Below are 57,671 nucleotides of genomic sequence, written 5' to 3' on the forward strand. Positions count from 1 at the left end.
AGCTGCTTGGTCGCTGGGGCTAAGGGTCAAAACTGGAGGGCGGAGTCCAGGCATAATCTTAGGGAGCAGTGCAACCCTCTAATCATAGGCAAACTTAAGCCGCTGAGTACTAGTACATTTAATAGAGTTGAGTTATTTAGGATGTGCCTTCAATCACCTATCATTCTTTTTGCGAGAATGATGGCGATGCTGCGACTCCCACAAAAAGAATGACAGGTTATTTTGTTTGTGCTTCTCAGCGGCTTGTTAAGAGGTTAAATCTTGGGAAATTTGCAAAGAAAGGTAAAGTCTTTCTTCCTAAGTTTTAAGTATCTATACGGTTTTCTTTGCTCTTCTAGAAAAACGTCAGAATTGAGATGAGGAATGCTTCCACGATCGCCACAGATGAGAGGCAATACTATGAACAGCCCCCTTAATTCAATAGAAACGGAGCCGCAGTCTACACAAAGCCCATCCCCCGATGAGCTTCAGGAGAACATGAGTGAGGAACTTGAAGAATCCTCTACTACCGTAAAGGATGAGTTAGAGCGTCTAGAATCTCGCCTTGAAGTTGTTGAAGATCAGTTGTCTCATCTAAATTCCAATTCCTGTTTAAAGGTTTCGAATCCACGGATGGCCGCTTTTCACCATGTTTATGATCCTGCCCATCGCACTTGGTAAAGAAAATGGGCAAAATTAAACATAAAATCTAAAAGACTGTACCACCCGTTTCACGAGCAACACAGGTTCTGGCTTTTTGTTCAATTGAATTACAGCGCTTTGCGCTTGAATCAGCCACGCTTGTTTTTGTGAGAGCTGCGCGGCTCTAGCTCTCACAAAAACAACCAGGTTTAAGCGCTTGAAAAGCGTTGTAAGCCTACGTATGCAATGCAGCTCAGTCAGGACTTACGCATTTGTGTTGTGGGTGGGGTGCTTCGCACCCCACCCACAACACAAATGCGCTACAGATAGCGGACTTGCGTAAGTCCTGTCAGTATGAGACAAAAAATAAACTATCTCTAAAACCCAAATTTTTCGCTATGAGGGCAAAGCTGCCATAACGGAAAAGCTGGGGTTTAAGGGTTTTGTCCTGCACTGAGCGATACAGATACAAAACTAGAGATGCTAGAAAACTGTGTGAATGGTTGTTCTGGCACTTTTGGAGTTAGGAATCGTCTGGTGATGTAGTGTATCCAAATCTTTAGACATACACGGTTCATTACAACGAGAAATTTTATGGTGAGCGTGCAAATACAGCCCCGCTGGTTGAGTGGGGTGATGGCCCTTTGTCTGATGGGACCGCTTGCTTCGGCTTGGGTGCCTGTACAGGCACAGGGTCCTATCCAGGCGCAACCTGTAGTCTGTGCAACAGAGCGGCAGCAAGTGATACAGGGAGCCTTGCTCGATATTCAAAACGAATTTGAGCGTGAACTACGGAAACAGAATTATCCTCAGGCTGGGCAAACCCTGGGCGATTTTTTTGAGGCAACTCGTCAGTTAGATGAGCAAACGCGGGCAGGTTATCTAACTTTGTTTTTGTTAGAGGAATCAAATCAGCAATATGCTCAATGGCGGCAATTAGTTGATTACTCGGTTAAAACAAAAGACACAACGGCGATCGCTCCTGCTCTCACTGCGGCAGTCGAGGCGACCCAAACCCTGAGTAGTGGGCATAGTTTTTCTAAAACTCGCCTCTTTACAGTTCTGGCGGGTATTTATACAGAACTGGGCTATCCAGAATCCGCGTTAACACTTTTGAACCAGGCTCTACAGGCCAGCCAGACAATTCGTGGAGCGGAATTTCAGACCAATGCTCTGGCCCCTCTGGCAGAAGCCTACTTAAAGATTCAGGAACCCGTGCGAGCAATGACCGTTCTTGATCAGACACGAGCCATTGCAGATCAGGTCAATGATCCAGCTTACCCAAGTCGGCGGGGACGGGCTTTAGGGCAGGTGGCAGTTGTCTACGCCAAGGCCGATCAAGTTGGAACAGCGCTGGACTTGGCTGAGCAGATTAAAAATGATCCCGAAAATCAGGGTTACGTGCTGCAAGCAGTCGCGGAAGCTTACCTCCGGGCGGGAGATCGAACGACCGCCATGAACCTGACCGGTACGATTGCATCCCCTGCGGTACGAGCCGCAACATTGCTCAAAATTGCCGAGTATGAAGCCAGTCAGGGTAATTCTGAGCAGGCTGCGGCGTTATATGCCCAGGTTGGGGAAATGTCTCCAGAAGAGATTGGGATTTTAAATCCATTTATCGAGGGCTATGCTCAGCTCCAACCTGAGACAGCCTTGAGGGTGGCTCGTGCTTTGTCAAGGCCAGAACAACGATTCTCTGCTCTATCGACTGTTTCACTAGCCTACCGACAGGCTGGAAACGCAGAGCGGGCAGATGCCGTCGTTGAAGAAATGGTAGCGGCTGCCCAGCAACTTCCAGAGGATTGGCAAGGTTTCAACATTAGCCGTGAGGTGGAACGGGCAATCGCAATCCAGGCGTATGACCAGGCGATTCGTCTGGCCCTAGTTCCCGATCCGGCGCTCCCCTACTACTCGCGAGGGCAGGTGCTGGCTGACATTGCCTATCGTGCTGCGGAGGCGGGGAATGATGCCAGCGTAAGCCAGGCACTCGCGGCGATCAATCCAGCAGAGGTGGAGATCCGTACTCTTGCCTTGGAATCTGTAGCACAGGTTTATGTGCGAGCCAATCAAGTGGATCGGGCATTAAGCTTGGCCGAGCAGATCGAAGCAGCCTATACGGCTTACCGGATTCGGGTTGTGGCAGCGATCGCCGGGGAAGTGTACCGCATCGGTGGTATCGATCCAGCTACACCGTTGTTTGATCAGGCACTTCAACAAACGCGGGCCTTGTCTCGGCCCGAGGATAAGGTGATAGCATTGGGGGCGATCGCCCTGGCCTACAGCCGCACCGGTCAGATCAGCCAGGCACAGGAATTGATCGATCAGATGAAACCCATCGTGCCAAGCTTTACGGAACCGTATTTAGCAACAGCGGCTTTAAAGCCTCTGGTGGAAAAGTTTAGCGCGACTGACCAGCATGTCATTGCTCTGCAACTGGCTCAGTTGATACCGGAAACTAGCCCGCGTAGTTATACGCTTGAGGCGGCGATTGAGCAAGCAATTGATGCTGAGCAGTATGGGTTGATTCCACCTATGTTGGATGGGCTGGAGTTGCCGGAGACACGGGCACGATGGTTGTTGGTACTGAGCGATCGCTATCGCCAAACGGATCAAGCCGTGGAAGCTTTAGGAGCACTGACACAAGCTCTAGAGGTAACACGTACCGTGGCAGATCCAGAAACCCGTGTTTTGGTGTTTGGAACAGAAGGAGCAACGGTAGTAGAGGATGATTTTGATCGGGCCAGTTTACTGGAAAAAATTGCCCTGCGTTATGTGTTGATGGGGCGACGACCTCAAGCGCTCCAGGTGACGGCACTGATTCAGGATCAGGCAAATCGCGATCGGGTAAATCAGCGGCTTCGCTGTTGGTAGGAGCACAAGTTATACCTCACCAGTATTGTGGGCATGGCCCAGAGCGTCACGCCCACAATAGCTGGCCAAACAAACCTTAAGGATCTCGTACAAAATAAGACCCTGATTTTTGAGGAAAGCTCGACATAGTCGAGCCTTCCTCAAAAATCAGGGTCCTATTAAATTCACGCTCTTAAGGGATTGATGGTGTGTGCGAAGCACGCCACATCAATCCCTTAACGAATTATCAGCTGGAACGGGCGATCGGCGCTTTTTTCCCCAGAGCAACCATGACTACCACAATGAGAGCTGTACCAATCGTCATCGGTGTGACTGTCTCATGGAGCAAGAACGCAGAGGCAAAGAGGGTCAAAAAAGGTTGCAACAGCTGCACCTGACTAACACGGGCAACACCGCCGATCGCCAACCCATGGTACCAGGCAAAAAAGCCCAAAAACATACTAAACACACTGACATAGCCAAAGCCCAACCAGGCTTGAAGCGAACCCTGTATCCCATGATTGATTACGCTGAAGGCAACCGGCACTGCCAGAAACGGGGCAGATAACACCAATGCCCAACAAATTACTTGCCATCCTCCTAATTCGCGGGATAGGCGGCCACCTTCGCCATAGCCAATAGCCGCTGCGATCACCGCACCCAACAATGCCAGATCTGCCAGTTGCAGGTGCCCCCCACCCGATAGGATGGCAAACCCAACGACGATCGCACTACCTAGACTGCTGCATACCCAGAAAGCTGGAGAGGGGCGATCGCCTGTCCGTAATGCTCCGGCTAACGCTGTCGCCAGGGGTAAAATGCCCAATACAATTGCACCGTGGGAAGCTGGTAAGAATTGCATGGCCCAGGCAGAGAGCAGAGGAAAACCGACAATGACTCCCAGTCCGATAATTCCCAGGCTGGCTATATAACGACGAGCGGGAAGCGGTTGCCGAGTTACTTTTAGCAACACAGCCGCGAGCATTGCTGCCACGACAGCCCGCCCCAAGCCAACGACGGTGGCCTCCAACTCTGCTACGGCCACACGAGTCGCTGGCAACGTCAGGCTAAACGTTAACACCCCTAAAAAACCATAGAACAGCCCCAGAGTTTCGGGATGAATGTCCTTCAGGGTATGTCGGTAAGCAACGAATCGATTTCCCATGGTTGTTGGCAGTGTGATGCGCTGTTACCAGCTCAAAATTGAGAAACCTACAATGTGTTTCTTTATTTTTTAGAACATGACAGTGTATAACTGCTTGAGCTTAGCGAGATGGATTGAGTCTTTGCAAGGGCCAATTTCTACCTGTTGTAGCAAACCACTTTGGTACGATTGGCGTACTCAGCCCCATTAAATATAGGACTTAAAAGGCTGTGCCCTTGAATCAACCACGTTGTTTTTGTGAAAGCCGCGCTCTGCGTGGCTCTCACAAAAACAACCAGATTTAAGCGCTTGAAAAGCGCTGTACGTTTAAGTGCAACCACTTACTCTGTTATTTGGGTCATGTTTCAAATACATGGATGGGGTGTGGTGAAAGAGGCACAAAGTGTCCTTTTCACCACACCCGCAGAACACTACCGTTACGTGGAAAAGCTGGTTGAGTATTAATCCTGGACCAACTTTTTCAGATCCTCAACCATCACGGCTAGTAAATCAACACTTCTGGTTTGAAGCGCAACCCAGGCATTGGCCGATTGCTTTGCACTATGACGGCGATCGAATAATGTTTTCCCTCGTGTCCAGGTTCCCTGCATTTCAATTTCTACCTTTGCTCGCTGAAAGTGCAGCATTTCAGGGTAGAACAAATAAGCCAATGTTGCGGCATCATGCACCAGAAACCCAGAAACTCCCTTTGTTTCACGGTAGGCCAAGGCCGTGCTCGTCATAAATTCACAGAGCGGCACGATGAATTGAGAAATTTTATTTTGTGGGTTTACCTGGCTGACTTGTCTGGCCATCTCTGGCGTAAAGATCAGGTGATGCGTCACATCAAGCGGAATGACAACTAAGTCATCCCGGCTGTTCAACACGACGTTCGCCGCTTCTGGATCAAACGCAATATTAAACTCGGCTTCAGGTGTCACATTTCCCCACGTTTGAAAGGCTCCCCCCATGATCACAATTTCTTTGGCATTTTTGAGAATGCCGGGTGACTTTTGTTCTGCGGCTGCCAGATTGGTGAGGGGGGCGATCGCAACGATCGTAATTTCCCCCGGCATCTGATTGAGTTTCTCAATCAAAACCTCATCAGATGGACGGGCTGTCTCAAAGGATTGGCTCACCTCAGGTAGCGTATGGGACAAATTCCCCATCCCATCTGCTCCATGGATGTGAGCCGCATCTTCAATCTCGGCTCCCGGTTGCCCCACGCCTCGACCGACTTCTACAGCATCAAAGCCGCCTGCAACAAGCAGCTTGCTGGCCCCCAAAAAGGTGTTGCGTGCATTCACATTGCCGGCTGAAGCGGTGACTGCAACAATATCCGCTAATCCCTGTTTCGCTAAACTCTGCAACCACAGCAGCGCAAACGAATCATCACCACCCGGATCAGTATCTAAGATAATTTTGGGTTTATCGAGTTGCATGATTGTGAATTGGAGTTCCTTGAGGGATAACTTTTTTGTGCTCGTATCGCATACGGAATAGCTCTTTGAAGAAGAATTAGAGCAATAACCCAGCGATCGCAGCGGTGATAAAGTTGCATAACGTTCCAGTCAGCATGGCTCGGAAGCCCAGCTTGGCAAGGTCTGGAATTCGTTTGGGTGCAATTCCGCCAATACCACCGATTTGCTGACCAATTGACGAAATATTTGCAAAACCACAGAGCGCAAAGGTCGCGATCAGGATTGATCGTTCAGAAATTGCCCTGGCTTCTACCATGCCTCTCAAATCAACATAGGCAACGAACTCATTAATAATCGTTCTTTTACCGAGCAGAACCCCAACTTGCCCGGCATCTTGCCAGGGAACTCCCATGAGGAAAGCGAGCGGAGCGAGCAGCAAAGATAGTAGCCATTCCAGGGAGAGTTGGGGAAATCCAACCAATCCACCTAACCAGCCCAGAATAGCATTCAAAAATGCGATAAGTGCCAGGAATGCAATCAAAATGGCAATGATATTGAGAACCAGCTTCATCCCTTGAATAGCGCCATCTGCGATGGCAGCGATCGGGTTATCAATAGATTGTTCTGATTTGATTTCTTCGTCTTCCTGTAAACGTTCTTCAATTACATCTTCTGTATTAGCGTCTGGATCAATATCTCTGCCGACATCGTCATTCGGATACCGGGCCATCGTTGCTGCAGGAGCACCAGGATTCGGGCCAGCAATCTCATCTCCTAATGATTTGGTATGCTCTCTACGATTCACAGGCAATACCGCACTTCTTTCCTTTCTGTTTGATCGATAGCGAGACCTTTCTAGCTCTGGATACACAATTTTTGATATAGCTAACGCACCCGGCGCATTCATTACAGTTGCTGAAATCAAGGCTTGTGCAGAAAGCCCAAACCCAATGAAGGCGGCTAGCACACTTCCAGCAACCGTTGCAAATCCACCCACCATAACGGCATGAAGTTCTGATTCCGTTAGATGGTTGATAAACGGCTTAATCAATAAGGGAGCCTCTGTCTGCCCGACAAAAATATTGGCCGCACAGGATGTTGTTTCAGGACCTGAAGTTTTCATAGTTCGCTGCATAACCCAGGCGATGCCACTCACAAGCCGCTGCAAGATGCCGTAATAGTAGAGCAGGCTAATAAAGGCAGAAAAGAATATGACCGTAGGCATTACCTTAAAGGCAAAGAATATGTCTCTAAAATTTTCACCAAAGACAAACTCCGCCCCTGCATCTGAAAAATTCAGAAAGGCGGTCACTAAATTACCAATTCCATTAAATAGGTGAAAACCAACTCCTGTTCTTAACACAAACACGCCAAACAGAAATTGCAGCGCAAAGCCCCATACAACAGTACGCCACTGAATAGCTCTACGGTCAACGGATAATAGATAGGCAAGCCCAAAAAATACCAGGATGCCAATCAAAGAGATAAAGCGTTCCATCTACTTTTAACCGTATGTTATGGATTCGTTCACACAATTCAATATTGCGATCTCTAAGATTATAGAAACAGCAACCTGAAGATTAGATATGAGAAATAAAGCAGGAAATTTGAGGCGAAAAGTGTAAAATCAACACCGAATAACTAATAATTAAAGTATTCCTATTTAATTCTCCTCTATCATGAGTGTGATTATTTTTGGCAGTATTAACATGGATTTGGTCGCCCGCACGCCACGGCTACCAGCTCCCGGTGAAACGTTAACTGGACATACATTTGAAATGATTCCGGGAGGTAAAGGAGCAAATCAAGCGGTTGCTGTAGCGCGCTTGGGAATCCCTACAACTCTGGTTGGGCGTGTAGGAAATGATAGCTTCGGCCAAACACTACTACAAGGGTTAAAAACTGACAGAATTGCATGTGACCCTGTTTTAGTCGATCATTCAACCCATTCGGGTGTTGCTGTTATTGCTGTTGATGACGCCAGCGAGAACAACATTATTGTGATTCCAGGAGCTAACGGCAATATTGAAACTTCAGATGTTGATCGGTTGCGATCGCTACTTCCTCAGTTTCAAGTTTTGTTACTTCAGCTTGAAATTCCGTTACCTGCTGTCATATCGGCAGCTCAAGCTGCCAAAGAAGCTGGCGTAACCGTCATTCTCGACCCCGCTCCAGCCCAATCTAATTTACCTGCCGAACTGTATCCTCTCATTGATATCATTACTCCCAATCAGGTTGAAACCAGTCAACTGGTTAGCTTTCCAGTTAAAGACTTAGAAACTGCGCATCAGGCTGCACTGGTTTTACAGCAACGAGGTGTACAAACCGTGATCACAAAATTGGGTAAGCTAGGGGCACTGTGCTTAACAGGGTCTGAAACCTTGCAAGTTCCCATCTTTCCAGTACAAGCCGTTGACACTGTTGCTGCGGGTGATGCTTTTAATGGGGGGCTAGCCGCAGGTTTAGCAGAAGGTCTTCCGCTAGCGCAAGCAGTGACTCAGGCCACCGCAGTTGCAGCGCTCTCTGTTACAAAAGCAGGTGCTCAGCCCTCGCTGCCAACGCGCGAGGAGCTCAACACATTTCTGGCTCAGCACTAGTAGGCTGCGGCCTAAGTTCACAACCTATGTTTTGTGTGGGGTGCGAAGCACCCCACACAAAACATAGGTGATGGATTTCCGCCTCAGCGTACTAGTTTAATCGGTTGCAGGTTCCCCTTCCATCCACCTATTGAAACGTCATTCTAAAACAGGTATTGCAATAGCTCAGCGAGACGCGCCTATAGATGATGGCGTTGGTATCATGACAAGCTTAGCGATCGCCCTTACCAATGCTTCCGGGTCCACAGGTTTCGAGAGATGCAGCTGAAATCCTGCTTCAAGGGCTTGCTTCTGGTCATATTCCCCCGCGTAGGCGGTGAGGGCAAGTGCAGGTAAAGGAGTTTTTGCCTGTTGGGCTTCTTGCGATCGCACCTGTTGCATGAGCATATACCCATTCACCTCGGGCATACCGATATCGCTTAGAAGGACATCTGCCTTGGTATGTTCCAGCAATTGCAGTGCAAATACCGCAGAGGAGGCTGTTGTAACCGTTGCTCCCGCCTGTTCCAGAACATAGCAAACAAAATCGCGGCTGTCGTCTTCGTCATCCACCACAAGCGCATGAATCCCGTGCAAAGCCAAATCGGCAGCAAATGAGGTTATATCGGAAGGCCCATCGAACTCTTGTTTTAATTCACATAACACGGGTAGTTTAACGGTAAATGTTGCACCCTGGCCTTCACCTGCACTCTCAGCCCATACCGTTCCTCCATGTAACTCCACCAAATGCCGAACGATCGCCAAACCTAAGCCCAATCCTCCAAATCTGCGGGTCGTCGTGCTATCAGCTTGCCGAAAATAATCAAACACATAGGGCAGAAACTCCTGAGAAATACCTCGGCCTGTATCTTGCACAGTAATGAGTGCATCAGAACCCACCTGAGTTAAGCACACTTCAATTCGCCCTGCCGGATCAGTAAACTTAACCGCATTGGATAGCAAATTCCAGACAATTTGTTGGAGCCGGGTTTTGTCACCCAGCACGTGCCCAGCCTGAGTATCTAACTGGGTTTGGATTGTGATGTTTTTTGCAAAGGCGGCAGCTTGTACCGTTTCAATGGATGCCTGAATGACAGAGGCCAAATCTATACGCACCATCGTGAGGCTAAGTTTGCCCCGTAAAATGCGCGAGACATCCAACAAGTCTTCAATCAGTTGCGACTGTAAGTTGGCATTGCGTTCGATGGTGGCGAATGCTTTTTGTAAGGTAGGTTTGTCAAATTCACGGGTTTGTAGCAGTTTGGCCCATCCCAGAATGGGGTTGAGGGGCGATCGCAACTCATGGGACAACACCGCTAGGAATTCATCTTTAATACGATTGGCAGATTCAGCTTGCTCACGGGCCAGACGCTCCCGAGTCAACAGTTGCTCGCGTTCCTGTTCCATTTGCTTGCGTTCTGTCAGATCGAGTACAAAGCCAATCACCTGGTTTGACGCTTCTTCAATCAATGCACAACCCATTAGCACAGGTACACGGCTACCGTCTTTACGGATGTATTCCTTCTCAAAGGGAGTACACACGCCCTGAGTTTTGAGTTCATGCACAGAGTGCTGACTGATAGCTCTAAACTCCGGAGGCGTCATTGTCTTCCATCCGATGCGATTGCAACGCAAATCCTCACGGGTATAGCCAATGATTTGTAGAAATGCGTCATTTGCTTCCAAAACTGAGCCGTTTAGATCCGCCAGAATCACACCGATCACATTTGATTCCACTAGACGACGCATTTTAGCTTCGCTCTGGCGTAATTCAACTTCGGCCTGATCGCGCTCTGCGGTACGGGCTATGAGGCGATCGCGCATAGTCCCAAAGGCGTGAGAAAGGTGCGCTACTTCTGTAATACGACTGCGTGGAAGGGGAGCCTGGCGATCGCCCAATGCCAGTTGCTCGGTAGCATAGGCCAGGGTACTGAGCGGTTTTGTGAGCCTGCGAGCAATTAATAAGCCAATGAGTAGGGCGATCGTTGCAATAATAATCAGGGTGACAAAGTCACGGTTACGCCGTGTATTCAGTGCCCGTAAAACATCCGCTACCGGACGTTCTACGATCACTCCCCACCCTAGCTTTGGCACATGGGCATACCCAGCCAATTGCCAGGATGACGAATCCCAGTAATGTATCCCCCCATAGCCCGTGGTTGGATTAAGTACTGCTGCTACCGGAGGCGATGCTGAATAATCGGCGAACTCATTTACCAGGGCTGTATTCGGATGGGCAACAACCCGTCCCAGGTCATCCACTAAATACGCTTTCAAGTTCGCTGTACCGGAGGTTTCTACTAACTGTTTCGTCACCTCTGTAGCCTCAATGGCCCCCGACACCACCCCAGCAAACTCTCGATTACGGGTATACAAGGGGCTTAAAAAGACGAAAACAGGTTTGCCGATAACGCGTCCGACACGAATGCTGAGCGTTGGTTCTCCCGTCCGGCGCGCAGTCTGAAAGGAGGAGCGATCGGCAATAGAAGGCCCTAAAGGGCGATTGTCACTGCGGGCGATCGCATTGCCTCCTGCATCGTAGGTGGCCAGAACGACGAAATCGGTATAGGTCTGGTTAATCAACCGTAAAAAGTTTCGCTGCTCCGTTGGAGACATGCTGGCCAAATTAGGTTGTTGCGCGAGTGCATGGACAGCTGCCCGATGTAAGCTCACATAACTGGCAATATCTTGGGATAAAGCTTTGGCAAGCGTTTGTTGCAGCGCCAGCGCTTGCTGAATGACGGTCTGCTCCTGAGGGAGGGTCACGAGGGTCACTGCCGTCAGGAGGGGCAACACGACTACACTGACCAGAGTGACAGCTAGTTGAGTTTGCAGAGAGCCCGGATCGACCCGTCGCAGCCAGGGGGAGAGCCATGGCAAAAGGGCCAATAGGCTACCCAGTCCACCATAGTAGAGAACAGAGTTCCAGGTGGGAGCTCCCAATCCAATCGTCCACGCCCACATGACCCCACCGGCTATTAGATGAGCACATCGAAAGCACCAGGGTGGAGTCTTTGGATAAAAATAGGCAGCGAATAAGGCTAACCCGCCTACCAGGTAACCAATACCGTACCAGAGCAGATAGGGGCGAACCGGATCATAGAGGTGAGCCTCAAATTGAGGGTTGAAGGGGGCCAGCACAATCAAGCCATCTAACAGGCTTCGAGTGGCCATGATGAAGGCAAACAGATCAATTTGCCGGGGGAGGGATAGCCGCCAGGAGCTAGGAATCAGGGGGGCGATCGCAATCCCAATCCCTAAAAGGCTGAAGTCTACCAGTGCTGTCCAGGTGTTTGCCAAAAAATGCCCACGAGCAACCTGAAACAGTGCAAAAGCCACCATGAGGTGGGCAGCCATCAGAAACAGACGACGCGGTAGCAGGGTGATCGCCATAATCAGGGTTACCCCGGCAATGACTTGCCAGGCCCCTAACCAGGGCAATTGGGCTTGAATCGCAACAAATACATGAGTCTTGAGGGTATGAGGCAGCATCAGCATCAACATCCCTCGGACGACAATGTAAATCCCGATGAACCACTGTAAAGTGTCAATTCTGATGGGCTGTTTCATTCTCTGCTTCCACAAGGAAATATAGGCAATTTAGTGCAGCAGCAGATCTCCGCAGCCCTCAAAAAGGATTTTATTTGGCAAATAGCTAGTTTCAAGGTACTATTCAGCAATTCTTTGGTAGCAAGTGATGATGCTGGAACATCGAACACAAGCTTAATTCTCAGTCCAAAGAGAGCGGATCTTATCTACCCTTAGCAGGATTTACAGCGGACGAGCGACTTCACTAATTCCACATTCGCTACCACTGGATACTTTCGCCACATCAGTTAGTTCTGCCAGTAGAACCTACAGCACTTTGCGTTTGAATCAACCACGGTTGTTTTTGTGAGAGCCGCTCTTCGCGCGGCTCTCACAAAAACAACCAGATTTTGAATGCTTGAAAGCACTGTAATAGAAGAACTTTTAGGATTTAGGGTTATCTGTTGTTTTTTCAAAGCAGAAAATATTGTGAAGTAATGAGATCCTCTCAAATACTTAGGCAGCTTTAAAATTATGATGCAAACGTCATCTCAGATCGATTGGATAGAACCGTTTAAACACACACCAATCCGATGCGGAAAATGGAAAAAAAGAAGGAGTTAATTAGTACAGAATTACAACTTTCATTTCATTGATTTGTTCGAGAAGAATTAATGACGTGTTTACAACAGCATGAATACAATAATTAAGTTAACCTCAGTTCGGGATAAGCTGAAGTGCCCATTTTGGCGTGCGCAAAGCGCACGCCAAAATGAGCGTTTTCGAGTGCCGCGCGTTACGCGGCACTCGAAAACGCCCTTAACCCGAACTCAGGTTAAGTTAAGTGGGCATAGCTCAAGCAAAGTTATAAACCCTCCTCAATTGCCGAAGGACTCATTCGCCATCTGGGGGGAGAACATGCGCCCGTTCCATTCCACCTAACCACACATTTGAAATATCACCAAAGCACTAAGTATCCAGGCTTTTACATTTGTGCCACCAAGGCAGTTCGCGTGTACTATTAAAGCAGTGAGCTGCGGTTGGGCGATGGCAAATCTGTTGTTGATTGAGAGTCCAGGTAAATCTAAAAAGCTAAGCCAGATTCTGGGTCCAGGATGGATTGTCAAAGCCAGCATGGGGCACATTCGGGAACTGGCAAACGACGGAGAAGATGCCCTCGGATTTGACCTGGGCAACACCATCGACTGTCGCTATATTCCACGGGGCGATCGCGGCAAAAAGGTAATCGCCGACTTACGGCAGGCCGTGAAACAAGCCGAGGCCGTCTACATCGCCACTGATCCAGATCGAGAAGGGGAAACCATCGGCTGGCATTTGCAACAGGAATTGCGGATCAAGAACCCTCGCCGCGTAGTCTATAGCGAAATCACGCCTCAGGCAGTACGGGCCGCGATCGCCCATCCCCGTTCTCTGGATCAATCGCTCATTGCAGCAGGGCGCGCGCGCGATTGCCTGGACAAGTTGGTAGGTTATAAAGGCAGCAAGCATGTGGTTTGGAAGCTCAACATTGGAGCAAAATCCATGGGACGGGTGCAAAGTGCAACGTTGCACCTGCTGTGCCTGCGCGAGAAGGAGATTCAGGCATTCCAGCCTCAGGATTATTGGAGTGTCTGGGTGGAGTATGCAGAAGGATTCAAGGCGTTTTATCGGGCCAACTTGAAAGCGCTCAAGCCAGCGTCGGAGGAGGAACTGGATGATGCGGCAGCAGAAAAGAAGGGGCCAGAATCGGACCGGGTGACGAGCCAGGAAGAGGCAGATCGGTTAGTGGCGATCGCCCGCAACCATCCTCATCAAGTCGTCAAGGTAGACGGCAAAGTGACAACCCAGTCACCACCCCCACCCTTCATTACCTCCAGCTTGCAACAGGCCGCCGGAGCCAAGCTCAAGTTTAGCCCGGATAAGACTATGAAGGTAGCCCAATCCCTTTACGAGGCGGGCTTCATTACCTACATGCGAACGGACTCAGTGATGCTGGCAGCCCCCTTCTGCGATGCGGTGCGAGAGTATTTGGAGCGCAACGATCCAGACAATGTGCCCAGTACAACAACACGCCATCGGGCCGTGAAGGGTGCCCAGGAAGCTCACGAAGCGATTCGTCCGACGGATGTGAATCGGCTCCCAGCCCAGTTGAGTGGAGATGACGGTAGGCTATATGAGCTGATTTGGAACCGGGCGATCGCCTCTCAGTGCTGCCCCGCTCGTCTGCGCAAAAGCCGCATCCTATCGCGATCTGAGAATGCCCATTGGGAAGCCCGAGGGCAGATAGTCGAGTTTGCAGGCTACACCCGCTACTGGAATAACCTGAGTGCTGACACGCAACTACCCACTGTTCAGCAGGGGCAACCCCTGACATTGAAGCAAGCAGGCTCGGAGAAAAAGCAAACTCAGCCGCCACCCCGCTATACGGAGCCAAAGCTGGTGCAACTCATGGAACGTAAAGGGATTGGACGACCCAGTACCTATGCCCCCACCATCAAAACTCTGAAGGAACGGGACTATGTGCAGGTAAACAAGGGCAAACTCCACCCAACAGCTCTGGGGTTATCGTTGGATGGGGCACTGGAGGAGTTGTTACCTGACCTGCTCCAACCAGAATTTACAGCTCAGATGGAGTCTGCTCTGGATACGATTGCCCAGGGGCAGCAGGATTGGCAGGCTTATTTGACAACCTGGCATCAAACTTACTTTGCCCCTGCTCTAGAGAAAGCCCGTCAAATTCTGGGCTCAAGTGCCTCTCCTGGGCTACGAACTGAAAATTTCTCAGCATCAAAAGCAAAGCCAGCATCTACGAAGACTAAGAAAAGGTCTTCCAAGACCGCTTCGCCTCCGGAAATGGCTTCTGCCAAAGCTGGTGGTGCAATAGAGGAAATTTCAGAGGGACAGCATCGATCGCATGGGATCCCGACTCAAACTCCTTGCCCCAAGTGCCAGAACCCAATGCATAAGATTTCGTCCCACTCCAAAAAGATGAAGGCGGATCATTTCCTGAAATGTATTACTCCAGCCTGTGGCACGGTGATGTTCTGGAACCCTAAAAATAAGCGTTATGAGTTGCCCTATGCAGAGCGATCGCTCAGCCCCGATCGTTTTGTAGATCATCCATGCCCGGTTTGCGGTGCTTTGCTAGAACGCTACGTCTACACCAAAGAGGGAAAAGAAAAGGCGATGTTGCGCTGCTCCCTGCCAGATCATCGGCGTGATAAGTGTAAAGAGGTGGCATTTTTTGAGGGGCGTGATGGGTTCTGGTCACCCAAGTTTGGCACTCTGAAGCTGGAGACGTTGCATCGTTAAGGATCACGAACAAAATAACCTGTAATTCTTGTTGTGAGAGGGGCGGCTTTGCCGCCCCTCTCACAACAAGAATTACAGGTTAATAAATACACGATCCTAAGCTCGTTTTAGACATATTTTTTTCGTGCGCGACGCGCACGAAAAAAATATGTCTAGCAGAGTGTGAACGATGGAAACTCATGAATAAATACTTTGGGCAGTAGCCTGAATAAGCAATCGTACTGTATTGTCCTATTTTGATAATGCTGTCCTCGCCTTCATGAATCGCAATTTTTGGATTATTGCTCTCATTTCGCTGATCAACTCTCTGAGCCTCACCATTCTGATTCCCGTCATTTACTTGTACGGTAAGCAATTTGGCCTCAATGAGCTACAGACCAGCCTGCTTTTCGCAGCTTACTCCATCGCTCAATTTTTTGCGACTCCTATTATTGGCAGATTATCCGATCGGTTTGGGCGGAAGCCGTTGTTGATGATTTGCCTATTCGGCACTGTAATTGCCAACCTGATTGCCGGATTCGCCTCTGCTGCCTGGATTCTATTTCTAGCGCGATTTTTAGATGGCATCACAGGTGGAAATGCCTCTGTTGCCCAGGCTGTAATTTCTGATGTGACGACCCCGGCAACACGGGCACGAGGATTTGGCATCAATGGCGCAGCCTTTGGGCTGGGGTTTGTGTTGGGGCCTGCCATTAGCTTGTTGGCGCAGCAAATCTCTCTGGGAGCGGCGTTTCTGGTGTCAGGGGCGATCGCAGCCGTCGCCTTCGTAATCACCCTGTTCTTTCTTCCCGAAAGCTTACCAACACGAACTCAAGCCGGTAATCTGTTTGACTTAGGTTTGGCTTCACTCATTCGGGGGTTAACGTTGCCACGAATCGGGATTTTGTTGATTCTCAATTTTCTAATTGGTACAACCTTCACGATCTTTACCTTTGCATTTCAGCCCTATTTCATTCAGGTATTAAACCAGACAAACAAAGAACTAACGTTAATGTTCTTTACATTTGGTGTTTTAGGAGTTTTGATGCAGGCCTGGGGGGTAACAATATTAACCAAGCGTTTTAGCTTAGTTTCAATTCTATTCTTAGGTTTAGCCATTCGTAGTGTTTCCTTTATTTTGATGCCAGTTTGGCCCAACGTTGTCTATTTTGTTGTGGTTAGTGTTGTATTTTCCCTATTTAATTCCCTGGTACAACCGATGATCAACGCGTTGATTTCGTTAAACGCAAAACCAGAGGAACAGGGATTTGCATTGGGTCTAAATTCGTCTTATCTTGGGATTTCTAACGCCTTTGGTCCTGTTATTGCCGGGTTACTAATTCGTCAATCGAATCCAGCGACCTATTCACATCCGTTATATTTAGCAGGGGTCTTGACCTTCATTGTCTTGGTATTGGCGATCGCAACTCGCCAACGCTATCAAATTGAACCCCAGGCTGCGCCTTAAACACGGATGATGAACCCAGTCGTTGCATGAGAGATCTTCACCATCTGTGAAAGAAATGGTATGGCAAACGATCCACGGCCTCTGATTCTAACCCTCAAACTGGATACACCCGCCTTTGAGGTATTCAACACCATGCGGCAGCAGCACTTTCCGTCGGAGCGGAATTTTTTACCGGCCCACGTTACACTATTTCATGCCCTTCCGGGTCAACACCTTGAAGCTGTTTGCTCAACCCTGCGTGAAGTTTGCGCAGAAACAGCACCTTTATCTCTCTCGTTTCCAACGGTACGCTTTCTGGGTAAAGGTGTTGCGATTCAGGTGGAAGCTCCAGACTTGTTGCACGTTCACAAACGCCTCGCCGCTGTGTGGCAAGACTGGTTAACGCGACAAGATCAACAATCCTATCGACCTCACATTACTGTGCAGAATAAAGTTGATGCGGCAGTGGCGCGATCGCTATACAACCAGTTAAACCAGACCTGGCAGCCGTTTACGGGATGTGGTGAAGGGCTTCTGTTATGGTCTTACGAGGGAGGCCCATGGGCTCTAATCGAAGAATTTTTATTTATATAGAGTATTGCCCAGCACAGGCTAAAACCCTTAAAGCCTATATCATGTCGTGTTAAATGCACACAACAAAAAGCAATGTGACGCAAAGCGTCACATTGCTTTTTGTTGTGTGCATTTAACCTTATTTGTTATTACATCAAAATTCAGAGCCTCTGTTTTCGCCTAATGCCCAAAATAGAGGCTCTGAATTTTTATGCAATGTGCAAAATATAAATTTTGTCGTACAAGAACTAGCTACTAGGGGGGAGAATGGCACGAACCTGGTTGAGTAATTGAGTGATGTCTACAGGCTTCCGAATAAATCCATCAGCTCCTACATTAAAGCCGTCAGCGGCTGTAGGCTGGTCGTGTCCGGTTACCAGCACAATAGGAATAAAGGGGAGATTCGGATTTGCACGAATCTGCTGAGTGACCTCATAGCCGTTCATGTCAGGCATCATCACATCCAACAAAACCAGATCGGGAGGCTCAGCGGCGATTTTTTCTAAAGCTGCCGGACCGCTATCAACTACATCTACCTGATATCCCTCTGACTCCAAAAGAGTTTGCAGGAAGAAGGTGTTATCAGGGATATCATCAACAACCAAAATCCGATCCATTTCGATGCTTGGGGGGGGATACGGAGTGTTCATTTTACCGTGAGAGCAAATTTTCAACAGGGAAGGGATGTGCTCATTGTCGTTAATGTAACATCCTTTGCCCTCCTTCTAAAGGGAGGGGCCAGGTCTACTAGAAAAAATAAGCAGTATCCCTTAAGGTGTACATGAATAGCCTTTCATGCTGGGTTTCACACCCCATAATTCTGTAACAGTGCCCCGATCTTGAGCTTCTTCAGAGGTTATGAATGGGTAGGCAAGGTCACTGTAAAGATTGCGCCCTTGCCTTCTCCTGGGCTTTCGGCCTGAATGCTGCCGCCGTGTAGCTCAACCAGTTGGCGGGCGATCGCCAGACCTAAGCCCAGGCCCCCGTGTGACCTGGTATTAGAAGCATCAGCCTGACGGAAGCATTCAAAAATATAAGGTAGTGCCTCCGGCCTGATGCCCAATCCGGTATCGCTAATTTGCAGGCAGATGTTACTACTATTCTGCTTCAAAGCAACTTTGACAGACCCGTCTTGAGGCGTAAATTTGACGGCATTGGCTAATAGGTGTTCAAACACCTCCCGTAATCGGTCAGGATCGCCAGGAATAGGGGCGATCGCGTCAGGAATTTGGCTTTCCAGATGAATAGACTTACTTGCTGCTACTGGCTGTATGGTTTCTAGCACTTGAGTTAGCACCACTGGCAAACTCACCGGACTACAATTTAGAGCGATTTCTCCCCGTAGCAGACGAGAAATATCAAGCAAATTATCGATGAGCTGGGTTTGCAGGCGAGCATTGCGCTCAATTGTTTCTAAAGCGCGTTCTGTGACCGTGGCATCAAACTTACGACTTCGTAGCGCTTGCGACCAGCCCAGAATGGAATTAAGAGGAGTCCGTAATTCGTGAGAAACCAGACCTAAAAACTCTTCCTTCAGGCGGTTAGCCTGCTCCAACTTTTGAGTTTGCACCTGGAGGGTATTAACAGCGATTTGCAACTCTTGTCGTCGCTGGCTAACCTCTTCGACCAGGGCTTCCAAATCATGGCTCTGGCTTGCTAATTCGCGTTGCAGCCGATCGCGCACTCGATTAATAGCAATTAAATTGCCAATGCGAACTCGCAACTCTTCTACGGAAAAGGGTTTCATTAAGTAATCCTGTGCCCCCCAGCGCAGTAACTCAATCCGCAAATCCACATCCGATTTTGCCGTCAACATAACAACGGGAATGGTGTCCAGCTCTGGGTACGTGCGAAGCTGGTGGATAAATTGATCGCCGCTCAGGTAGGGCATCATGACATCACTCAGAATCAGGTCAGGCTGAAGGGCGATCGCCTGCTCCAACCCGTCCTTTCCATTGGAGGCAGTAGCGGTGCGGTAATCAGAAGCTAGAGTTGAGGTGATGAACTGATTCATTTCGGGATTGTCTTCGACCACCAGTACCAGAGGTTTACCTTCAGGTTGTACGGGGCCAGATTGACCAGCGGGATTAATCGTGCGAAGCTCTTCAACAATGAGATTGGCAATATCATCAGAGCTAGAAACAACGTAAGGAGATGTTGTTTCTTCTCCGGAAAGAGCATGAATGGGAAGTTCTACAGTGAACTGTGCGCCGCCATCGGGTGCATCCCCAACCGTAATCGTGCCACCCTGCAACGTGACAAACTCACGGGTAATGGCGAGACCGAGGCCGGTGCCACCGAACCGCCGTGTTGTGCCGCCTTCCCCCTGGCTAAACCGCTCAAAAATAGTTTCTCTCAACTCCACGGGAACCCCACAACCGCTATCCTGAACTGACAGGACTGCCCGTGGAAGTGGCTCGGAGTTGTCAGCCTCCACAGACTGCACCCGTAAGCGACAACGAATAGTGCCACCCTGGGGGGTAAATTTGAAGGCATTGGAAAGCAGATTCAAACATATCCGCTGGGTTTTGGCCGCATCAAGCTGCAATGGAAGCGACTCGGGAACATCAACAATAAAGGTAATTTGCTTCTCCTGAGCTATCCCATCAAAGTTGGCAGCCGTCAGGCGTACCAGATGAGCCAAGTCAACGGGAACATAAGTTACCGCCATTTTGTTGGCTTCTAGTTTAGACACATCCAGCAAATCGTTGACTTGCTTGAGAAGAAGGCGCGCATTACGCTCCACAATATCTAACGACTGGCGTTGCTCCGAGGGTAGGTCGGAACGGCTGAGTAAGGTTTCCAGTGGCCCCAGAATAAGAGCCAGGGGTGTGCGCAATTCATGGCTGACGTTGGTAAAAAACTGAGTTTTTAGAACGTCTAGTTCTTTCAGACGTTCGTTGAAAGCTTCTAGTTTGAGATTAGCGGTTTCTAAATGCGATCGCCGCTCCTCCGATAGCTTAGCGGCCTCGACCAGGGCTAAGGCCTGAGGCACCAGCATCGGCAGGATGACCGCCGTTGTTACAGAGGCGATCGCTGTCACTACTTTCAGTGCCCCTGACAACCAGTAGGTTGGGTGCCACAGCGTCCACACATCCATAAAGTGGGTGCTGGCGCAGGCCACAATAAATGAGCCAAAAGCCAGAAACATCCAGTGGAAGGGGATTTCTCGGCGAGTTTTATATACCAAGTAAGCCAGAGTTGCAGAGATCGCCACATAGGCGATTGCAATCAGCGAATCTGAAATGACGTGCATCCATACCAGACCCGGCCTCCACAAGTAGCAGTGCCCATGAGGGATAAACCCACTTACGGATAGGAGAGATTTCCAGCCTCCGGTAAAGGTGAGGAGAAAGGCGATCGCTCCCAGGGCTATCGCAACGGCATAACTAACATTGTTTTGACGGGTACTAATCATGAAATATTTGAGTCTGGAGGCGGGCTTTGTTCTGACTCATTCCCTATTCTGGCATTTTGCCCAAATAAACATATCTACCCTCACATCTTATTCAAGACTACAACTCCTCTGATCCAGCATCGCAACTCAAAACACCAATTTTGCCATCGTAAAGCAGCAGAATAGGTACAGCTCAGTCTTGAGCGTGGAACTACCTACCCACTAAAAGAAAAAATCACCCATGTTTTGAAAAGGGAGTAAGAAGTACCCTCCCTTCAAACATAAACAAGGGTATAGGAATTAATCCCTTCAAACTCTTTTCACATATTCCGGGCTTATACAAGCCTGCCATGTCTGGAGTATTTTTGTTATGGATGGTGTGTGAGACACATCCCCCATAACAAAAATACTTAAGTCCTAATTTCTATATACCTGTCTGAAGGAAATTGATTTCTCTTGCACTTGTAGCAGGACAAACCAATTATTTTAGCCTGAGTTCGGGTTAAGGGTATTTTCGAGTGCCGCGCAAAGCGCACACCAAAATGGGCACTTCAACTTATCCCGAACTGAGGTTATTTTAAGAGATTTTGCAAGAACTATAGCGGGTGCATCCCACTTTTGTAAGTGAGGCGGGCTAAGCCCGCCTCACTTACAAAAGTGGGTTTCCAAATCTGCAAAAGTGGGATGCACCCACTATAGCGAGGTAGGAGAGATGGATGCAGAACTTTTTCCTGTATCCATCTCTCCTACCTCACCAGATTGGAGAGGAATATGTTCGAATGATTAGGATGGCTTTAGAAAAGCTTCGATACGGCTCAATAGCTGATCAAAGTCAATGGGTTTACGAATAAAATCATTAGCTCCCAATGATAACCCTTGCCTTGCATCTGTTTCAGAATAGGCTGTCACTAGCAGAATAGGAATAGATGATAATGCCTGGTTCTGTCGAATTTGTTGGGTCACTTCATACCCACTCATGTCCGGCATCATAACATCCATGAGGATTAGAGCAGGTGGCGAATTTTCAACTTTTTCTAGAGCCGAATGACCGCTGTCAGCCACTTCAATGTTATATCCCTCTGCCTGCAAAAGGGTTTGCAGCAAAAACAAATTGTCAGCTGAGTCGTCTACGATCAAAATGTAGGGACTTGGAATGGAACACACAAAATACAGATTTTAGAAAGAGGATTGTTATACAAATATTATTATATAGCATGAGTTCAGGAGGTTTATGAAGGATCGATCTTGTCTTTATCATGAAGACAAAATCAATCCTTCATAAACCCTCCGGACTCTCTATCAAACGCTTGTTCTATAAGTACAAATATAGCCGCGCGATGATGGAAGTTTCGAAACGAGTTATCGTGATCTTCTCCAAATCACATCTAGCTTCAGACAGAAATATTTACTTTCACGTCTTTTACTAGCCCCAGAATCTATTTATAAAATAAGTGGATGTCATTAAACATAAAATCCTAAAAATCTTTGTCGCTCAATTTGCAGGTGAGACAGATTTTCGGAATTTTATATGGAATTGAGCTGGGTAACTCACCATCACAACCAAATGGCAAAAAGAATCGTAAATCTAGTTTTACTCTCAAGAAACTTATAGATTTTTATATAAGGAAATTAAGGGCGATCGCCCCGAACTCTCCAAGAGGCTCCTAAAACCATACCTAATTTCCCATAATTTCCCTCACCAAGCCAAATAGTAGAACGGCTTTGTTTAGTGAAGAGCTTACAGCTTATATCTGCACAAACCCAAAACTTGAAACTCCTATCTTTTTGTTGTCTTACAAAAAGAACAGGCGTTGCCGCATAGGTACATACAGCGCTTTTTAAGCGCTTAAAATCTGGTTGTTTTTGTGAGAGCCGCGCGGAGCGCGGCTCTCACAAAAACAAGAGTGGCTGATTCAAGCGCAAACCGCTATAAACCTGGAATAGGAAACTATAGTTTTCCATTTCATATTCATATATCTACTCAGCAACAGAAGAAAATACATTAGTTCGGACAGTTTTTCTGAAACCCTTGATTTTGCGTGCGCGAAGCGCACGCAAAATCAAGGGTTTCAGAAAAACTGTCCAGAGTATTGAAAATAGAAGTTACACATTTTGCTGCAGAGCACGAGTTTAGCAAGATGAAAGATAGAGCTGTAGCTGTTTCTGCTCAATCCCTAGGAGATGGATCCTGGCTTGCCTAGATCTTTCATATGACAGACGTTATCGCTAACAAGCTGACGTTATTCTCCGGACATCAAGACAGGAGTAATATTCATGCAACTGAAGCCAATTCAGGATCAGGTTGCCGTCGTCGTTGGTGCAACCAGTGGCATTGGTCGAGCAACCGCCCTTCAGTTTGCCGAACAAGGAGCGAAGGTTGTTGTTTCAGGACGGTCTGAAACAAAGCTAGCATCCCTAATGGATGAAATGCGCAGCCTTCCCGGTGAGGCAACTCCAATCGTGGCTGAGGTCGCTGATTTCAATCAGGTTAAGGCGATCGCGGATAAAGCCATTGATGTTTATGGGCGGATAGACACCTGGGTACATACCCCGGCAACGGCAGTGTTCGCTCCCTTTGAGCAAACAACCCCCGACGAATTTAAGCGTATTGTTGAAGTGAGTTTGCTGGGACAAGCCTACGGAGCTATGGCAGCTCTTCCTCACCTGAAGCAAGGGGGCGGAGCTTTAATTCATATTTCTTCCGTGGAAGGGACACGAGCGTTGCCCTTGCAGAGCGCCTATGGAGCCTCCAAGCATGGCATTGAAGGCTTCCTGGAGGCGCTGCGGGTTGAGTTGAAACACGAAAAGGCTCCCGTTAGCGTCACCAGCATTCGTCCAGCCGTTATCAATACGCCCTTCTGGAACAATGGTTTGACTCGCTTAGGGGTGCAGCCCGCTGGCCCACCACCTTACTATGACCCTCGCTTAGTGGCTGATGCGGTGCTATATACGGCAACCCATCCCACTCGCGATTTCATCGTGGGGGATGCAGGCCGCGCAGTGGATTTGATCCAGCGGATTTCTCCGGCTTTAATGGACACTATCCTACTTCAGATTGGTTTTCCCATGCAGGACTCGCGCAGGCCCAAGTCTGAGGATGACCCCAACAATTTATACGAGTCTGTGTCAGATCCAAAGCACAACCGCATTGATGGTGATTACAGCCACCTTGTGGCTCCCAGTGTTTTAGATTGGGTCGATAAGAACCCAATGCTGAAGTGGGGAGCACTGGTCAGTCTGGCCGCCATCTTTGCCCTAACCCAAGGAATTCGGGAAGGTTCTTAATCATGCCGTTCCTGGACTGACAAATGTAAGATGCTCACTCTCAACTCCTGTTCCAACATGGAATAGGAGTTTGAGAGTTCTTACCAATTCTAGGGTCTGCTTTAAATGTTGTTTTTGATTGCACAAAGCATACAAAAAATACCCTTCCAGCCAGCTTTAAAGCTCACTCTAGAATAATACTTTTTCCTGAATGAGAAGGGGTTGGGCGGTAAGGAAATACGTTCTGTAAGTGATGAGCCTGTCTCCACAGCGAACCTTTATAAAACCTCATTGAGAGAAGTCGTCATGAATGATTTGGCATTCTGGAAATCTGTTTTCCTAGCAAAGTCTGTCATTACCGCTGCTGAAGGTGCAGCCCTGTTTATTGGAGATGCCTGGTTGCGTTACATTCTCCATGCACCACCGCTGGTCAATACAGAATACTCTCAATTGTTTTATGGAGTTGTATTTTTCATTGGAATTGCCTACAGTTGGGTAAGCAGTGATGTGGTAAGGAATCTCGGCATTATCAAATTTGGTGTTTGTGTGCAAACCTTTGTATTTGTCGTTTTGGCTTATCACACGTTTGCCGGGAACATCCACCCGTTGTACTTTACACCTGGCATTATCGACCTGATCTTTGCCATTCTCTACAGTGTATTTCTAGTGCAGTATTCTCAAAATTCTCCTGAGCCTGTTCTGGGAAGCGATCTTGCTTAAAAAGATATGGTTGCGAGGCATCAAACCAATGGTTTCACGCCTCGCAACCATATTAGAGCCTGTTTAAAGATCATTTTTTCACGCGCGAAGCACATGAAAAAATGATCTTTAAACAGGCCCAAAACCAAGAATGTATAGAAAGCGCATGGAGGAAATTTTCATAATATAGGAACTTAAGAACTATGAACTGTGATTATGAGCTTCTGGTGATTGGAGCCGGCTCTGGTGGATTAGCGGCAGCGCAACGGGCGGCATCTTACGGGGTAAAGGTAGCGATCGCAGAACGCTTCAAGCCCGGAGGAGCCTGTGTCAACTATGGCTGCATCCCCGAGAAGCTGCTGGATCATGCGGCGAGCTTTCGACGGCTCAATCACGTGGCCATCCATTACGGATGGGGAGAAGACCAGCGGCAGTTCCACTGGCCAGAGTTCGTGGAAGCGGAAGAACAGCACATTGACTTCTTGAATGCCTTACACCAGAAGCATTTAGAAGATGCTGGAGTAACCTTGCTGCGGGGTCAGGCCTACTTCGCAGATGAGCATACAGTAATAATTAATGATCAGCCCGTTACCGCTGACAAAATTCTCATTGCTGTGGGCGCAAAGCCCTGTAAGCCCGCAATTCCCGGTATTGAGCATACTATCACCTGGCATGAACTCTATTACTTGAAAGAGCAACCAAAAAGCGTTGCCGTGATGGGAGGTGATCCCATCGGTGTGAAGATTTGCGGCAGTCTCAATGCCCTTGGCTCTCAGGTAACGCAAATTATTCTAGAAGATCGCATTCTTCCGCTTCTAGACGAAGAATTGATTTATGTCATTCAAGACCGTATGCAGCAACATGGTGTCCAATTATTAACGCAGCGGGTGGTCGAGAAAATTGAACCCATTAGCGAAGGTTTCGCGCTTAGTCTGGTCGGTCATTCTGCACCCCTCATTGCTGCATCCGTTCTTGCAGATACGGGTCGCATGCCAGATACCGATGGGCTACAACTCGAAAATGTAGGGGTAAAGCTAGCTTCCGGCATGGTTCAGGTTGATGAGTTTAGTCGCACCCACTGCCCACACATTTTTGCGATTGGTGATTGCACCGGACGAATGCCCCTGACCCCCAGTGCGATCGTCCAGGGGCGTATCTTTGCTGATAGCGAGTTCGGCAATCACGCTAAACCTGTTCGTCTGGATTTAATTCCAATGTCGTTATCGTCGCATCCAGAAGCCGCGACGGTGGGGTTATCTGAGGCACAGGCCCGCGATCGGTATGGGGAGGCGATCGCCTGCTACCGCAAGCACTTTCGCCCCCTGCTCTACGCCATCACCGGTCTGGAGGAGAGAACTTTTATGAAAGTGGTCGTGAACCGGGAGGATGGCGATCGCATTCTCGGAATCCACATGGTCGGTGAAGGTGCCGTGGAAATTGTGCAAAGCCTCGCCGTTTCCCTCCGCCTCGGTGCTACGAAACAGGACTTAGATGCAACCATCGGCATCCATCCCTCCAGCGCTGAAGAATTGTTCTCGCTCTAGAGTCTGTTTTGTACACGAATGATAAGCCTTTTGCATTGTAGAGTAGGATTGGATTTGGCAATGGGATTATGGCCGTTTCTCCTCAATACATTCTCGCTTTAGATTTAGGCACAACCGGTAACCGGGCGTTTGTATTTAATGCGGCGGGGCAAGTTGTCAGTCAGGCTTACCAGGAGTTAACCCAGTATTACCCTCAACCGGGTTGGCTGGAGCATGACCCTATGGAAATCTGGCAGGCGACCTGTACTGTCATGCAGTCTGCCATTCAACAAGCGGGGATCCAACCGTCTGAGATCGCAGCTATGGGTCTGACGGTGCAGCGCGAAACCTGTTTGCTGTGGGATAAAACTACAGGCCAACCTCTGCATCGTGCCATTGTATGGCAGGATCGCCGTACAGCCTCCCTTTGCCAAAAACTACAAAACGAGGGGTATGGAGCCGAGATTTTTGAGCGAACGGGTTTGGTCATTGATGCGTATTTTTCAGCGACCAAATTGGCATGGCTCTTAGAACACACTGTTCAGGCAGAAAACGTTGCGCTAGATCAGGTTTTAGCCGGCACGATCGATACCTGGATCCTGTGGAATCTCACTGGACGCAACGTGCATGCAACGGATGACAGTAATGCGAGCCGCACGATGTTATACAACCTGACAACCCGCCAATGGGACGAACGGTTGTTATCACTATTCAATATTCCAGCCCACCTCTTACCCACTATTCAACCCAGCCTGGGATACTTTGGTGCCACCGATCCCCAGGTGGCCGGAGCTGAAATTCCAATCATGGCAATTTTGGGTGATCAGCAAGCCTCGTTGTTTGGGCATGGGTGCGATCGCCCCGGCCTGGTCAAATGCACCTACGGTACCGGTAGCTTTCTCGTCGCTCATACAGGGAACCAGATTGTGCGATCGCCTCACCAGTTGATTGCCACCATCGCCTGGAGCCAGTCAAGTGCCGAGGGCGAAACTACGGCTGGCTATGCCCTGGAGGGTAGCATGTTCACCACTGGAGCCTGCATTCAGTGGTTGCGGGATGGACTGGGGCTAATTCGCACAGCGGATGAAACAGATGCATTAGCCCAACAAGTCTCTGATAATGGAGGTGTCTATTTCGTTCCGGCTCTGAGTGGCCTGGGTACGCCCCATTGGGATATGGATGCTCGGGGGGCGTTTTTAGGGATCACCGGAGGTGTGCAGCGGCCTCACATGGTGCGAGCGGTGCTGGAGGCGGTCGCCTACCAGGTGAAGGAGGTCGTTGAGGCCATCAACAGTTCTGGGGCAGCTCCTATTGAGCGCTTAAAGGTGGATGGAGGAGCCTGCCAGAATAATTTCTTGATGCAGCTTCAGGCGGATGTGTTGGGCATTCCGGTAGAGCGACCCAGGATGCAAGATACTACGGTGCAGGGCGTAGCCTTTGCCGCAGGAATAGCCAGCGGTTTCTGGCCATCGAGGGATGGGTTGCAGGGCAAGCAGGTTGTAGACCGGGTATTTGAGCCGGGGGAGGGAGGTGAAGAGGCGATCGCCAACTTTGCCACCTGGCAGAAAGCAGTGGAACGCGCAAAGCACTGGGCCTAGATTGAGCTTCCTCCATGGATTTTCCGGCTTCACCACACAACAATTCACGCCCCACAGTGTGTAGAAGGCGAGACGAAGCCCTGCCTCTACGGCTCTCATTAGCCCTGATCCATAGCAAGTAGAACGGTAAAACGGGTTTGATCAGGGTTACTTTCGACCTGGATATGGCCTTGCATCTGCTCAACAAGCTTTTTCACCAGGGTTAAGCCTAAGCCTGTACCGCCATGCTTCCAGGGGTCGTTATTGGGAATGCGGTAGAACTTGTCAAAAATGCGGGGGAGTTCAGTGGGCATAATCTCAACCCCCGTGTTGGTGACGGAGAGACGCAGCTTGATCGGCTCTGTTCCTTCATTTTGGGCAGAAGCTCTGGCCATGACAGAGATCGTCCCTCCGGCCGGGGTGTACTTACAAGCATTACTGAGCAGTTCAGTCACTACGCGCGTTAGGCTCAATGGATCGAGATTGAGGGTTGGAAGATCTGGGGCGATGGTTACATTCAGGCGTTGCTGCTGATTGTGGGCACGCGCCTCAAAGGGTTCGAGCAGATAGGGGATAAAATCCTGAAGGAAAACTGGGGTGGGCTGATTGTCGTAGGTTCCAGCTTCAATATGCTGAAGGTGTAATAAATCTTCCACCAGGGCGAGCTCACGATCGCACTCCTCCTGCAAAACCGTCAAGTATTGCACAGCCTTTTGCCGATGCTCCATGGAGTGTTCCATCATGTCGACGAAATTCTGTCCCTGATCGGTCAGGTTCATCAGCAATTTCAGAACCATTTTCATGCTGGCAACGGGCGATCGCAACTCATGGGAAATCGTACTCAAAAAGTCATCCTTAAGCTGATTCAATCGCTCCAATTCTCGTACCTGCGATTGGGCGGCCTCGTAGAGTCTGGCCTGACGGAGGGCGATCGCGCATTGATTAGCGGCCTGCTGCACTAAATGGACTTCCATCGCACTGAAGCTGGCGTAAACCTCCCGGAACAACCAGAGATCGCCTAGAATCCCTGATTGGTCTACCTGATGGTCAAAAATAGGGCAGGCCAGAATGGCTGAGTGATGACGAATAGCGGTGGGTTGAATTTGGCAGAACGCGAAGCAGAGCCGCTCTTGTAACTGCTCATATAACTCTGGGAAATCGGCCATGTACAGGGTTTGACCCTGGGTTACTGCTAGCCCAGGCTGAAGCCACTGATACCGAATAGTAGAGGTTGCATGATCAGCACTGTAGAGGGCAGCATCACAGCAATGCACATTGAGCACCTGGGCCAGGGTCTCAACCGCAGTTTGTAGAATCTGGTTTTGATCAAGGGAATCTCGCACCTGATCAGAGATGCGTTGCAAGGCTAGTTTCAGGTTTAGAGCCTGTTGTAATTCTCGGGTACGGGCTTCAACTCGTTGCTCCAGGTCAGCGTTCAGTCGCCGGACTTCTGCTTCAACGCGCTGACGCTCTTCAATCTCCTGGTGCAGTTTTTCGTTCTTCTGAATAACCAGCGCTTGTTGTTCCAAAATTTCTTTTTGCTGTTGCCGGATGAGAAGCTGATTTTTAATGCGAGCGAGCACCTCCATCTCATGGAAGGGTTTGGTAATATAGTCTTGCCCACCCACCTCAAAGGCGTAAACTTTATCACTTACATGATCAAGGGCGCTGATAAATATGATGGGGATATGCTGAGTTGTAGCCGAAGCCCTCAACTGTTGGCAGACCTCATAACCGCTCATCTCCGGCATATTAATATCCAGCAAGATCAGATCAGGTGGATCTCGGAAGATGGCTTGTAGAGCCATTTTGCCGCTCAATGATTTGCGTACGAGGTAATCATGGGATTCGAGTATTTTTGCCAACAGTCGTAAGTTATCTGGCGTATCATCCACCAGTAAAATATTCGCGATGGAGGGATTGGATGATACCATGGCACGTTTGCGATCAAGGATAAGTCAATGGCGTATTGAGTACTTAGCACGTTTATGCTCATACATGAGTTGATCAGCCTGGGCTATGAGTTGAGTCAGAGAAAAGCGATCGCCCAGGTTACATTGGCTAATACCAATACTCATAGATACCTGTTCAGCAGGTTCGCAAGTTTGATTGAAATTGCAGAGATTTGTCTCTAAACGATGACTGACATCTGCGGCATGGTCCGGACAAGCTGGAATAAAGACCGCAAACTCATCGCCGCCTAACCGCCCTACAATGTCAGCATCGCGAAAGGTTTGCTTGAGTAATTGAGCTGCATGGGTGATCATGCGATCGCCCACGGCATGGCCCAAAGTGTCATTAACGACTTTTAGTCCATCCAGATCAATAAACACTAAACAGCACGGCATCTGACTGCGCCAAGCAGCTTTAAGTTGGTGCTCGGCCAGGACAAAAAAGCCTCGTCGGTTATAAAGGCCCGTTAATTCATCGGTTAAGGAGAGCTGCCTGACCTCTGCTTCTGCTTTTAGCCGTTCTTTAATTTCCTGTTCTAATCGTTGGTTTTGTATCAAAAGTTGTTGTCGTTGCTGTTGAATGAGAAGCTGATTTTTTACGCGCATTAATATTTCTAGCTCTTGAAAGGGTTTGGCAATGTAGTCTTGCCCTCCGATTTCAAACGCTCGAACTTTATCATTGATCTGATTCAAAGCACTAATAAAAATAATAGGAATATGGGCTGTGCTTTCAGATGCTTTTAACTCCTGGCAGACAGCATAACCACTGATGTCAGGCATATTAATATCTAACAGGATTAGATCGGGAGGATCGCGGTAAACTCCCTGAAGCGCCATCCTGCCTGACAAAGATTTACGTACCATATACCCCTCAGCCTCCAGGATGCGGGCCAGCAACCGTAAGTTATCAGGGGTATCGTCAACAATTAAAATATTCGTCTCAGTAACAGATTTTAGTAAGGTAATCATAGCGTTCCTGTCCCAACGAATTCGGGTGTTTCTTCTACAACTCCTAATTTTGTAGACGCCTTAGATACACAAAATTAGGAATTACAGAAAAAATACCCAAGGTGTTGTTTATCTAACATTGAGTGAGGTTGGCGATTGTCTCCAATTGAAAGTTGTCAACCAGAAATTTCATCACACCAATTAGGTTTTGCTCCTCCGTAGGAATTTGAGCAATTAGCTGACGAAGCTTTATATCGTTCAGATCCAATGCAGCTTCATGAACTTGAGTTACCCATTCTAATCCCATTATTCCCAGTTCCTGAGAAGTCAAGTACTTTTCTTGATGTGTGGCCGCTCTCAACGGTATTTCCTCCGCATAACGGTAACGGATTCCTAAGTGATATGCCATTTTGTTAAACAGCACGCTTTCAGTAAAGGGTTTTGCGATGTAGTCGGTGCACCCCGCCTCGAAGCAAGCTATTCGATCATTGTCAAAAGCATAGGCCGTTAAGGCAATAATAGGCGTGCTACTTTTCTGGAGGACGGTTCCTGCCTGCAAGAGAGTGGTCTGAGCTTCCTGCATACGAATTTGCCGGATGGCCTCGTAGCCGTTCATTTCAGGCATTTGAATATCCATCAGAATGAGGTGTGGATGCCAGGCCTGCCAGTGGGCGATCGCCTCAACACCATTCTTGACGGCTTGCACCTCAAATCCTATAGATTCCAGTAAGGTCACCAGTAATTGCCGATTTTCGGCGACATCTTCAGCGACCAAAATGCGAGGGGTGGGTTGTCCGGGAGCCAGGCCAACGACAGAATATTGCAATTCAGGTTCCACAATATCTAATCCTTCTGGCAGGCGCAGAACTACCTGGCAAGTAAATGTAGAACCCCGGTTTACCACGCTCCGAACAGTCAGGGTACCCCCCATCAAGTTGGCAAACTGACGACTGATTGAGAGCCCCAATCCGGTGCCCTGAGCATGACGGCCCTGATCCGTCTGAATGAATGCTTCAAAGATGGAGTTCAAATCTGTACTGGCAATACCCGGGCCTGTATCTTCCACGTCAAACTGGAGAACAATGGGCTGCCGGGAGGAATTGGAGTGTGATTTTAAGTGTGTGAAGTCATTGCAGGATAATGCTTTAACTCGCAGGATGACCTTTCCTTCTACGGTAAATTTGATGGCATTACTCAGCAGATTGATCACAATTTGGCGAAGCTTGGCCTCGTCACCGCAGACATAGCACGGCAGATTATCATCCTGTTCAGTTTCAAGCCGTAGACCCTTTTCTGATGCCTTTAAGGTGAACATCTCTTGAATGGACAAGATTAAGCGATGAATATCAAAACAGGATTCGGTTAAGACCAGTTGTCCGGCCTCAATTTTTGACATTTCCAGGACGTCATTAATCAGGGTCAAAAGATGTTCACCACTGCGGCTGATAATACCCAACTGTTCTCGAAACTCGGTGGGAGTTTCCTGGTTGCGAGCCATCAGTTGAGTGAATCCCAAAATGGCATTCAGGGGGGTTCGCAGTTCATGGCTCATTTTGGCCAGGAACTGACTTTTGGCGCGGTTGGCGATCGCCGCTCGCTCTGCCGCTTGTTCCAACGCCGCCTGGGAAAACTCCAGGACTGCAAGCATCAAGGTGTTGCGCATTTCTGCTGCAGCTTCCAGTTCCGCTAACTGCCAGGGGCAAGACATCTCCTGCACCGTTTCCTTCCAGAGCTCAAAGGATTTCCGGGGATTGAGGCGCATGTTGCCAACTTCATCAACACTAATAGCTGACTGCGGATTCCCAGCCCAATTCACAGTTTGGACTTGTTCGGGTCGAAACCAGAGAATGTGGTATGACTTTTGCTTCACCTGACTCAGGACAATGGAAATGGCCAGGATGCCGCTGGCACAATCCTTAAACTGCCGGGCCGGGGGGTATAAAGCGGGAAGCGTACTGGTCGCAAACACCCGCTCTCCAGGTGATAGTTCAGAGTTGGGTTGGTTGCTTCGGTGCTCCCCCAGCCAGGTAATTAAGGACTGCACCTCATCGCTAGAAGGTGTTTGCCCAATGAGGGTCAACTGACCATCAAGGAGTAAGGCGGCTCCCTGGGCATGAACCAGATTCAGGAGTTGCATCGTGTTGTCTGCGAGCACTTGTTCGATCGCGCTGGCATCTCGCAAAAAAGCCCATTGCAATTGATCTTGAATAGCCTTGACTTGCACCCGGTATTCGTTCAACTCACGCTCTTGTTGGTTAACCAATTCAATGGAGGCAAATTGGCCTAAAAATTCACAGGTTTTGCGTAATTCGTAGTCCAACAGATGGGGGGTGTAGTGATGGCAGGCGATCAATCCCCACAGCTTTTTATCGTCAATCAGTGAAATGGTAAATGTCCCCGCAACACCCATGTTTTGCAAGTATTCCACATGGTATGGCGATACACCTCGCAGAACACAGGTACTGAGATCCAGTGATGAGGGCTTGTCGCTGTCAAGGATGAGTAAACGAGCCGAGGAAGCACTGACATCAGGGATTTGACGTACCCAATTGTGGCGGAAGAGTTGACGTGCCGGAACAGGAATATCGAAGGCGGGAAAATGCAGCCCCAGGTAGCTATCGAGATGGGGCTCCTTCTCTTCGGCAATGACCAATCCATGCTCATCCGCCTCAAATCGGTAAACCATGACGCGATCGAATCCTGTCAGCGCCTTGATTTCTTGGGCAAGAATTTGAGCTAACTCCTCCAGGTTTGTGGACCGGCGAAGGCTCAGGGTTGCCATTTGGAGCCGATGGTAGAACTGAATGGAATGGGTTTTGTTGATGGGCGTGTGGGGTTCCAATTCCAACAAAAGGCCGTTTGACATTCGATGCAACGTGCAACGGAAAGCCCTTTTTCTTAGATGGGCCTGATGTCCTTTACGTTGAAATTTCAGGTCGAATGGATTGTGCAATTCCAGATTAGGATGAGCCAAAATCTGCCGCAGATGCTCGAGCTGTTTTCGGGAACATATTTGTTGTAAAGACCGGCCCAGTACCTTCGCAGCAGGGATACCCAGAAAGGCCTCTGTGTTATCGCTCACCTGCACAATCTTGAGGGTTTCCTCCTCTAGCACCAACACCATTCCATGGGGCTGGATATAACCAGGAGCGTAGACGGATGCGTCATCACACACCTCCAGAGAGGCCAGTTTTGTAGCAGTTAATAAAGGAGTAAGTGCGATTTGTGACTTCATGGTGGTGGCGAGAGCAGGAATGAAGGAAGGGAAATCCGGGACAACCCACAAAAACTTTAGGAACTGCTAGTGCTCAACGGGTTGGTGGAGCAGGTGTAAAATGTGCTCAAATGCAAACTGGTCAACCAGATCAAGCAGAAAGGTGGCGAGCTGAGTCGCCTGCGTGGGCAATTGGGCTACCAGTTCGGCGATCGCCCGGTCATTGCCACAGATCGCAGCATCCTCCAGAGCCTCTAACCAGGAGGCGGGCTGGGAAGTGAGTAAGGCCACATAAGGCTCGTTGGCATGAGGAGAGGCTGCTGGGAATGGAGTGATGGCCACATCCGGTTCTGCATAGATATACTCCAATCCCAGATACTCCCTCATTTTCAGAAATAGGGTCTCTTCACGGAAGGGCTTGCTGATATAGTCATCGCAACCCGCAGCCAGAGCGAGGGTGCGATCGCTCTGGGAGGCTTGAGCGGTAAGGGCAATGATGATACTATTGGCCCCCTGTTCCAAAGCTCGAATTTGCCGGGTGGCCTCATACCCATCCATCCCGGGCATCCGAACATCCATCCACGTGAGGTCAGGGTACCATTCCTGCCAGAGGTGAATTGCATCCTCCCCATTACTGGCTTCCCGCACCTCCAGTCCTGGCTGGGAGAGCAATCGCATCATGAGTGTACGGTTTTCGAGTTGGTCATCTACGACAAGAATGCGGCGAAGGGGTTGTCCGGGAGTTAGGCCGATGACAATGCGATCGCTGGCTTCGGGGACAACACTAACCCCACTGCAAGGCTGCACCGGGAGAGTAAGGGTAAAGGTACTTCCCTGTCCCAGGGTACTCCTGACGGTAATACGACCCTCCATCAATTCCAGCAATTTGCGGCTGATGCTTAGCCCCAATCCCGTACCGCTGGCAGATTGTCGCCCAGCCTTCGCTTGCACAAAAGCATCAAAGATTGTGGTCAGTTCGTCCTCGGCGATGCCCGGCCCGGTGTCGATGATGGTGACCTGGAGCGTCAGGGGGGCAGGGGCAAGTGGATAGGTGGAGGGGTAGGGCCTAGACTTAGCGTCTCCACCGGGCCACTCAGCCACTCGGCCACGCGTCGGCTCCTTAATGCGCACCTGCAGCGTGACACTTCCCCGATCCGTGAACTTAATGGCATTGCTCAAGAGGTTGAGCAGGATTTGGCGCAGTTTTTGAATGTCGGAAAGAATGAATTGAGGAACTTCGGGGGCAATGTCAAAGAACAGGAGTAACCCTTTGGCTGTGGCGCGTTCGGCCAGCATGGTACGCAGGGAATGCAATAGTGCGATGAAGTCAAATCCGCTCAGGTCAATGGTGCTATAGCCAGCTTCAATTTTGGAGAGATCCAATACGTCGTTAATCAGATTCAGTAGATGATCGCCGCTACGGCGAATGGTTTGCAGGTCGGATTGTTGCGGGAGGGTGAGGGCCGGGTCGTGGGTCATGACCTGGGCAAAGCCGAGAATGACGTTGAGAGGGGTACGAAGCTCATGACTCATATTGGCGAGGAACAAACTTTTGGCCAGATTGGCCGCTTCTGCGGCTTCTACGGCCTGGCGCAGGGCTGACTCACGGCGTTTGCGATCGCTCACATCCTGCCCAATACCCAGGGAATGCCCGTTGGAAAGCTGCACATTGGCCCAGGAGATGTCGAGGTTCCGTCCAGACGCGGTTTGAATGGTAAAGTCATGCCATTTCCCACTGGCTGCCAGTCGATGGGCGCGCATTTGGTGTCGTGCGTCTGGGGAGCTGTTATGTTGAGCCGGAGTATCCAGGTGTTGCCAGTCTGCCAGTGACCAACCCAGTACCTTTTCCAGTTCGGGGTTGACCAATTCCACCTGGCCTTCCCCATTGAACAACACAATCATGAACGGAATGTGGTTAACAATGGCCTGAAAGATTTCTTTCTGGTGGCGTAGTTCAGCTTCGGCTTGTTTGCGATCGCTAATATCCCGATAGGCTCCAATCATGCGGAGTGGCTTACCATTGGCATCATGAACAACGACCTTGCCATAGTCTGTAATCCATTTCCACGTGCCAGATTTGCATCGAACCCGATAGTCACAGGTATAGGTGTGTGAATGATCGTGCAGGTGAGCTGTGAGGCACCTCAGCACTTCTGCTTGATCGTCTGGGTGAATCGTTTCCTTCCAACTGGGTAAATCCAGGAGTACCTCACCAGGCTGGTATTCGAGGATCTCTAGATAGCGATCGCTATGGTAAATATCTCCCGTTTGCATATTCCAATCCCATAGCCCATCCTGGGAGGCATCCAAAGCCAGCTTCAGGCGTTCCTCACTAAATTGGAGATTGGTCTCAGCGTGTTTGCGATCGCTCACATCAATAGCATTGCCAATGATGCCCCTGACATGGCCATCTGCGTTGGTAAAGGGGCTGATAGTGGTTTGATACCAGCGGGTCATTCCGTAGCGATCTTGAATTTCTTGATCAGGAAAGGTGATGGGCGTAAGGTTTTGAATGACAGCTTGGTTCTGGCTAGCAAATTCCTTCGATTGCAAAAGGTTCTCGTTGAAGTCGCAATCCTGTTTACCAAGCATCTCGCTAATGGGAATGCCATAGATAGCAGATGCTGCTTGATTGACGATCAAGAATTTTCCCTGTTGGTCTTTCACAAAAATCGAACTGGGAACAGCATCGATTACCTGTTGCAAAAAGTTCTTCTGAGCTTGCAGCTCCGCCTCAGCCTGTTTGCGGGCGGTAATGTCGCGTACCATCACCAGTACATCATGTTGAGGAAGGGGTACCACACGCAACTCTTCATGGCGCTGTTGCCCACCGAGAAGAAACTCATGCTCATAGACCTGTAGTTCATGGCTTTGCAGAGCCTGGTGGATGGACTCCAGACGTAATTGAGCGAGATGAGGGGGCAACACTTTGTTCAGCGTAGCGCTGGCTGCGATCTGATTTGGGTAGAGATGATCAAAGCCATTTTTAGACATAAAGTCCACATAGCTTCCATCAGAACGCATGTGAATAAGGAGGTCTGGAATGGCTTCGATGATGGCTTGCTTAGTGGCTTCACTCTGGCGTAATGCGTTCTCAGCTGTTTGGCGTTCTAATTCCATGCGTTTACGTTCACGCAGGGCAGCCTGCTGCTCATTAATATCAATGAACGTCACAACGACCTGAAGGAGCTGATGATTTTGATCAAATTCTGGAAATGCGTTTGCTAATAGCCATCGCGGAGGTTTTTCTGCTTGCTGGATGCCCAACACAACGTTTTTGAGAGGAGCCCGAGTCGCTAAAACCTGGTTCACAGGATGGCAATCCGGAGGGATGGGTAAGCCATCCTCATCGGTAAAATGCCAGGTTGGATCCATTTCATCTTTTCCCAATGAGCCCATGGAAAGACCCAACAGATCACAGGCGATTTGATTGCACATCAAAATCTGGGTGGCTGTCCTATGAATCACAAAACCTGCGTTGAGATTTTGGATTAATCGTCGATAGCGTTCTTCGCTTTCCCGCAAACCGACTTCAGTTTGCTTCTGCTCTGTAATATCGGTGTGAGAACCTGTCATACGAACTACACGCCCGGCATCATCCCAGAGCGCCTGCCCACGGTCAAGAATCCACTTATAGGAGCCGTCTTTACACAGTACTCGATGCTCCGTGATGTAAAACGGTGTTTTTTTCGCAAAATGATCTTGAATGGCCTGGGTAACCCAGCCTAGATCATCGGGGTGAACTCGTTTTGACCATTCATCGATATGATTAGCAATTTCATGGTCTGCAAACCCTAGCATTTCCTTCCAACGGCTGGAAAAGAAAACGTCGTTTGTTTGCACGTTCCAGTCCCAGATGCCATCGTTATTACCCCGCAGTGCAAGTTGCCAGCGTTCTTCGCTTTCTCGCAGGTCTTGTTCAATGAGTTTCCGCTGGGCAATTTCGTGGTGTAGCTGCCGATTGAGCGCCTGGATAGAGGTTGTTTGTTGGCGTAGATAGACCATGAAAGCGATCGCCCACCCGCCCACGGTCCCCAACAGCACCATCATGGTCAGGATTGAGGGTGCTTCACAGAAGGCCTCTCGATGGGTCCAGAAATGCCATATTTCTAAAATCAGAATTGTGGCGATCGTGGCTGAGCCAAAAACCGCGCCAATGAGAGGAAACCGTCGATAAGCGCTCATAGTTTTTAACAGAGTACCCCTCTTAGGATTCCCTGACTAGGGACGCAAACATGAGAGATTTACGGCGTGAATGTTTAATCAAATATGAAATATGGTTTCAGCTAGAGAGTCATACAGATTGGAGAAAGTTTTATTGATAATTCTTAATCCGTAGGTTGTGTTTGATGAGCTATAGTTCCAGGTTCTGTAGATGGGGTACGCAAGTAGTCTCTCCTAAATACCCCATTTACAGGATTGCAGGATAACGCTAAAACCCAGATTTTTTCATTGCGAAGCGAAGCTCCCACAATATAGCAGTTCTCATTTTGAAATCAGGCCCGAAAACCGCGCGCCAAAGGCGCGCGGTTTTCGGGCCTCAAAGCCAAGAGTTCACGTCCTACGGGCGTGAACTCTTGGCTTTGAGGCCCATACTAAGAATTACTGCCCACAATAAAAATCTGGGTTTTAGAGGTAGTTTTATTAATATTTAAGTGCTTCTTAAGCGCTTATTCCTTTCAAAAAGCTGTTTTTTCGTGTGCAAAGCACACGAAAAAACAAATCTTCCAAACAGCTTTAAAACAGGCACTAGGCAGGTGGGTATCACAGCCTGTTGGAGAGGAAGCGGCGTTTATCCTTTTAAGACTTGATCGAGTAGATTCCGGGCAGGTTGGGCTTTGTCTAACGCAACCTGGTAGTCGGTGTAAGACCGTACCAGGCGAGAGAGGCCCCCAACCCCGACTTTTAGTTGTTCCAATTCGTCGCCGGAAACCAGTTCACCGTCCAGCAATCGCCCCACTAAAGGCTTGATGTCGCCTACTTCCTGACGGGCTTTTTGAAGTTTTTCGACGGTACTCAACAGAGTTTTGAGTGAACTGAAGATTTCGTCGATTTGCTGCATATCGGCAATGGGCTCAGACGAAGTGCTAGCAGGCTGCTTGCTGGCTTTGTCTGCAGGGGTAGATGATTCTCCGGAGGAGGCACTGTGAGATCGCTCGGCCGGGGTATGGGTTTCAACCTCTTTAGTCGGCTTCATCAACATTTCCTTTAAGAATTTCTTTCAGTGTATAGCAAGCATTTAGTTGCTTAGGGCCGTCGGTTTTGAAAACTTGTACGTTTCACCAGTTTTCAAAACCGACGGCCCTAAAAATTACAAATAAACCAATACCTCCGCCATTTTTCTCAAGCCCTTGATTTTGCGTGCGTAACGGGCACGCAAAATCAAAAGCTTGGGAAAAATGGCGAGCATGGTGCAAAATAACCTGTCATTCTTTTTGTGGGAGTGGCAACTTCGTACCGTTTTCACAAAAAGAATGACAGGTTATTCAGTACACGGTCCTGAGCAGATCTCCTAAGGTTATATAACCTTGCACAATCTGGTTAGGCCAGTTCATTCTTGTTGAGTGTGGTGGGTTTCACAGGCCACACTCAATAAAAATGCGTCAGCATTGGATGATTTAGGCTGATTTGAATAAGCGGTTGAAGCCGTACCGTACCAGGCGGCGAATTTCTTCAACAGAAAGGGTAAGACGGGGTTTGTCGGGGTTTTCCATCAGACGCACCTGAGTAAACCCAAAAGATTCCACTCCCATCAGCCAGTAGAGCAGAGGAAGCACGTCTGAGATCCGCACAGGCTTTGCGTACAGATCGAGACGGGGTCCGTTAGGGTGGACGGTCAATCCATCCTGCCGCAGACGCTGCTGGACAGACTCGGGCAAGGTTTCCATGTACAGTAGCCATTGAAGCTGGGATTCGCATTCCAGGGAAACCAGGATTTGGCAATCGACACAGGATTCCAGGGTCATCTCGTGGCGATAGTTGGCTTTGTCGGTGATGACCAGGTGCTCACAGCCGACAGAGTCGAGGGCATCCGCCCAGATAGAGGCGATCGCCAGGGCTTTAGCCTTTGTCTCGTCGGGGGCAATGACAGTTAGAACACCTGTAACAATGTGAAACCGGACCCCCTCCAGGTGTTCCCAGAAGGTTTCGGGCAAGGCTCGTAGAATGGTTTCTTGCAGAATCGCGTCCATGGAGTTGCTCGCAGCATCGGCAGGGGAGGGCAGCTGAGCATCCTAGGCTGTACGGCATAGGGTGCAGTGTTTGGAGTAAGGTTAGAGAACCTAAGAGAAATGAATTTTCTATGGGTATCATGCATAAAAAATTCACGTTTCCAAACATCTCTAGTTAACAACGAAACCAGCTCATCAAAAAATCTCCTACCAGGGATAGATGAAATCTTTACAATTCACGACAATTGAATTAATTCGGCATAACGTGCTTGCGTTCAGATAACGACCCTGCAATGACTAAAGCGCACTTTTTCTGTCAGTAAGAGGTATTTCAACGTGAGCTTTTTCGAAGTGTTCCTTGCAAGCTGATGATGAAATAGCATTAACGCTTCGTGGGGCTGGCACAACCGGAACTCTCAAGAATTGAGGTCAGGAATCTGAGCTCTTGATGAAGTAGCCTGGGTCCGGATCAGGGGCGTTTTCGAGTGCTGCACGTTACATAAACACTCGAAAATGCCCATTTTTGGGTACGCTTCGCGTCGCAAAAATGGGTACTTCAGCTTAGCCCAAACTGGGATTAAGTTAGTGCTTTTGTCGCTTTACGCAATTTACAGCGCTTTTCAAACGCTTAAAATCCGGTTGTTTTTGTGAGAGCCGCGCGGAGCGCGGCTCTCACAAAAACAACCGTGGCTGATTCAAGTGCAAAGCGCTGTAAGCTATAGCCCTGATGGTGCCGTTGTGAAGCAACTCATCTCACGCTTTTCTTTGTTGCAATGGAAGCATTAATCTTTGTTACAGAAAACTAACTCAGTTGCATAGGCTGCAACCACTCTTGCCGGAGGCGGGCGATCGCTTCCTCCTTGTGCTTGGCTTCAATTTCAATCCAGGGCACCTGACGGAAGGCTTCGGGCATATTCCAAATCACATCACTATGGCTGGGATCGTGAAGGGAGTCGCGCCCGTTGGAGATGTGCACCAGCTGCCAAGTGGGATCAGGCCAGGTGCTACGGGCCTGGGCGATCGCTTCCGCAATGCTGGGGTCGTCGTAGCTGTCTAAGCGTTCGCGTACAAGGTGATGATGAGCATCGAAGACCATGGCAACCCCTGAAGCCTGACAGATCTCGAAAATGGATGTTGCACTATACATGTGCTCGTCATTCTCCAGGGTAAGCCGGGTACGAATAGGATCAGGCAGATCACGAATCACCTGGATTAACCGTTCTACGCGATCGCCTTTGCCCCCGTGGATGTTCATCGTAGTCCAGGGAGATTGGGGTTGGCCCATCAGGTCAAACTGGTAGGCGAGAGCGGATAGGACCGTAATGCTGTTCTCGATAACAGTGGGGTTATCGGAATTCAGCACAACAAATTGTTCGGGGTGTAGCACCAGACGGAGGCCGTACGCTTTGGCGCGATCGCCAGCCTGCCGCAATTGAGGAGCCAACTCATCGAGCAAATCGCGACCCAGGGGAGTATCGCCAAAGGGGAACAGGTTGGAGGGAAGGCGATACAGACGAATGGCCTGCTGATGGCAAAACTCAATGGCCTGGTTGAAGCGGCGCAGGTTCTCAAGATAAAGCGATCGCAATGCAGTGGTTTGCTCCTCTGGGCTCATCAGCAGGAGGCGCTTGCGAGTTAAGGTTTTGTAACGAACTGCTTGGGAGGTGGTGATACAAACAAGCCCTAATTCGGGGATTGCAACACTGGGGGATAAGCAGGACGGGCTGGTGGAGGAAGTCTGCACAGGCATAGACCTTAATCTGCACTTTCTTCCACTATGACAATGTGTAACAGACGAAAAATCAGCTTTTGGGTGGGGGTTTCCGTTGTTTTTGGCCGGATCTTTCTCCAGTGTTTGAATAGGCTGAAAAGCCCGTATGGAGGGATTTTTAGCCTATTCAAACTCAAAAATGGCTGCCTGGTGAAACCATCTCGAAGAGATAGCTCTACCAGGCAACTGCCCCTACCTTAGTCCCATTGCTCCAAAGCACCGAGCCAATAGCGAACGAACTCTGCAATTTGGGCGCGGCGAGCTTCAAAATTGGCCGCAATCCAGATGAAGAGGAGGCCCAAAGCAATACCAACGGCCCAGAGGAGAAGGGGGTAAAGGTCGATGAGCACGACTAACTGACGGAGAACCTGGTAGATGAAGGCAAGCGTGCCGACGAACAAATAGGCGCGGACTCGAAAGGCTAAACCCGCAATGACGAGAAGCAGGGCGATCGCCAGGGCGAAACCGGCCATCCCCAAGCCCCGCTCGGCTTCGTAAATGCTGGTCAGTACAATTAAGCCAACGGCTAGAATGCGCAACCAATGGCGATTCTGACGGCTGTTCGCCGTTTGCAGGTTAGGATCGACCTGGGCCAGATAGAGCAGGGATAGACCTATCAGCGACGCATAGGCCAAGGGTTCTTGAATGCCTTGCTCATTGAGCCATTGGAAAACGCCCCAGTTCGCCAACAGCACACTGAAGTAGCTCAACCGAACCTGATGCCTGACTTTAGCGACCCAGGCATAAAAGGCACCAACGATAAACAGCGATGGGGCAGCCGCCTGGTCAGCGAATAAAACAACGAGGGTGAGTGGAAGAATCAGGGCAGAGTTTTGCCAGGGGCGATCGCTCCAGCCAAGGCGAGGCCACGGTACCAGGTACATGGCGCAGGCGACAGGGGTAGCGATCGCGCCCGCCCAGGCCAGTAGTAACGCTGTATCAGGAACGGCAAGCCAGAGGCCGTAACCACAGGCCACGGTCGCCGCTGTGATACCGGCATAGGTTAGATTCTCCTGAGTGCGGCCCTGCCAGAGCGCATCAGCTGCCAGAATCAGAGCGACGCTAATCCAGAGCAGGCCACCCTGAAGGCTGCGGTCGAAGCTCAGTGCCATCAGGAGTAATCCACTGCCCAGAACCCAATGACCCAGCGCAAAACTCTTAAATTCATCATGGGTTAATCGCAGATAGGGCCCAATCCAGCGGCTGAGGAGGCGATCGCCGACCCCCAGCACCGCTGCCAGTCCGGCCAGCAGGACCAATCCATCCCCTGCTGCCCCGCCGGATGCCTGGCTGAGTTGATAAATCAGTAACTCATAGAATCCGGCCGTGATGAGAAGCATGGCCCCAAAGGTCACGGGTTTGAGCCGGGGGCGTCGCCGTCCCACCCCTAGCCCGATGAGCGCAGCGGCGAGGGTGTAGAGTCCGGTGGCAGGGCTGAAGGGTTGCCCATGTCCGATGATGATGCCAGCAGCTCCGTATGACAGAGGGATCAAATGCCAGCTTTGGCGATAGGGTCGTGATTTCCGAGCCGTCCAGAAATCTCCAGCAATTTGGGTTCCTAGCCCCAGAGCCAGGTTGGCGATCGCCCACATCTGTCCATCCAGTGGGGCTGTTGGCTGGAGGTTGTGGATGAGAGCCAGCAGCAACATTTCGACGGCGATGGCAAGGCTATAGAAGCCGGGGTTGCGAGGGGCCAGCCAGAGGCGATAGGCGATGGCAGCGATCAGCAGGACTATCCCTGCGGTCACTTGCCTGCTTAAGGGCACCTGCTCCGCAATGGTATAGAAAATGAAGCCATACAAGACGATGAACGTGCCGATGGAGAGGGCGATCGCCCATCCCGTCAAACTGGGTTTGTAAACCCGGCTGAGGGGGTTCTCTTTGCGAGATTGCCAATGCCAGAGACCCCATAAAGCAGCAATCATCAGGGGCAGCACTACGGGCCACTCAGGGGCTACTTGCTCCCGGACTTGCCAGAAGAGCGCACCGACAAACAGAAGACCCAACCCAATATGGGTAGTGGCATTGAGGCCAACTGATTGCCTACGGGTGTTGAAGAGTAATAACCCCGTCATCAAACCCAAGCTGAATAGCCGAGTTTCCCAGGTTTCATAGGTCAGAGCCTGGACGAGAACAGCCGCAGCGGTGCTACATCCAATTGCCGTTCTGTAAGGGGGAAAGGTGGGTAAATAGGCCAATCCAGTTAGAGCCAGAGGCACAGCCAGCCAGAGCCAGCCCCAGGGTTGAAGCACGGCTTCATTCCAAAACATCAGCCCACCCAAGCTGGCCAGCCCTAACCCGAGATGCCAGCTACTCTGGTGTACCCGAGACCAGCCAGGGCTGAGACAAAACCCCCACTCTACCAGAGCTGCCCCCAATAGCAGTAAGCTCCAGGTGGTGTAACTCAGCGTCGGGAAGGCCAGCGCAACCCAGGCCGCGATCGCCCCTAATCCTAGAAATTGTGCTCCATAGATGACCCAGCCCGGCAGCTCTTCCCGCCGACGGACGGTCACAATCAGGGTCAGGAAGGCAAGGCTGAGGGTGAGCGATCGCATCAACGGGTTAGGCAGACTTACAACCACCAGTCCGACGCCCAGGGCCAGAGCCAGGTGCTCAGCCGTACGACCTAGAGACCTTTGGGATTGGCGGTAGTACCAGTTCCCCACCAGTAGTGTCCCGATCAGGTAAGGAAACATGGATACGCCCAACGCGGCCCAGGGCATACCCGCAGGGCCAGCCTGTTGCACTAACCAGGCAAAAATTCCTCGACGGGTTTCTGGCGGGATCACGCGGCCCATCAACCAGTAGGCTTGTAAGCCCACCAAAAACAGTGAGGCCAGATCTTCTCTCCGCTGCGTGTGAAGCAACTGCTCCAAAATCAACCCAACACCGATTAGACTGACGGCGATCGCCTGGAGCGGGGGCTGAGCTCCCACCGTGACTCCCCAGCCGAGTAACAGCAAAGCTATCCCCAATTGCATCCACAAACGCCGGGCAGGGACGCGGCGAGATTGCCAGGCCAGAAGTCCACCACAAATACCGAAGGCCAGCCCCAGTTGAGAAAAGGGCACCTGGGCAACCCATAAGGCTCGCACCAGCAGTATCAGCAGGGATAACAAAATTACGATAATAGGCTGGCTCAACCCAGAACCCGTTGGGGGTTCACCCTCCTGGGAAGTCGTGGGAGGAAATTGGGCCGTCAAGGTCAGGGCGCTGCCGATGGTGGCTCCATAGCTGGCAATCAGGGCCATCCCAGCGATAGCCCAACCTCCATGCAACCAACTCAGGGCGACGATAGTTGCGATGACCCAACGGGGTTGGGCTGGCGGCTCAATGGTTGGTCGTAATAACGTGACCAGCATGGCGCTTAACATCAGGGCCGCCAGAGGAGCGATCGCCCAACCCCAGGGTTGCTGCCAGAGGGCGATCGTATCCATGCGCCAGAAATTAATTGGAATGAGCAGCAGGGTTGCCATCTGCACCATCTGGGTGGTGAGCTTCAGCGTCGGACGACGGGCCGTCCATGCCGTTGCTGCAAAGAAGGCCACGCTGTAAGCCAGCAAAACCAGGTATTGCCCTGTTGGAGAAAAGTTTTGCCATTGGCTGGCAGCCAGCACCCCTGAGGACACAATCACCAAAAACACGCCCAAAAATAGCAACCAGATGATGCTGATTTCTTCCATCAGGGCCTGGAGGCGTTGAGTTAACCAACCGGGTTCGGCGACCGAGCGAGGAGCGACGGCACGCTGTCGATTTGCTGCTGTAGGTTCAACAAAATTGCCCACAGGGGAAGGAGGAGCAATAGCCTGAGGGGATGGCAAAGGGCAAGTTAAATGGCGGTGGCAGAGTTGCCGTACTTGCTCATCGGAGAGCAAGCCGAGTTGCTGCCAGAGGGCTAACCCTTCGAGGAGAGCCGTATGGTGGGCAGGTACGACAACTTCAAAGCGAATGGTGGATTGGGGGTCTGTCACCGATTTTAGAACGCAAAGTGATCCCTATTTATATCAATCACCCGTCCGGTTGCGACAAAACAGTGATGGAGCTTCACACCTGCTTGCTAGTCCACCTGCCCCTACCCGCCAATAACAGTGGTTACTTATGCTGTTTTGCCGATAGTCAAGTTAAAAGACTTGTCGATAAACTCCCCACGGTTACTGGTGCGGCGAATGGTGATGGTTTTGTGAATGGGTTGACCCTTGCCATAGCGTTCCAGGCGACTCTTAAGAACACGCAGCTCATTGCCCCGCAACACAAATAAACCTTCAGCGCGATCGACTAGGGAATAGTGGAAGACCTCTTCTTCCAGGTCCGTTGCTGTGGCCGGAAGACGGGCGACGACTTGTTCGTCGGATAGATCGACAATGTCGCTATCGTGATCTTCCAGATAAGGAAAGAGATAGTCTTCCGAGGTGAGCCGTCCGGCATTCGCCAGTGCAATGGGGACTTCCTCTCCGATCGCTTCCACCAGCGGCATTTCTGGGGCAGCGGGCGGTGGAGGTGAGGCGATCGCGATCGGTTCAGGTAAAGGAGCCGGATGAGACTGCGGTGGAGGAGCCGGGGGTTTTGTGGGGGCTGCGATCGCGGCGACAGGTTCAGATCGGGGAGTGGGAGGGTTAGAGGGTTCGGTATTGGGAGCGGTTTCTGGGGGGTTGGGACTGGAGTGGTAAGTTGGGGGAGATTCAACGGGAATAGCGCGTTTTGTACGCCTGGCTTGATGCTGGCGCATTCCATCACGGATGATGATGACCCAGCCTGCTCCATAAATGACAGCCCAACCAACGATCCACAGGGCGTAGGAGGGGGAGTCCGTGTCAAAATCGTAGGTGATCGGAGCCCGTGGGCGATCCTGGGGCTGAGGCGTAGCTTCCTGGAGAACCTCCGGGGCTTCTGTTAGCTGGGAAGGCTTAGCTGCCTGGGGTTGAGGCGTGGCTTCTGGAGACGATTCTGAGGTCTCGGCTGGAGGTTGTGCTGGAGCCTCAGGTGATTGAGTCGTGAAAGACGCTGAAGAAGGGTCTGAGGGTGAAGTCAGGGTGGCCCAAGTCTCTGCACCAACCATGCCATCGTCAGGTAGATTGTGCGATCGCTGCCATGCTCGTACGGCTGCCTGGGTGCGTCGTCCAAAAATGCCATCTGTGGCGTCGGTGTAGTAACCCTGTTGTTGGAGCTGGGTTTGCAAGCTTTGCACCGCTTCTCCCCGGCTACCCAGTTGCAGGAGGGGTTGGACGGGTGCGGCAGCTGATTGTATCCATGCACGATTGGGTTGGGTGGCCGGAACGGAAGGGGGCGTCTGAGGTGTACGCGCAAATTCAGCCTGAGTAATAGCATCGGGTGTCTCGATGCTGGGGGTGGAGAAGGATGTTGTGGCGATCGCCACCGTCACGTTATCCCCCTGCTCCACATCGGTCTGCTGAATGGAAACAGGGCCAATCTCGGACGGGATGCAGTCAGGGCAGGTTAGAAGCATCACCATAATTACTGCTCAACTCGTTGGAGGGGCATGAAATTGTACGAATGGTGCAGGATTCAAGCCATGGGTAACGATCTTTCCTGGATATTTCCAGGGGAATTCACAACGGTCACAATTTTGCTTACCCCCCTTTACAAGCCACCATCCGGCAAACCGGATAATGCTTGACAAAAGTTTTATCCAGTTGCGCAATATTTACAGCGTTTTTCAAGCACTTAAAATCTGGTTGTTTTTGTGAGAGCCGCGCTCCGCGTGGCTCTCACAAAAACAACCGAATTTGATTCAAAGCAGTAAGGGGAGGGCTAAGCCCTCCCTTTACTGCTTTGAATCAAATTCGGTGAAAGAACCTTGTTATGGTTCTTTCACCGGAAATCTAAATACTGAGCTGAGCGACGTAGAGAAAACTATGCCAACGTGCTGCTAGATGCCATGCCTCGGAAATTGGACTCCGTCAACCCTTCGAGGGCGAGGGGTTGGGGTGCAGCAAGGGGATCCAGGGACGTTGTATTGCCATTGCCAACACCCGGGAGTGAGAGGACATCGCTATTGAGTGTGGCGATCGCCCCCGGTTGCCCGGCTACGGACGCCTGTAGGGGATGAGTAGGAGCCATCCATAGAGAAGCGGGTTGTTCACATCCTGGGAATTGACCGCCGACCAGAAGCTGATCGGTTGCAACATCGCTACCATTCACACCACGACTACCGCCAGGGGTGGGCACCTGTGTTGTTCCGCTAATGGGGTCATCGGAAACAGAAACGGTGACATCATCTGTGACGGCTTGCAAGCTGAAGTCGTCTCCACCGCGATTGGAGGCTTGAATGGAGCCATCAGAACCACTGGGGGCAAGGCTATTGGGGTCGTTCATAACACGGCGATCGCTGGTGTTGCTCCCATCGACCGTGACCGCCAGGGGGGCGATCGCATTCGTTTCACTAAAGCCGCTGGTCGTCAGGGTCGTGGGGCTAGAACTTCCCGCGCTCAGGCGACTTTGAATGATGTCTTGCAATGCACTCCATTTAGGACTGGTGGTTTGATACAGGCTTTCCCGTGCCCCCCAACTGCCCCATTTGCTGGGGGTATAAACGTCGCTAAAGTTGGTAAATAAATCTCCACCTGAGTTGTTCCAGTTATTGAGATATTGCCGATACAGGTCGCCCATACGCGGGTCACGGTTAGCGGCAATGAACAAGTTGGTGATGGCCTGGTTATTCGCAACGTTACCTACTCCCGCCAGGTGCTGCCCGCCTTCATAAGCTGTCATCGTCAGGCCATTTTGCCGGGCCAGGCTAGCAAAGTTTTGCATCCATCGCGTCGCAGAAGCCAGGGCACCCCCGGTGGGGCCGCCGCTCAACTGGCCACCACTGGAGAGTTCGCGGAATAGCCGATTAAGACCTCCATCTGCGTCCCGAGTCCAACTGGTGATGGTGCTTTCGTATTGGGAGTTGCCCAGGTAGCCGCCAAAATAGGGGGCGATCGCAATGGTATCAATCCCGGCTTGCTGCGGTGTCCAGCCCTGGCTACGAATGTAATTCAAGACAGACGTGGCAGTTCCCGTATTCGCAGCCTGAGCGGCTAATACGCCCATCACTCGACCTTTATCTGCACCAAATACCGAATCAAACATTCGGGTAATATCAGTGGTGCGCTTGGCGAAAAAGAGGCGATTGCGATCGAAGTCACTGCTGCCCTGATTGGGAAATAGAAGATTGCCCTGTTGTGTGGCGTAGCTGGTCTGGGAAAATATCCCATTCCATACTTCATTCGAGTACTCCACATACACTTTCAGCCCAGGATTGAGATGCTCTTTCACATATTGGGCAAAGTTGCGAACGTAGTCATCGGTGGCCTGATGGGGGATGTTAAACCAGGGGTCAACACCGGTCTGGTTTGCCAATTGCACCATCAGTTCCAGCGGCACTCCATCGGCCGAGTAAATGGCGTCGTTGGCCTGAGGGCGATCGCTCCAGTTTCTCTGGGTGGAGTTGTTGGTATCCATCCAATCCATAAACCGCAGGGTTTCCATTCCCCGCACGCTGTTAACAAAATCAGGATTAAAGGGCTGTGTCTGGTAAATGTTGATGTAGGGCTCTGGAATCACACGAATGTTGCGGACGTAATTACCCGTGCGATTAGGATCGGTGCTGACGATACTGAGCTGAATGGGGTTGTTGCCCGTGGTCGTGATCACATCCCGTCCGGGGCGTGAAGCGGTGGTGTCACGAGTGCCATTCCCGGCGTAGCGCAACTCCCCTTCCCCGTCATACAGCACGATGTAGCGATTGAACTTGGCGGCTGTAGGAACCAGGGTGGTGACTCGATTGAATTGCAGGCCACTGCTGCTAGTGGGTAGCGATCGCACCCAACCCTGGCTATCCAAATCAATGCGACTGGTTTCCCCAGTATTCCAGGTGCTGGATGTTCCCGGTATCCAGGCACGGGCGTTTTTGAAGAAGTCGGTAAAGGGATACTGAGTTGACCAATCGCTAATACCGTTTAGATTGGTGCCAATGTTTGTATTGGCTGCCGCGGTGCCCGTGGTGGGGGGTGTGCTGCCGCCGCTGGTGGGAGGTGTGCTACCTCCTGATGGGGCAGAGATAGGCACAAACTCAATGTAATCAAACCGAGCATATTCGCCCTGATTGCGCGTGCCTTGAATCTCGATGCGATCGCCCGGATTCAACTGAATTGAGTTATGGGTTACACGTGTTGTGAAGGTTCTGGGACTGGCGAGGTTATCAAGGGTGCTGCGATTGAACGAAAAGGAGTTACTCTGCCCAGCAACGCGAATAGTTGCCGAAGCGACGCCATCATTCTCATCAAAGTAACCTACACGAACCTGGTAAGTACCTGCTGGCCCACTAAAGGTGCCAACAGCGGACCCTGTATTGCTGGTCGATTGGTTTAGGGAAATCTGGCTTCCCCCAGAAGCTCCAGAACCCGAGGTCGTTTCAGTACGATATCCCGTTAACGTCAGACGCTCAGCTTCAATGCGAATGGGCGTAGCCGTGGTTGTTAGCTCAGTGCCTAAAAGATTGGTTTCCTGAGAAAGGAGCGTATTGTTAGTCGCCATCTATTTGTCCTCTGAACGAAATGTTTGCACAGATTGCACAGCAAAATCTGTAATGAATTGGCAGACGCAAACGATCGAATGACAGAATCAAACGATGGTTAGGGAAACTGTTTCATAAGGTTTAGCGAAACTTTTGAGAAACTGTTCTCCCAATACTTGAAATTGACCTGACAAGACTAGGAATACAGGTGGAATGAAACTTACTGAAAAACTTCCTCCCAGAACTTAGCCTAATGTTTATGAAGATGGCAACAATTTTCTGATGTCTACTGGAATTAATTTATTCATTCTTATAAGCACTTTCTATTATTAGAAAACGCAAGCAACTGTCTTATCACGGAAAACATAGAACAAATATTTTTTTGCACAATTTCCGGATGCTTAAACTCTGGTTAAATTTAGGGATATCGGAGGAATTGTCATGAAAAATTGTAGAAAAAACCAGTAGAAGTACGGATTTATCTTGCTGAGTAAGGAGACGGGAATATTATTTATTACTGCAAAAGTAAAATACTCAGCGCGAGTGGTAGTAGAAAACGGGTAATAACCCCGAAATATAGATTTGTGATAAATAAGTCATCTAAAAGTCAAGAAATATCAGTTCTGTGAGTCTTTCAGGCGGCTTGCTTGGCCTCTTGAAGGTTGTGCCGGGCGATCGCACCAAACATGGAAGAGTGTTTTTTCTACCAGCGGATTGATACAGGTTCAGGCTAACGATAGAGCCAGGTTCAGCGATCCAGTTGCTACGCTTGTTAAATACTAAGGTCTGTTTTAAGGGGTCTTTTTCCTACGCGAAGCGCACGAAAAAATAACTCTTCCAACCAGCTTTAAAACATACCCTAGATTTTTCTAACCCTATAGAAGCGATAAAAGGAATATAACCATGAGTATCAACGATAGAGCGAAAGCAACAGGTAAAAATATTGAAGGCAAGATTCAAGAAGCGGTTGGCAAGGTGACAGGCAATCCTCAAGATGAAGTGGCAGGCCGGGCAAAACAGCAAGAAGCATCCGCTGAACACACCGTAGAAAACATCAAGGATAATTTGAAAAAAGCAGTAGATGGACTATAAATAGCATCTGCAAGCCGCTTTAGTGAATGAGATGAAACCCTGAGGGAGTTGGGGCGATCGCCCCAACTCCCTGACACAAGAAGAAACAACCATCTTGAAAGCATATAAGAAGCATCCCATCTTCGAGGATGCTTTTTTTGTATGCTCACGCGAACACAAAACAGTCATGTTTCAAACAAATGGATGGGGTGTGATGAAAGGGACATAACTGTCTCTTTCATCACACCCCATCTGCATAAGTACAAGTCCGCATGAAGCGACAAGCGCAAGAAGCATAGGTAAGTCCTATCCTAACCACTTAATGACTTTTAGACTATATAATCATCAAGTTACTCCTTTAAATAGGCTGTATTTCCCTATCAACCCACGGGATTGTACAAACGCAACACTTGTATTCTTCCTTATAGAACTGGCGGGAACTGTGTTCTCTCCCTAAGCTATTAAAGACTATTTCCAGGGAACCCCCTACCATGGTTATTCCAAAGTCTCTCGTTCACACGCCAGTTCCTATCGCTCTGGCGGACGCCTATCCCCAGGTGCGCCGCCTGAGTGAAGCCATCTGCAACCCCCTGGCGATTGAAGATTACGGCATCCAAAGTATGCCTGATGTGAGCCCCCCGAAGTGGCATCTGGCTCACACCACCTGGTTCTTTGAAACATTTCTACTCGTGCCCCATTTGCCGGGGTATGAGGTGTTTCACCCCCAATATGGCTATCTATTCAACTCCTACTATGAGGCAGTGGGGCAGCGTCATCCTCGACCTCAGCGGGGGTTACTGTCTCGCCCCACGGTGGAAGAGGTGTATCGTTACCGGGCCTACGTGGATGATGGGATGCGATCGCTCCTCAACACACCGCTCAGCCCTGAAGTAAAAGATCTGATTACGCTAGGACTCCACCACGAACAACAACATCAAGAATTACTGCTGACGGACATCAAACACATTTTTGCGATTAATCCTCTACGTCCTGCATACCGAACTGATCTGAAGGAGGCCACGCAATCCACAACTCCTTCTAAAGAGTCCTGGCTGGATTATCCCGGCAACCTCTATGCCATTGGCTTTGAGGGCAATGAGTTTGCCTTTGACAATGAACTGCCCCGGCACCAGGTCTACCTTCAAGACTTTTGGTTGGCGGCCCATCTCGTCACCAATGGAGAATACCTGGAATTTATTGAGGCTGGGGGATACCAGCAACCGGATCATTGGCTATCGGAGGGCTGGGCAACGGTGCAAACGCAGCGCTGGGAAGCCCCCCTCTACTGGGAGAAACGGGATGGTGACTGGTGGATTATGACGTTGGGAGGAATGCGTCCATTAAACCTCAATGAGCCTGTTTGCCATGTCAGCTTCTTTGAAGCAGATGCCTACGCTCGCTGGGCCGGAAAACGGCTGCCTACAGAGGCAGAGTGGGAAGTTGCAACGGCATCTGTGCCAGTCAAAGGCAACTTTCTTGAAGATGATTACCTCCATCCCATACCCGCTGCTGGTCTAACTCGTCCCGACCAGTTGTTTGGGGATGTGTGGGAATGGACGCAGAGCGCCTATCTTCCCTACCCCGGCTTTAAGACCGCACCTGGGGCAGTGGGTGAGTATAACGGCAAGTTTATGTGCAACCAGATTGTGCTGCGGGGCGGTTCTTGCGTGACGCCTCCAAACCACATTCGTCCCACCTACCGCAATTTCTTCCCGCCCTCAGCTCGCTGGCAATTCAGCGGCTTCCGGTTGGCATAGCAACAACGAGAGATCCCCCCATTCTCAAACCACTTATTTGGAGACAACATTCAATGGCTGCAATTCTCAATCAGCAAGCCCCCGTTACCCTTTACGACTTGCATCCGCCCCTGGAGGATTTTCGAACCGAAGTGTTGCAGGGCTTAAGCCAGCCACAAAAAACACTTTCCCCTAAGTTCCTGTATGACAAGACAGGTTCGGAGTTGTTTGACGCCATCTGTGAGCTGGATGAGTATTATCTGACCCGTACAGAGATGGCAATTTTGCAAACCAATGCGGCAGAAATCGCCACATTCATTGGAGATGGTGTGCTGGTCGAATTTGGCAGCGGCAGTAGCCAGAAAGTGAGGCTCTTACTGGATGCCATGCCCCATTTAGAAACCTATGTTGCCCTGGATATTTCCAAACAACACTTGTATGAATCTTGTGTGCAATTGGTCGGGGCTTATGAAGGATTAGAGGCGATCGCCATCTGCACTGATTACACCCAACCCCTCCATCTTCCAGAAATTCCGCCTTTGAAAGGCAAGCGTAAGGTTGGTTTTTTCCCCGGTTCTTCCATTGGTAACTTAGAACCTACGGATGTCATTCAGTTTCTCAAAAATGCGGCCATGATTCTGGAACCCCAGGGAGATTTCCTCATTGGAGTTGACCTGAAAAAGGATAAAGTTATTTTGGAGCCAGCTTATGATGATGCAAAAGGTGTCTCAGCCGCGTTTGCATTAAATGTATTGACCCGTATCAACCGTGAGTTGAACGCCAATTTCAACCTGCAAAACTTCTCTTACAAAGCGTTCTACAATCCCATCGGGCGGATTGAAATGTACATTGTCAGCCTCATCGAGCAAGAGGTTCAAATTGGAGATGCGAGTATTTCTTTCCAGGCGGGTGAGCACATTCGCACTGAACATTCTTACAAATACAGCACCGTTGAGTTCCAAGACTTAGCCGCTATGGCAGGATTCCAGACGAAATGTGTTTGGACTGATCCCGATCAACTTTTTAGCCTGCATTATTTACACTCCGTTGCCTAGGAAAAGTTAACGCTGAGTGCCCGTGAGATCCCCCGGCTCTTTCCCAAAGAAAAGCTAAAGTCGTAAAACGGCTTTTATACCACAGCAAAGCCATCTCTCCAATCCCGCGTCAAACGCGGGATTCAGGGGATCTCATTTGCCCCACAGCGAAAAACCTGGTTTTTATGAGGTAGTTTTATTTTTTGTCCTGCACTGAGCAACCCAATATGAAGCTGCTCTGTCAGCTTCATATAGAAACGGTATTGGGTCGGCCACTGCATAGTTTGGTAGAAATGTCATACTCAAAATTAAGGTTTTACAGAAAATTTATTGCTTCCAAGAAACAGAGAAGTATTCAAGCTTTGTACGTAAAGTCTCTGTAATTACCCGTTAAACTTTTGAGCTACCTCTGTCTTTAGACTTAAATATACGAATATAGTCGAGGAGAGGCTAGTTTTGAGGTCAGTCAATTTACCGATGGTTGAACCATAGAAGCGTAGTTCTCTTTCCGCCCGAAGGATAAAATCGGTATTATTGCGCTGTCAAGCCGCCGATTGGGTGCCCACTAGGGCCGTCTACTGAGAAGGTGTTTGAAACTGCATTCCCGTCAGGATATTTACTGCTCCTGCATCTCGATTCCAGTTTCAACTACCTTCCTGGCAGTTGGTCCCTCAAGTTCAAGTTCAGTCTCGTGAGCATCATCGTGTTATTCAGTCAACTCAACCACCCGAACAGTTACTCCTGTTTCAAAAGCTGTTTATACAGTTTCCTGAAGCCCTCATCGTACAAAGCTTTGTTGGCCCAAGCAACGGCTTAACCATTTGATTGGGTAGGCATCCTACCTCATTCCACTCATTGAGCTCCTCCTTAGAGCGCTGATGCTCGTATCTTGCTTTTGGCGATACGGCAATTTTTCCATGCCAAACCTCCGAAAGAAGGTTTGGTTTGCAGCAGAAACTTCCTGAAGTCCTAAACCACTATCGTTCCCGAAATCCCCCTTTCTATGTCTATAAAACTCATTTCTACTTCCAATCAAGCTCTGACCACTTTCTTTGGGGCTTCCACCAGTCGATCTGAGTACCAAACTTCTGAGCAATTAGCCGTTATTGATGCTCGGATTGCTGACTTACCAATTTTGCTCGAAGCGATCAGGAAAGGGGTTGCAACGTACGTTGTCGGGCCAGAAGAAGATGCACTCCTTCAAATCACCCGATTACTCTCGGAAACTGGAGCAAAGCATCTGGCACTGGTGGCTCACGGAGAACCCGGTGTCGTACATTTGGGAGGCGAGGCGATCGCACTAGATCAGTTAAAGCGGCGATCGGCTCTACTTCAGGAATGGAGTCTCGAAACCATCAGCCTCTATAGCTGCAACGTTGCCCAGGATGAGCGCTTCATCTCAGAACTGGAGCAGTTGACTGGCGCTAGGGTATTTGGGGCGATCGGAAAGGTCGGTTCTGCGGCTCAAGGTGGAAGCTGGAATATCGAGGAAAAGCCTGCTAAGTCATTTCTTGATCTGGGAGCCATAGCCGCTTATCAACATACTTTAGCGTTCAGTAATGTAAGCATCTCTGGCGCTGGTCCTGATAACATCTTCAACGCAACTGAGGCACAGAGCGTTACCATTTCTGGCAACCTCAGTCTGAATACTGGTAATGGGCAAGATCCTCAAGAAGATGTTTTAGTCGGCATCTACACAACTAGTGGAACACTACTGTATTGGATGATTGTTAATAATCTTTCCAATACTGCAACTTCTTTCACTACAAGCTTAAACCTCAAGCAAGCTATAGGTTCTTACGAAGGTGGCCTGAACTTTCGCTTTTGGCAAGGAACTTATGGGGGAAATGGAAGTTTAGCTTCCCCAAACTATACCAACGGTGCTACGCAAAGTTTACCGAATGAGACCGTTTTTGATGTTGTTCCTGCTGCTAATGGTCAAGGAAATAGAGGGCCTGCTGACAACGGCAATGCCAACAGTATTAGTACGCTTCCCAGCTTTTCAGTTAATACCGTTGCTCCAAGCACTGCCGCAATTAATGCTATTACCTCTCTTAGCAGTGATACGGGCACCACAGGTGACTTTATTACAAATGCTGCTACCCAGAATGTTCAAGGTACCTTCACAGGCTCTCTTGCTGCGGGTGAATCTATTCAAGTCTCTGCTAATGGTGGCGTCACTTGGATAACAGCAACAACTAGCGGGCAAACATGGACAGCCAGTAACGTTACGCTTGTATCTGGAACCAACACCCTACAGACCCGTGTAATCAATAGTGCTGGCAATACAACGAGTGGTGCAACGCGGTCTTATACCCTCGACACAACCGCTCCCACGGTTACTATCGCTAGCAATAGAACAACGTTCAGGGCAGGCGAGACAGCAACGGTTACCTTTACCTTTTCAGAAGCGCCGGTTGGTTTTGATGCGACCGACATTGCTGTTTCAGGGGGAACCATCACGGGGTTAACCGCCACTGCGAATCCTCTGGTTTATACCGCTACCTTCACCCCCACCGCCAACACAAATAGCCTCAGCGGCTCGATCTCAGTCGCATCAGGACGTTTCACAGATACCGCTGCCAACAGTAACACAGTCAGTAATACCCTCCCCATCACTGGCGACACATTAGCTCCCCTAGTCCCCACATTAAGCCTGACTACCGATTCCGGTACCGCTGGTGATAACATCACCAGCTCCGGGGTGATCAGCGTTGCAGGGCTGGAGAACGGTTCCACGCGCCAGTACAGCACGGACAATGGGCAAAACTGGACGACCTTTACGGGCACCAGCTTCACCCTCACCGGTGATGGAACAAAGGCTGTCCTCGTTCGTCAAACTGATGCTGCAGGAAACACTTCCACCTCCAACGCCTTCAATTTCACGCTTGATACGACTGCACTGGCTCCGGGTGTTGCTTTAAACAACGATACAGGTAGCTCGAATACTGACCGAGTCACCAGCAATGGTGCCCTTGCCATCACAGCGGAAAATGGTGCCACGACTCAGTACAGCACTAACGGGGGAACAACCTGGACCAATTCTTTTACACCAGTGGAAGGGAGTAACACTGTCCAGGTGCGCCAAGTTGACGTAGCAGGCAATACCTCTGCAGCCGCCACTTTTACCTTCACGCTGGATACAGGTGCCGTTGCTCCAGGCGTTGCGCTCACCAGCGACACTGGCAGTTCCAACACAGACAGAGTTACCAGCAATGGTGCGCTGACGATCAGTGCCGAGACAGGAGCCACAATTCAGTACAGCACCAACGGAGGTACGAGCTGGAGTAATTCCTTTACACCAGTGGAAGGCAGCAACACCATCCAGGTGCGTCAGATTGATGTA

General features: G+C 49.9%; 31 protein-coding genes (1 of these 31 running past the window's edge). 14 read left to right on the forward strand and 17 right to left on the reverse strand.

What is annotated here, in order from left to right; all coding sequences use genetic code 11:
* Positions 1-399 precede the first annotated feature (399 nt).
* Together H6F91_RS25795 and H6F91_RS25800 are read left to right on the forward strand one after the other, a co-directional pair.
* Positions 400-660: a hypothetical protein gene (locus tag H6F91_RS25795; RefSeq protein WP_190772782.1), complete on the forward strand. Its 261-nt coding sequence runs from the start codon at positions 400-402 to the stop codon at positions 658-660.
* 555 nt (positions 661-1,215) lie between these two features.
* Positions 1,216-3,492 carry a hypothetical protein gene (locus tag H6F91_RS25800; RefSeq protein WP_190772783.1) on the forward strand — a complete coding sequence of 759 codons (2,277 nt, stop codon included), beginning with the start codon at positions 1,216-1,218 and terminating at the stop codon, positions 3,490-3,492.
* Positions 3,493-3,718: 226 nt separating this feature from the next.
* On the opposite strand, the gene H6F91_RS25805 is transcribed toward H6F91_RS25800, so the two are convergent.
* From H6F91_RS25805 to H6F91_RS25815, 3 genes are all read right to left on the reverse strand, one after another.
* On the reverse strand, positions 3,719-4,636 hold the full coding sequence (locus H6F91_RS25805; protein WP_190789544.1) for a DMT family transporter: 918 nt from the start codon (positions 4,634-4,636) through the stop codon (positions 3,719-3,721).
* 440 nt (positions 4,637-5,076) lie between these two features.
* Positions 5,077-6,057: a nucleoside hydrolase gene (locus H6F91_RS25810; RefSeq protein WP_190772785.1), complete on the reverse strand. Its 981-nt coding sequence runs from the start codon at positions 6,055-6,057 to the stop codon at positions 5,077-5,079.
* Positions 6,058-6,133: 76 nt separating this feature from the next.
* Positions 6,134-7,534, reverse strand: coding sequence for a nucleoside transporter C-terminal domain-containing protein (locus H6F91_RS25815; protein WP_190789545.1), 1,401 nt, complete (start codon positions 7,532-7,534; stop codon positions 6,134-6,136).
* Between the two features lie 181 nt (positions 7,535-7,715).
* On the opposite strand from H6F91_RS25815, the gene rbsK reads away from it, so the two are divergent.
* Positions 7,716-8,633 (forward strand): ribokinase, encoded by a 918-nt coding sequence (gene rbsK, locus H6F91_RS25820; protein WP_190772787.1) that lies wholly within the window; start codon positions 7,716-7,718, stop codon positions 8,631-8,633.
* 165 nt (positions 8,634-8,798) lie between these two features.
* Here rbsK and H6F91_RS25825 read toward each other — a convergent pair whose 3' ends face one another.
* Entirely contained in the window at positions 8,799-12,182 is a 3,384-nt protein-coding gene (locus H6F91_RS25825; RefSeq protein WP_190772788.1) for an ATP-binding protein, read from the reverse strand.
* A 1,005-nt stretch (positions 12,183-13,187) separates the two neighbouring features.
* On the opposite strand from H6F91_RS25825, the gene topA reads away from it, so the two are divergent.
* The 3 genes from topA (at position 13,188) to H6F91_RS25840 (ending at position 17,472) form a co-directional block, all read left to right on the forward strand.
* Positions 13,188-15,452, forward strand: coding sequence for a type I DNA topoisomerase (gene topA, locus H6F91_RS25830; protein ID WP_190772789.1), 2,265 nt, complete (start codon positions 13,188-13,190; stop codon positions 15,450-15,452).
* A 226-nt stretch (positions 15,453-15,678) separates the two neighbouring features.
* Positions 15,679-16,899, forward strand: coding sequence for an MFS transporter (locus tag H6F91_RS25835; protein ID WP_347280088.1), 1,221 nt, complete (start codon positions 15,679-15,681; stop codon positions 16,897-16,899).
* Positions 16,900-16,959: 60 nt separating this feature from the next.
* Positions 16,960-17,472: a 2'-5' RNA ligase family protein gene (locus H6F91_RS25840; protein ID WP_190772791.1), complete on the forward strand. Its 513-nt coding sequence runs from the start codon at positions 16,960-16,962 to the stop codon at positions 17,470-17,472.
* Positions 17,473-17,699: 227 nt separating this feature from the next.
* On the opposite strand, the gene H6F91_RS25845 is transcribed toward H6F91_RS25840, so the two are convergent.
* The 3 genes from H6F91_RS25845 to H6F91_RS25855 form a co-directional block, all read right to left on the reverse strand.
* Positions 17,700-18,068 carry a response regulator gene (locus H6F91_RS25845; RefSeq protein ID WP_199308056.1) on the reverse strand — a complete coding sequence of 123 codons (369 nt, stop codon included), beginning with the start codon at positions 18,066-18,068 and terminating at the stop codon, positions 17,700-17,702.
* 239 nt (positions 18,069-18,307) lie between these two features.
* Positions 18,308-20,869 (reverse strand): ATP-binding protein, encoded by a 2,562-nt coding sequence (locus tag H6F91_RS25850; RefSeq protein WP_190772793.1) that lies wholly within the window; start codon positions 20,867-20,869, stop codon positions 18,308-18,310.
* Between the two features lie 762 nt (positions 20,870-21,631).
* Positions 21,632-22,012: a response regulator gene (locus tag H6F91_RS25855; RefSeq protein WP_190772794.1), complete on the reverse strand. Its 381-nt coding sequence runs from the start codon at positions 22,010-22,012 to the stop codon at positions 21,632-21,634.
* A 1,110-nt stretch (positions 22,013-23,122) separates the two neighbouring features.
* Here H6F91_RS25855 and H6F91_RS25860 point away from each other — a divergent pair.
* The 4 genes from H6F91_RS25860 (at position 23,123) to glpK (ending at position 27,932) form a co-directional block, all read left to right on the forward strand.
* Complete coding sequence (locus H6F91_RS25860) at positions 23,123-24,133, forward strand: SDR family oxidoreductase (protein ID WP_190772795.1); 1,011 nt, start codon at positions 23,123-23,125, stop codon at positions 24,131-24,133.
* 285 nt (positions 24,134-24,418) lie between these two features.
* Positions 24,419-24,832, forward strand: coding sequence for a hypothetical protein (locus tag H6F91_RS25865; protein WP_190772796.1), 414 nt, complete (start codon positions 24,419-24,421; stop codon positions 24,830-24,832).
* A gap of 182 nt (positions 24,833-25,014) precedes the next feature.
* Entirely contained in the window at positions 25,015-26,355 is a 1,341-nt protein-coding gene (locus H6F91_RS25870) for an FAD-dependent oxidoreductase (RefSeq protein ID WP_190772797.1), read from the forward strand.
* Positions 26,356-26,423: 68 nt separating this feature from the next.
* A complete protein-coding gene (glpK, locus tag H6F91_RS25875) occupies positions 26,424-27,932 on the forward strand; it encodes a glycerol kinase GlpK (RefSeq protein WP_190772798.1) in 1,509 nt (502 codons plus the stop codon).
* Between the two features lie 98 nt (positions 27,933-28,030).
* Here glpK and H6F91_RS25880 read toward each other — a convergent pair whose 3' ends face one another.
* The 10 genes from H6F91_RS25880 to H6F91_RS25925 all read right to left on the reverse strand — a co-directional run bounded on the left by H6F91_RS25880 (position 28,031) and on the right by H6F91_RS25925 (position 50,504).
* Entirely contained in the window at positions 28,031-29,845 is a 1,815-nt protein-coding gene (locus H6F91_RS25880; protein ID WP_190772799.1) for a response regulator, read from the reverse strand.
* A 24-nt stretch (positions 29,846-29,869) separates the two neighbouring features.
* Positions 29,870-30,832, reverse strand: a complete 963-nt coding sequence (locus H6F91_RS25885) for a diguanylate cyclase (RefSeq protein ID WP_190772800.1) — start codon at positions 30,830-30,832, stop codon at positions 29,870-29,872.
* Between the two features lie 112 nt (positions 30,833-30,944).
* Entirely contained in the window at positions 30,945-34,046 is a 3,102-nt protein-coding gene (locus tag H6F91_RS25890) for a response regulator (RefSeq protein ID WP_190772801.1), read from the reverse strand.
* 66 nt (positions 34,047-34,112) lie between these two features.
* Positions 34,113-38,210 (reverse strand): PAS domain S-box protein, encoded by a 4,098-nt coding sequence (locus tag H6F91_RS25895; RefSeq protein ID WP_190772802.1) that lies wholly within the window; start codon positions 38,208-38,210, stop codon positions 34,113-34,115.
* A gap of 607 nt (positions 38,211-38,817) precedes the next feature.
* Positions 38,818-39,222: a hypothetical protein gene (locus H6F91_RS25900; RefSeq protein WP_199308057.1), complete on the reverse strand. Its 405-nt coding sequence runs from the start codon at positions 39,220-39,222 to the stop codon at positions 38,818-38,820.
* 421 nt (positions 39,223-39,643) lie between these two features.
* Positions 39,644-40,216 carry a hypothetical protein gene (locus H6F91_RS25905; protein WP_190772803.1) on the reverse strand — a complete coding sequence of 191 codons (573 nt, stop codon included), beginning with the start codon at positions 40,214-40,216 and terminating at the stop codon, positions 39,644-39,646.
* A 781-nt stretch (positions 40,217-40,997) separates the two neighbouring features.
* A complete protein-coding gene (locus H6F91_RS25910) occupies positions 40,998-41,945 on the reverse strand; it encodes a UV damage endonuclease UvsE (protein WP_190772804.1) in 948 nt (315 codons plus the stop codon).
* Between the two features lie 218 nt (positions 41,946-42,163).
* Complete coding sequence (locus tag H6F91_RS25915; protein WP_190772805.1) at positions 42,164-45,937, reverse strand: hypothetical protein; 3,774 nt, start codon at positions 45,935-45,937, stop codon at positions 42,164-42,166.
* Positions 45,938-46,062: 125 nt separating this feature from the next.
* Positions 46,063-47,436: a peptidoglycan-binding protein gene (locus H6F91_RS25920; protein ID WP_190772806.1), complete on the reverse strand. Its 1,374-nt coding sequence runs from the start codon at positions 47,434-47,436 to the stop codon at positions 46,063-46,065.
* A 401-nt stretch (positions 47,437-47,837) separates the two neighbouring features.
* Positions 47,838-50,504 carry a hypothetical protein gene (locus H6F91_RS25925; RefSeq protein ID WP_190772807.1) on the reverse strand — a complete coding sequence of 889 codons (2,667 nt, stop codon included), beginning with the start codon at positions 50,502-50,504 and terminating at the stop codon, positions 47,838-47,840.
* Positions 50,505-51,387: 883 nt separating this feature from the next.
* Here H6F91_RS25925 and H6F91_RS25930 point away from each other — a divergent pair.
* The 4 genes from H6F91_RS25930 to H6F91_RS28095 form a co-directional block, all read left to right on the forward strand.
* Positions 51,388-51,576, forward strand: coding sequence for a CsbD family protein (locus tag H6F91_RS25930; protein ID WP_190772808.1), 189 nt, complete (start codon positions 51,388-51,390; stop codon positions 51,574-51,576).
* Positions 51,577-52,046: 470 nt separating this feature from the next.
* Positions 52,047-53,312: an ergothioneine biosynthesis protein EgtB gene (gene egtB, locus H6F91_RS25935; protein WP_190772809.1), complete on the forward strand. Its 1,266-nt coding sequence runs from the start codon at positions 52,047-52,049 to the stop codon at positions 53,310-53,312.
* A 53-nt stretch (positions 53,313-53,365) separates the two neighbouring features.
* Positions 53,366-54,346 (forward strand): L-histidine N(alpha)-methyltransferase, encoded by a 981-nt coding sequence (gene egtD, locus H6F91_RS25940; protein ID WP_190772810.1) that lies wholly within the window; start codon positions 53,366-53,368, stop codon positions 54,344-54,346.
* A 982-nt stretch (positions 54,347-55,328) separates the two neighbouring features.
* Positions 55,329-57,671, forward strand: the 5' end (the start) of a protein-coding gene (locus H6F91_RS28095; protein WP_242035995.1) for a chitobiase/beta-hexosaminidase C-terminal domain-containing protein. The gene runs 8,724 nt beyond the window's last position; the window shows 2,343 of its 11,067 coding nt (coding positions 1-2,343); it begins with the start codon at positions 55,329-55,331; its stop codon lies off the right edge, out of view.

This window comes from Leptolyngbya sp. FACHB-8 (assembly GCF_014695575.1).
Taxonomy (GTDB): Bacteria; Cyanobacteriota; Cyanobacteriia; order Elainellales; family Elainellaceae; genus Vacuolonema.

Excerpts from the sequence above, each read along its gene's own strand:
- H6F91_RS25930 (WP_190772808.1), top strand. The coding sequence starts at position 51,388 with ATGAGTATCAACGATAGAGCGAAAGCAACAGGTAAAAATATTGAAGGC.
- egtD (WP_190772810.1), top strand. The coding sequence starts at position 53,366 with ATGGCTGCAATTCTCAATCAGCAAGCCCCCGTTACCCTTTACGACTTG.
- H6F91_RS25885 (WP_190772800.1), bottom strand. The coding sequence starts at position 30,832 with ATGATTACCTTACTAAAATCTGTTACTGAGACGAATATTTTAATTGTT.
- H6F91_RS25900 (WP_199308057.1), bottom strand. The coding sequence starts at position 39,222 with ATGAAGCCGACTAAAGAGGTTGAAACCCATACCCCGGCCGAGCGATCT.
- H6F91_RS25845 (WP_199308056.1), bottom strand. The coding sequence starts at position 18,068 with ATGGATCGGATTTTGGTTGTTGATGATATCCCTGATAACACCTTCTTC.
- H6F91_RS25920 (WP_190772806.1), bottom strand. The coding sequence starts at position 47,436 with ATGGTGATGCTTCTAACCTGCCCTGACTGCATCCCGTCCGAGATTGGC.
- H6F91_RS25840 (WP_190772791.1), top strand. The coding sequence starts at position 16,960 with ATGGCAAACGATCCACGGCCTCTGATTCTAACCCTCAAACTGGATACA.
- H6F91_RS25910 (WP_190772804.1), bottom strand. The coding sequence starts at position 41,945 with ATGCCTGTGCAGACTTCCTCCACCAGCCCGTCCTGCTTATCCCCCAGT.
- H6F91_RS25815 (WP_190789545.1), bottom strand. The coding sequence starts at position 7,534 with ATGGAACGCTTTATCTCTTTGATTGGCATCCTGGTATTTTTTGGGCTT.
- H6F91_RS25870 (WP_190772797.1), top strand. The coding sequence starts at position 25,015 with ATGAACTGTGATTATGAGCTTCTGGTGATTGGAGCCGGCTCTGGTGGA.
- H6F91_RS25805 (WP_190789544.1), bottom strand. The coding sequence starts at position 4,636 with ATGGGAAATCGATTCGTTGCTTACCGACATACCCTGAAGGACATTCAT.
- H6F91_RS25795 (WP_190772782.1), top strand. The coding sequence starts at position 400 with ATGAACAGCCCCCTTAATTCAATAGAAACGGAGCCGCAGTCTACACAA.
- H6F91_RS25810 (WP_190772785.1), bottom strand. The coding sequence starts at position 6,057 with ATGCAACTCGATAAACCCAAAATTATCTTAGATACTGATCCGGGTGGT.
- H6F91_RS25905 (WP_190772803.1), bottom strand. The coding sequence starts at position 40,216 with ATGGACGCGATTCTGCAAGAAACCATTCTACGAGCCTTGCCCGAAACC.
- H6F91_RS25800 (WP_190772783.1), top strand. The coding sequence starts at position 1,216 with ATGGTGAGCGTGCAAATACAGCCCCGCTGGTTGAGTGGGGTGATGGCC.
- H6F91_RS25850 (WP_190772793.1), bottom strand. The coding sequence starts at position 20,869 with ATGATTAGTACCCGTCAAAACAATGTTAGTTATGCCGTTGCGATAGCC.
- topA (WP_190772789.1), top strand. The coding sequence starts at position 13,188 with ATGGCAAATCTGTTGTTGATTGAGAGTCCAGGTAAATCTAAAAAGCTA.
- egtB (WP_190772809.1), top strand. The coding sequence starts at position 52,047 with ATGGTTATTCCAAAGTCTCTCGTTCACACGCCAGTTCCTATCGCTCTG.
- H6F91_RS25825 (WP_190772788.1), bottom strand. The coding sequence starts at position 12,182 with ATGAAACAGCCCATCAGAATTGACACTTTACAGTGGTTCATCGGGATT.
- H6F91_RS25880 (WP_190772799.1), bottom strand. The coding sequence starts at position 29,845 with ATGGTATCATCCAATCCCTCCATCGCGAATATTTTACTGGTGGATGAT.
- glpK (WP_190772798.1), top strand. The coding sequence starts at position 26,424 with ATGGCCGTTTCTCCTCAATACATTCTCGCTTTAGATTTAGGCACAACC.
- H6F91_RS25925 (WP_190772807.1), bottom strand. The coding sequence starts at position 50,504 with ATGGCGACTAACAATACGCTCCTTTCTCAGGAAACCAATCTTTTAGGC.
- H6F91_RS25865 (WP_190772796.1), top strand. The coding sequence starts at position 24,419 with ATGAATGATTTGGCATTCTGGAAATCTGTTTTCCTAGCAAAGTCTGTC.
- H6F91_RS25860 (WP_190772795.1), top strand. The coding sequence starts at position 23,123 with ATGCAACTGAAGCCAATTCAGGATCAGGTTGCCGTCGTCGTTGGTGCA.
- rbsK (WP_190772787.1), top strand. The coding sequence starts at position 7,716 with ATGAGTGTGATTATTTTTGGCAGTATTAACATGGATTTGGTCGCCCGC.
- H6F91_RS25895 (WP_190772802.1), bottom strand. The coding sequence starts at position 38,210 with ATGAGCGCTTATCGACGGTTTCCTCTCATTGGCGCGGTTTTTGGCTCA.
- H6F91_RS25890 (WP_190772801.1), bottom strand. The coding sequence starts at position 34,046 with ATGAAGTCACAAATCGCACTTACTCCTTTATTAACTGCTACAAAACTG.